Consider the following 57,671-nt stretch of genomic DNA (forward strand, 5'->3'; position numbering starts at 1 on the left):
TGGACATACAAAAATCCCTCCATAATCATCAGATGAATTATTGCATTTCATCTGACAACCACAAAGGGATTATCGCAAGATCAAATGGTCTCGGCGATTTTTTTATTTATGAAATTTTAGCAACCTTACCTTCATCAGGTTCACGTAGCTGGTCCGCATATGCATTAATTTTACGTAAGCGGTGATTAACTCCCGATTTAGAAATTGGTCCACCTGGTACTAATTCGCCAAGCTCTTTTAGACTAATTTCTTGATGTGCCAATCTTGTTTCAGCAATTTCTCGTAATTTATCAGGTAAATTACCAAGTCCGACCGTCTCATCAATAAACTTAATGTTTTCAATTTGTTTATTGGATGCGTTGGCAACTTTATCCATATTAGCATTTTCGCAGTTTACCAAGCGATTAACTGAATTACGCATGTCCCGAACAATGCGGACATCTTCAAATTTAAGCATCGCATTAGTAGCTCCAATTAATGACAGAAAATCAGCAATTTTTTCTGCCTCTTTCAGATAAACAATGAACCCACTACGCCGATTTGTGACTCGTGCATTCAAATTATACTTATTCATCATTTCAGCAATCATTGCGTTATGTTCCTCATACAATGAGTAGATTTCCAAATGATAACGCGATGTCTCAGGATTATTTACCGATCCGCCTGCTAAAAAGGCCCCGCGTAAATAAGAACGAATCATTCCATCATTGCTCAATAACTCAATTGGTACCTGCTCTTTAATTTGTAAGTCCTGCAAAATACCGAGATCAGATAAAATTGCTTGAGCTTCACCACGTAGTCGCACGATGTATAAATTGTTCTTCTTTAGCTTCATTTTTCGGCGGACAACTAACTCACTTTCAGCCTGATAAAAATCCTTCAGTAATTGATAGATGCGCCGAGCAATGGCTGGGTTTTCAGTTTGAACATTGAGTACTAATTGATGATTAGCAATATTCAACGTCCCATTCATTCGAATTAACGCCATTAGTTCAGCTTTAGCATTATCTAAATGAACTTGTAATCCCGTTAATTCTTTTTTGACCTCACTGGCATAAGACATTGATATCACTCCTTTCTAGTCACGTGCTTGCTGCAAACGATTCATTAACTCAGCGACTACCTTGTCACTGTCATGAAAAGCACCATTATCTTTTAACTGCAAAAAATTCGTTGAAATAACCCTAGCACCCTGTTCTCTGAGTCCGGCAAAATCGTGTTGTACAGGCTGAGATAATTCATTCCATCGTTGAAAATCCATGTAATCATTTGGTACTGGTTGTGAATTTACTAAAACAGTATCAACAAAATTCTGACCTAAATGTCGATTTAATATTCGCACATGATCAGCATCTGTAAATTGATCTGTTTCTCCTTTTTGAGTCATAATATTACAAATATAAATTACTTCAGCAGATGTTGCACAAACCGCTGCGCCAACATTTTCAATCATCAAATTAGGCAAAATACTTGTGAATAAACTACCGGGACCTAGAACAATCTGGTCAGCATTCATAATTGCATCAATCACTTCCGGCACGGCTTTGGTTGCATGACCATCTTGATAATTTGACGGGGTTACCCACACACGCTTAATTGCCTTGTGAGCAGCCGTAATTTCAGATTCACCTTTTAGCTTAGTACCATCCTTAAATTCAGCATTAAGTACCAGTGGCTCATTGGCGGCTGGATAAACGTGCCCATTAACCTGCATCATCTCTGACAATTCTTGAACTGCTTCAAAAATACCAGATTTCATTTCTGCTAGCGCAGCAATAATTAAGTTACCAATTGCATGTCCTGCAAAGAATTGATCGGAACTGTCAAACCGATATTGAAAAATATCCAATTGTAATTCTGGCCATTGAGACAGGGCAACTAAGACGTTTCGAATATCACCAGGCGGTACAACATTGATATAGTTACGCAAGATCCCTGAAGAACCACCATCATCTGCTACCGTCACAATTGCTGTAATATCTACATCTTTATTGCGCAAGCCCTTTAAAATAACTGGTAGGCCGGTACCACCACCGATCACCACAATTTTAGGACGTCGCTTTTTTAATTGTGCACTCATGATCGATTGGTGATCTCCTTTCGCTTTTCAATATCACGATGGCTGACATTGACAACATAATCTTTCCCAATATCTTTTGAGAGGCGGTTAGCGATTGCAACAGATCGGTGTTGTCCACCGGTACATCCAATTGCAATTGTTAGGCTGGTCTTTCCTTCTTTTTCATATCCCGGTAAAATCGTCGTTAGTAACGAATAAAAATGACTATAGAATTGCTCAGTTAATGGTTGCTTCATTACATAGTCACTGACTGCCCTATCATTACCTGTTAATGGTTTAAGTTCCTCAATGTAGAACGGATTGGGCAAAAAGCGTACGTCCATCACGATATCAGCATCTAGCGGCAACCCATATTTAAAACCAAACGACATCACTTCAACATAAAAAGTAGTTTGTTGGTCGATATTAAAGTAGTCAGCTAATCGATGACGTAATTGACGCGGCGATAAATCTGATGTATCAACAGTCAAATTAGCAATACTTTTGATTTCACTAAGTAGTTTTCTCTCCCGATCGATTCCAGCCATAACACGACCTTGAGGTGCCAGTGGATGTGCTCGTCTAGTTTCTTTGTACCGTGAGACTAATTCTTCATCAGTTGCATCCAAAAACAACAACTGTGTGTTAACATCCGCCCGCTTGCGTAATTCATCAATTGCCGGCATCACTAAATCATAGAACCCACGTGACCGTAAATCAACTACTAGTGCTACTTTGTCAGTTCCCTCAGACTCTTCAATGATATCTAGAAATCGTGATAATAAATTAGGGAGCATGTTATCGACAACAAAAAAGCCTAAATCTTCAAAGCTTTGAATCGCAACGGTCTTACCAGCACCGCTCATCCCAGTAATAATCACAACCTGTAACTTTTTTTTCAAGGTATGACCTCCAAATGTCTATCCAAAGAAACTAGTCTTTAACATTGTAACATACCGGGCGTGTCATTCAAAATAAAGAGTGCGAGTAGCCACGGGTAAGAGTCGGAGTGTAACGGGAGAAAGGCACTCATGATTCGGTTATTGAATCATGAGTGCCTTTCTCATGTTACATGTAGACTCTTGTGGTTGCGAACCCGTTTCAGCAATCAAAATTATGGCACTCCAACACACACCTATTTAATTAATTCCTTAGCCCGCGCCAAGTTTTGTTTAATTTGTGAAAATCCAGTTCCACCAAGTGATTGTCGCCGTTCAACTGCAACTTTACTTTGTAAGTCATGATAAATATCATCTTCAATCAATGGGGATATTTTTTTATACTCACTTAACGGAATATTTTGCAGTGTCGTTCCTGTTTCTAATCCTTGTAAGACAAGTTTACCAACAATTTCATGAGCCTGACGAAATGGAATTCCCTTGCTAGCCAGATAATCTGCTAATTCAGTTGCATTAGAAAAATCATTTGTCGTTGCCTCAGCCATTTTTTCTTTATTTACATGAGATGTCTTCAGCATTTCTGTAAAGACTTTGATGCTAGGCAAAATGGTTTTAACCGCATCAAAAACGCCTTCTTTATCTTCTTGCAAATCTTTGTTGTAAGCTAATGGCAGTGACTTCATCACAGTTAATAGCCCAATTAAATCACCAAAAACACGGCCACTTTTACCACGAATTAGCTCAGCCATATCAGGATTTTTCTTTTGCGGCATGATTGAACTTCCAGTAGAAAATTTATCTGAAAGTTCTAAGTAATTAAACTCATACGTACACCACAAAATGATCTCCTCACAAAACCGTGACAGATGCATCATTAAAATTGAAGCATTACTTAGAAATTCTAATGCAAAATCGCGGTCAGAAACCGCATCCAAGCTATTGTGATAAACATCATCAAAACCTAACTCTTCAGCTGAATACTGACGATCAATTGGAAATGTAGTCCCAGCCAAGGCGGCCGCACCTAGTGGTGAAATATTAGTATGCTTTAAATTAAATTCAAACCGTTCCACATCCCGCTGAAACATTTCGAAGTATGCCAGTAAATAATGTGCATATGAAATTGGCTGTGCATGCTGCATGTGCGTGTACCCTGGCATGATTGTCTCAACATTATCTTCAGCCATGGCAATAATAACTGTCTGCAAATGTTTTAATTCGGCAATCACTTCTGGAATTCGATTTTTGACGTACAGATGAAAATCGGTGGCCACTTGATCGTTACGACTACGTGCTGTGTGTAATTTACCTGCCACTGGTCCAATTTCATCAGTCAACAACTTTTCTAAGTTAAGATGAATGTCTTCATTTTCAACTGTAAACTTAAGCTGCCCTTGCTCAAGTTTATTAGCTAATTTGGTCAAACCAGCAATGATTTGATCAGCATCTTGTGCCGGCAAAATTGCTGTTTTTTTAAGCATTTTGACATGTGCTAGCGAACCTTGGATGTCCTCATGGGCCAACTCTTGGTCAAATGAAATTGAGGCCCCAAACTCATCGACCCAGTGTGCCCCTGTTTGTGTAAAACGACCACCCCATAATTTTGCCGTACTCATTTATTGAATGCCATCCTTTGCTTTATTAACTTTATCTTGGACCTGTGCATAAACTTGGGTTGGCAAGCCCCATAATTTAATGAACCCGACTGCGGCTTGTTGATCAAATTCGTCAGCAGAAGTGTAAGTTGCCAAATTTTTGTTGTACAGTGAATTTTCGGATTTACGTCCTTGAGTAATCACATTACCTTTAAACAATTTCAATCTAATCGTGCCGTTCACAACTTTTTGAGTTTCTTTCAAAAAGGCAATCATGGCATTCATTAAGGGTGAAAACCATAATGCATTATAGATCGTGTCTGCCAGTTTTTGTTCAATCAATGGTTTGAAGTGTGCCAACTCGCGTTCAAAAGTCAAATCTTCCAGCGCTTTATGTGCCTTCATCAATACTGTTGCGGCAGGTGCTTCATAAACCTCACGTGACTTAATCCCTACCAATCGATTTTCAATATGATCAATTCGACCAATTCCGTGCTTACCGGCGATTGCTTCCACCTTTGAAATCAATTCTGCTAGCGAATACTGTGTCCCATTTAAAGCTACTGGTACCCCTTGAACAAAATCAATCGTTAGTTCCTCTGGTTCATTTGGTGTATTTTCAATTGGATTGGTGAGATCAAACGCATCTTCTGGAGCAGCCGTCCATGGATCTTCTAGCACCCCTGCTTCATTAGCACGCCCCCATAAATTTTGATCAATTGAATAGGGACTGTCTAAATCAATTGGAATCGGAACATCATGCTTTTTGGCATAATCAATTTCTTCCTCGCGTGACATATGCCAATCACGGATTGGAGCTTCAATTTTAATTTGTGGAGCCAAGGCATGAATGGCCACTTCAAACCGAACTTGGTCATTCCCCTTACCAGTACAACCGTGCGCGATCGCTGAGGCACCCTCTTGTTTTGCAATTTCAACTAACTTCTTTGCGATTAGTGGTCGCGATAACGCAGAAAGTAAAGGATAAATGCCTTCATACAATGCATGTCCTTGCAATGCAACCAATGCGTATTCATTAGCAAACTCTTCTCTAGCATCAATGACAAACGCTTTAGCTGCGCCAACTTTTAACGCCTTATCATGAACAAAATTAAGATCCTTACCCTGCTCACCAACATCAATACAAACCGCAATGACATCATAACCTTTATTTTTCAACCATGGAATCGCTACTGATGTATCTAATCCACCTGAGTATGCCAACACAATTTTCTCATTTGCCATGCCACTATTCCTCCACATCTTGTTTTACTATGTCCTAACATTAGCATGGAATATATCATTTTTCAAGTATTTATGCATTTTTTTCTTTAATTAATGATTTTTATTCATAAAAACGTGATATTTGGTGGGGTAAATGTATAAAATTCATTTTGCATCTAAATTTTTTATGCAATTAATGTAATACTTGGTTGAATAGTAATTCAACTGGACTAAACGTGTAAACAACCGCAGGTGCACATTGTGTAATAAAAATAACCCTAGACAATTCATAGCTCGAATCGTCTAGGGTTATTTTTATTACACAACGCCATCTATCCGTGGTCGTTTACATTCTAAACCTCCACGCGCTTAAATGGATCAGATGAAATTTTTTCGGATAGGATCTTTTTGGCCCATTCCTGTGCTGAGAACAACGAGTGATCACGATAGTTACCACAACTATCAATCGTTGTTCCAGGAACATCAGACCATTCTGCAGTGCTAATGAACTCTAATGAAGACTTCAAAGCCTTTGCTACTTCAGTAGTATCATGTTCGCCCCACATAATTAAATGAAAACCAGTTCGGCAGCCGAATGGTGAACAGTCAATCACGCCATCCATACGATCACGCAATAATCCAGCTAACATATGTTCAATTGTATGCAAACCAGCTGTTGGAATAGCATTTACATTTGGTTGCACCAATCGTAAATCAAAATTAGAGATTTTGTCTCCGTTAGGGCCTTCTTCAACCGTAATTAATCTGACATATGGTGCCAATACCTTTGTATGATCCAACTGAAAACTTTCAATCTTTGCCAAGTAAATCACTCCTTCTTTTAATTACCTTTACTATACAATTTTGAAACTAAAGTGCAAGTTCAGGTCGTGAGTAATCATAATATTATGTTGTTGATGAATAAATCAAAACTACTTGCCTTCAATACGACTAGCATCACGTTCTAGTACCGGTTTTAGATATTGACCAGTATAGCTTTCTTTAACCTCTGCAATCTGTTCTGGAGTTCCAGTAGCAACTATTTCTCCACCACCAGCACCACCTTCAGGTCCCAAATCGATCAACCAATCTGCCGTTTTAATTACATCAAGATTATGCTCAATCACCAAAACAGTATTACCAGCATCAACTAGTCGTTGTAGAACTCCCAATAACCGTTTAATATCATCGGTGTGTAACCCGGTTGTCGGTTCATCTAGAATATAAAAACTTTTTCCACTCGACTGCTTGTGCAACTCTGACGCTAACTTCATTCGTTGGGCCTCACCACCAGATAGCGTTGTTGCCGGTTGTCCCATTTTGACATAACCTAGCCCGACATCAACAATGGTTTGCAATTTTCGGGCAATCTTTGGAATTGCTTCAAAAAATTCCAGTGCTTCACCAACTGTCATCTCTAGTACGTCCGCAATACTTTTACCCTTATATTGAACTTCTAGTGTTTCAGAGTTATACCGCTTACCATGACAAACTTCACAGGGAACATAAACATCTGGCAAAAAGTTCATTTCAATTTTTAAAATACCATCGCCATGACAGGCTTCACAACGACCACCTTTAATATTAAAGCTAAACCTTCCCTTTTGGTAACCACGCAATTTGGCCTCATTGGTTTGGGCAAATAAGCCACGAATATCATCAAAAACACCGGTGTAGGTTGCAGGGTTACTTCGCGGTGTCCGTCCAATTGGTGCCTGATCAATATTGATTATCTTTTCAATATTTTTAACACCACGAACCGACTTATACTTTCCTGGCTTTTCAGAATTGTGATTTAGTTTTTGTGCCAGTACACGCTTCAAAATTGAATTAACTAACGTTGATTTACCAGAGCCAGAAACTCCAGTAACCCCGACAAATTTGCCAAGTGGAAAATCAACCGTTAAATCTTTTAAATTGTTTTCACTTGCACCGGTAATGGTAATTTTTTTACCGTTACCAGTTCGTCTGCTAGTTGGCACTGGAACAAATTTTTTGCCAGCTAAATATTGTCCAGTTAACGACTTAGCTGAACGTTCAACCTGTTTAGGTGTCCCGGCAGCCATGACTTCACCACCGTATTCACCTGCACCAGGTCCAATATCAACCAAATAATCTGCGGCACGCATCGTATCCTCATCATGCTCAACAATAATTAATGTATTCCCTAAATCACGCATTTTTTTGAGCGATGCAATCAACCGATCGTTGTCTCGTTGGTGCAATCCAATCGAAGGTTCGTCTAAAATATACATAACACCTGAAAGATTGGATCCAATTTGAGTTGCCAGTCTGATTCGTTGTGCTTCACCACCAGATAAGGTTCTGGCAGAACGACTCAACGTTAAATAATCCAGTCCAACATTCTGCAAAAACGTTAATCGATCAACAATTTCTTTGATAATTGGACGGGCAATAGTTTCACTTTGTTCAGACAAATGAAGCTGCTTGAAAAATGGAATTTCATCGCTAACTGGTTTTTCTGATACTTCACCAATGTGTAAATGGTCTACTTTAACACTTAACGCTTGCCGATTTAACCGGTAACCATGACATGTTTGGCAAGTTAGCTCTGTCATATATTTGCGCATTTGGTCACGAGTAAAGTCTGAGTTGGTCTCACGATAACGACGCTCAACATTGTTCAAAACACCTTCAAATTCAACATCAACATCGCGCACACCACCAAAATCATTTTCATAATGGAAATGAAATTTATGCGCACCGTTACCGTTTAAAATCATTTTTTGTTGTTTAGCAGGTAACTTCTCAAATGGAGTATCCATGTCGATTCCATTTTGTGTTGCAAATTGCTCCAGCAGCTCAGGATAATACTGAGAAGAAATAGGATTCCATGGAATAATTGCACCTTTTCGTAATGTGACACTACGATCTGGGATGACTAAATCTTCATCAACTTCTAGTTTAATCCCAAGGCCTTCACATTCAGGACAAGCGCCCAATGGTGCATTGAAAGAAAAGAGACGTGGTTCCATCTCACCAACTGTAAAGCCACAGACGGGACAGGCGTATTGTTCTGAAAAAGCTATTTGATCTCCACCAATAATATCTGCTGTAGCATAACCGTCGCTTAACCGTAATGCAGCCTCAAATGAATCAAATAAACGTGATCTAATGCCGTCTTTAACCACAATTCGATCTACAACAATATTGATAGAATGGTTTTGATTTTTATTTAGTTCTGGCACGTCATCAATATCGTAGGTTTCATCGTCCACTTGGACACGCACAAAGCCCTCACGTTTGATTTTTTCAAACGTCTTTTTTTGACCACCTTTTTTATTTCTAACAATTGGTGATAAGATCTGCAACTTAGTGCGCTCTTCCAACCCTAAAATACGGTCCACCATCTGTTCTGGCGATTGACTTGAGATTGGTGTGCCATCATTTGGACAAATTGGAGTTCCTACTCGCGCCCATAAAAGTCGTAAATAATCATTAATTTCGGTGACCGTTCCAACTGTTGAACGCGGATTTTTTGAAGTTGTTTTTTGATCAATCGAAATTGCGGGCGAGAGGCCATCAATGGAGTCGACATCCGGCTTATCCATCTGTCCTAAAAATTGCCGTGCATAGGCTGACAAACTTTCAACGTAACGCCGTTGCCCTTCAGCATAAAGTGTATCAAAAGCTAGTGAACTTTTCCCGGATCCAGATAGACCCGTTACCACAACTAACTTATTTTTTGGAATGGTTACATCAATATTTTTAAGGTTATGCGCACGAGCACCGTGAATTACAATTTTGTCGTTTGCCAATTAACTTTCCTCCTAGTTACCGAACCTGATTTTCTTTATTCAATCTGTGCCTTTAATTCTAACACTGTATCTCTCAACGTAGCAGCTTGTTCAAAGTCTAATCGCTTAGCAGCAGCCCTCATTTGTTCTTCCAGCTGATTTAACATTGCTTTTTGATCATCCTTAGCCATATCTGCAAAATCTTGCTGCGTGAAATCATCTTTTTGACCACTATCATCTGCTTCTTTGGTTACACTAATTAAATCACGAATATCCTTTTTAATTGTATGTGGCGTAATATGATGATCTTCATTATATTTAGCCTGAATTTCACGACGACGCTTAGTTTCATCCATTGCAGCCTTCATTGATTCTGTTACCGTATCTGCATACATTATAACGGCTCCATTTTCATTTCGGGCAGCCCGGCCGATTGTTTGAATTAACGACCGCTCATTACGAAGAAAACCTTCCTTATCAGCATCCAAAATTGCAACCAATGAAACTTCTGGTACGTCAATTCCTTCTCGCAACAGATTAATTCCAACTAAGACATCAAACTTACCTAAACGTAGATCACGAATTATCTGAGTTCGTTCCAACGTTTTGATATCACTGTGAAGATATTTGACCTTTAAACCTAAATCCTTTAAATAATCACTTAAATCTTCTGACATTTTTTTAGTCAAAGTTGTTACAAATACTCGTTCGTTACGTTCAACTCGTTTATTTATTTCCCCAACCAAATCATCTATTTGTCCCATTACTGGACGAACTTCAACAGTTGGATCTAACAAACCAGTCGGGCGAATAATTTGTTGGACAACGTGATCAGTTTGATCATATTCATATGGTCCTGGTGTTGCCGACATGTAAACAACTTGGTTAACATGTGTTTCAAATTCTTCCAGTTTTAATGGTCGGTTATCAAGCGCACTTGGCAAACGAAACCCATAATCAACCAACATTTGTTTCCTTGAACGGTCACCCTTATACATTCCGCGAACCTGTGGCATTGTTTGATGTGATTCGTCAACAACCAGTAAAAAATCTTTTGGAAAGAAATCAAGTAGTGTGTACGGTGGTTCACCAGGTTTGCGACCGTCCATATGTCGAGAATAATTTTCAATTCCAGACGTATAACCCATTTCTTTTAACATTTCAATATCATAAGTGGTTCGCTGTTTTAAACGTTGAGCTTCCAGCAGCTTGCCAGCATCATTTAATACCTTTAGACGGTCATCTAGTTCATCTGAAATTCCTTGGATGGCAGTTGTCATAATATCATCGTTAGTCATGAAATGAGTAGCCGGAAAAATTGACACATGGTCTCGATCGCCCACAACTTCACCCGTCAGAGAATCTACTTCGCGAATGCGATCAATTTCATCCCCAAAAAACTCAATTCTTAATGCTCGTTCGTCGCGCGATGCCGGAAAAATTTCAACCACGTCACCATGCACACGAAAACGACCACGTTGAAAATCAATATCATTTCGTTCGAATTGAATATCCACCAAATCACGTAACAATTGGTTTCGTTCAATTTCCATTCCTACTCGCAATGATAAAACATGATCTTGATATTCACGCGGATCACCCAAACCAAAGATACTAGAAACAGACGCCACCACAATCACATCGTTACGTTCAAGGAGCGAACTAGTGGTTGAGTGCCGTAACTTATCAATTTCATCATTAATAGCTGAATCTTTTTCAATATAGGTATCACTGGACGGAACATATGCTTCCGGCTGATAATAATCATAGTAGCTAACAAAATACTCGACAGCATTGTTGGGGAAAAATTCTTTGAATTCTCCATATAACTGACCTGCCAGTGTTTTATTATGCGACAAAATTAACGTTGGTTTATTAACATTTTTAATCACGTTTGAAATTGTAAAAGTTTTACCTGTTCCAGTTGCACCAAGTAAAATCTGGGCTTTCTCACCCGTCTCAATTCCATCAGTTAACTGTTTAATGGCAGCAGGTTGATCCCCTGTTGGTTGATATTTTGAAACTAAATCAAATTTTCTATCCGGTTGTCGATAAATCATAATCCAACCTCCTATATAAAAAAGTGTGAGCTAAGGGGTTTAGACATCCATCAGCTAAGTTACAAATAACAACTAATAAATCGCTCTTTGATCTGTTGATTGTTATTTATACTCAGTTCTAGACATCTGTTGTAGTGAATACGCCTAAGTAATAAACTAGTCAATTCAGTGCATTAACTAAACCTAGCTCTACCTTGGCCATTACATCCAAAAAAAATGGAAAAGCTGACGCCTTTCCACTCATGCGTCCATCAATCTTACCACACGAACATGCATTCGTCTAGTAAGTTGATAGCCTGAACTACATCACTGCTATTATTAGCTTTCACTCCTTATATTGAGCAATGATTTGATTTGAAATCGTAGTTAACTGATTACTCTCGTTAACATTATCAGCCAGCAATTCCGGTAAAATTTCGTTCAAAAAATATTGAACACTTGCCATTTTTTTAAAATCCATCATCGTTCTCAAACTTTCACGATAAATTTCCATATAAACAGGTTCCGGATTGCCCTTTTGTATTTCACCAAATGATTCATACATCAAATCAATTTTATCAGCCACTGACAAAATTTTTCCTTCCAAAGAACTATCTTTGCCCTCACCAAATCGCCGCCGATAGGCTGCCTGAAACTCCTGTGGAATCTCATTATCAATGAAATTGTCAGTCAATGACTGGTCTACCTCCGCCAGCATCGAGCGTAAGGCTGGCGTCGCATATTTAACTGGCGTTTTAATGTCGCCAATGAAGCGTTCAGTATAATCGTGATTAAGAGCTTTCTCGTATAATGAACGCCAGTTAACTTCATTACCAGCATTTTCTTCAATATCACCCAATAGCTGTGCCGCCTGGGCAACTTTAAAACTGTGTGCGGCCACAGTATGTTTTTCAAATTTAAAGTAACCAGGTGCACGATTAATCATTTCTAAATCACTTAAGCTCTTCAAATATTGATGCATTCCCATTGTTGACCCCTCGCTTTTCTTGACAAAAATGCCCAATCCATGACAGAAAGGGCACTTGCATCACTATTTAATAAATTCATTTAATGCAGTTTCAAAATCAGACAATTTTTGGTTTGCCAACTCTAAGCTATCAGCATTGGTTCCAATATAAAACTTCAACTTTGGTTCAGTTCCTGAGGGACGAATGGCAATCCAAGTTTCATCATCTAAAATGTATTTTAAAACGTTAGCTACTGGCAAGTTCATTTTAACAGTTTGGCCAGATGCTTCCGCTTTAGTTTGAGTGCTAAAATCTTCAGTCGCCACAATTGCATGACCAGCAAAATGCGTAGGTGCCTCCTCACGAAACTTCTTCATCAAAGCTTTGATCTGGTCGGCACCATCAATGCCAGCATATGTTTGAGAAATTGTTTTTTCACGGAAGTATCCGTACTGTTTAAACAATTCTTGCAACCCATCATACAGCGTTTTACCCTGACTACGATAATAAGCTGCCACTTCAGCAAGTAACACCAGCGACTGGATAGCATCTTTGTCATGAACAAATGGCTTAACTAGGTAGCCGTAACTTTCTTCAAAACCAAACATGTACGTATGTTCACCAGTAGCTTCAAAATGTTCAATCTGCTGGGCAATATATTTAAAACCAGTTAAAACATTAATCATTTCAACGTTATAACTTGCTGCAATCTTCGTTGCGAATTCTGTTGAAACAATCGACTTAACGACTGCTGCATTGGTCGGCAAATCACCAGCTTGCTTGTGAGCCTCTAAAATATAATGCAATAGCACAGATGCAATTTGGTTACCGGTTAGTAATTGATATTCACCATCGGGTTGACGTACTGCCGTTCCTAGCCGATCTGCATCTGGATCTACGGCTACTAAGACATCAGCGTTCACTTTTTTGCCTAGTTCAATGGCCAGTTTGAATGCTTCTGGGTCCTCAGGATTAGGTTTTTTAACCGTAGAAAACTCTGGATCTGGTTTGGCTTGCTCAGGCACAATCTCATAATTGGTAAAACCAGCGTTTTGGAGTGCCTTTTCCCCCAACATTTGACCCGTTCCATGTAATGGTGTAAAGATTAATTTCATGTCTTTACCCATTTCTTGTGCTAACTTAGGATTAATTGTAACTGTTTTTACCTTTGCCAAGTAATCTTGATCAACATCATCACCGATAATTGTCATGACTTTATCTTTGAGTAACTGAGACTCATCTGCCACTTCAATCTTGAATAAATCAGTTACCTGCCGAACATAACTAGTTATCAGATCAGATTCCTTTGGTGGCATTTGTCCACCATCTTCACCATAAATTTTATAACCATTGTATTCTTTCGGATTATGACTAGCAGTAATCATAATTCCAGCATAGGTATGCAGATGACGAACAGTAAAAGAAAGCTCTGGAGTTGGACGTAAGCCTTCGAAAACAAAAGATTTAATACCATGAGCGCCTAGTACATGCGCAGCTTCATGCGCAAAATCTTGCGAATGGTGGCGCGAATCAAAACTAATTGCCACACCTCGGGACTTGGTGGCGTCATCTAAAGTGTCCATAAACCTTGCTAGACCTTCAGTCGCCTGACGAACAGTATAAATGTTCATTCGATTAATTCCTGGTCCTAATAGGCCACGCATTCCCGCAGTACCAAAGGATAACGGCGCATAAAATGCGTCTTCCAATTGAGACTCATCTACTGTCATTTCCTGTAGTTCATTTTTAAGACTCGTTTCTAATGATGCTTCGTTTAACCACGTTTGATAAGTATCCTTCCAGCTCATCAATGGCATCTCCTTTTCTCAGCTCGATAATTAGTTAATATTTGAACGCGAAAACACCCGCCTAAAACTTCCAATAGATGGTGCAATCTAGAATTGATCCGCTTTCAAACTTCGACTTTTAGTATACCGCACTTCAAACACAGTGTGAACAGACACACTAGAACCATCATCTAGCGATTTAACATAAAAATGGGATCTAGTCAGTTGTGATTAACTGACTAGATCCCATTTTTTAAAACATATAAATCTATCTAAAATAAATTTAAACCATAACCCTAAACCGTTTGTTCTTCACCTTTTAATGACTCAATATAGTTAAAGACCCCTTGTCCAGCAATACCACCATCGCCGACTGCAGTGGTAATTTGACGTAATTTTTTATCACGCACATCACCGATTGCAAAGATTCCGGGAACCTTGGTTTCCATTTGATCGTTAGTTTCAACCCAACCTTGATCATCCAAAATATCTAGATTAGTAAATTGTTCAGTCATTGGTAAGACACCGACATAAATGAACACACCACTAGCATCTAATTCAGTTTCAGCACCAGTTTGGTTATTCTTGATCTTAACGCCACTGACCTTTTGCTCGTCTCCTTGGATTTCTTCAACGTTGCTATTCCAAACAAACTCCATTTTATCGTTTGCAAAGGCTCGATCCTGAATAATCTTTTGTGCACGTAATTGATCTCGGCGATGAACAACGGTAACCTTGTCTGCTAATTGAGTTAAATAAATTCCCTCTTCAATTGCAGAATCACCACCACCGACTACAACAACATGTTTATTCTTAAAGAAGGCGCCATCACAGACCGCGCAGTAGGAAACACCTCGGCCACCATATTCATTTTCACCAGCAGTTCCCAACTTTTTATATTCGGAACCAGTAGCAATAATAATAGCTTTTGTTTCATAAGTTTCCATATCGGTTGTAACTGTCTTTACGACACCGTTATCCTCAATTTTTTCAACAGTCCCATAGGTGTACTCTGCCCCAAACTGAGTGGAACTTTCGTACATCTCTTTTGATAGATCAGGGCCTAAAATTGATTTAAAACCAGGATAATTTTCAATTGCGGCCGTATTATTCATTTGCCCGCCATAGATTCCACGGTCTAACATCAGTACTGATAAATTAGCTCGTGAAGCATATAATGCTGCCGTCATCCCTCCAGGACCGGCTCCAATTACAATTACGTCATATTTTTTGGCCATCAATCAAGCCCTCCTTAACTTACTTACAATTAATGAGTATAAGATACACTGAATTACGTGACTTGTCTAATAATCTGTTTCCAAACACTTCTAAAACTCATCTATGCTTTAAAGATAGTAATAAAAAATTACCGTACCAACATAAATATTGATAAACGGTAATCTAACCATATTCAATTTAAGAATTCTTTTTATCGGTCTCAGTTAACTTAGCTCCTAAATCCTTGATATATTCACGTAACTCATCTTTGACTTGTGGATGCGTTAACCCATATTCAATATTAGTTTGAATCCAGCCGAACTTATTTCCAACGTCATGTCGTTGGCCCTTAAATTCATGGGCGAAAACACGCTGGGTTTTATTAAGTGTATCGATTGCATCTGTTAATTGAACTTCGTTTCCTTTGCCAGGTTTAGTATTTTCTAACACTTTAAAAATTTCTGGTGTTAGTAAATAACGACCAATAATGGCCAAATCACTTGGTGCATCAGCTGGATTAGGTTTTTCAACAAAGTTAGACACGTTATATAATCCTGGTTTAACCTCTTTTGTAGGATTAATAACACCGTATTTAGCCGTATCCTCATGTGGCACTCGCATTACTGCCAATGTTGAGGCTCCAGTTTGCTCATAACTATCCATTAACTGGCGCGTTAATGGCACTTCATCATCCATTAAATCGTCACCGAGCATAACTACAAATGGTTCATCACCAATAAAGGCCTTGGCAGTTAGAACAGCGTCCCCTAAGCCACGAGGATGTGATTGACGAATAAAGTACAAGTTAATATCAGTCGTTTCTTGTACCATCTTCAACATTTCATCCTTGTGCTTTTCAATTAAATTGTTTTCAAGCTCTGGGTTGGAGTCAAAGTGGTCCTCAATCGAACGTTTACTCTTTCCATCAACAACAACAATGTCTTCAATTCCAGATTTACGCGCCTCTTCCACAATAAATTGAATGGTTGGCTTATCAACAATTGGTAACATTTCCTTTGCCAATGCTTTTGTAGCAGGTAAAAATCGTGTCCCTAAGCCAGCAGCAGGAATAACTGCTTTTTTAACTTTTTTCATGTTCAAAAATTTCCTTTCATTTTCTCTCATAATACTCCAAGTGGTATTTTACCACATTTATTCTAGCTCTGAAGTAACTTCTCGTTGCATTAAGCCTTCAATGGCTACCTTGACGTCTTTATGCTCATACAAAACTTGATAAATTGATTCTGTAATTGGCATTTTAACGTTGCGCTGTTGACTAAGCTCGTACGCTGCTTTAGTAGTGTACACACCTTCTATTACCATGCCCATATTTGCCATGACATCATCAAGTGACTTACCTTGACCCAATTCATTACCAGCACGCCAATTACGAGAATTAACGCTAGTGGCTGTGACAATCAAATCACCAACACCGGAGAGTCCAATGAACGTAAACGGATTAGCACCAAACGCAACTCCCAGTCTTCTAATTTCAGTCAACCCACGAGTAATTAATGCTGCCTTAGCATTATCATGATAACCTAGTCCATTAATAATTCCAGCGCCAATTGCAATAATATTTTTTAATGCAGCGCCAAATTCAGCCCCAATTACATCATCATTGGTGTACACCCGGAAATAATCGTTACTAAACAAATTCTGCACATGCTGCGCACTCAGTAAATTTGTACTAGCTGCCGTTACAGAAGTTAAATCGTGACGAGCAACGTCTTCTGCATGACTAGGGCCTGACAAAACTACAATTGCTTGGCGATTTGCTGACTTGATTTCTTCAGTTAACATCTCAGAGGGGCGCTTATATGTGTTTTGCTCTAATCCTTTTGTTGCATGAACAATCAAAGGTTGCTGCCCAAGATCAGCTAGCAGCTGACCTAATTTACCGCCAACTTCTCGTAACCCTTTTGTTGGAATAACAATTAAGATAACTTGTGCACCATCCACTGCTGCACGCATATCAGTAGTAGCTGTTAGTTCATTTTCAAATTTAAAATCAGCAATATATTTAGGATTTTCATGGCGCGTATTTAAAATCTGTACCTGTTCCTCATTATGGGACCATAAACGAACATCATGACCATTTTCAGCCAATAAATTTGCTAAGATACTACCCCATGATCCTGCACCTAATACTGCAATTTTTTCTTTCATCAAAATTAGAACTCCCTTCATAACTCAGACATCATTTTGTTGCTTTAGTTTCCAAATACCATGGATACTGACGATGACGACGAATAATTATGAGAACGATTGCACCAACAAACAAAATAACAGATAGTACTTGTGACACTCTAATCGTATTACCAATCATTAAACTATCCGTGCGCATCCCCTCAATGACAAACCGACCGGCAGAATACCACAGTAAATAACTTAAAAAGACTTCTCCCTGGCGAAATAAATGATGCCTGTGTCGGAGGCCAAATAAGATGAGAAAACCAAGTAAGTCCCAACATGATTCGTAGAGAAATGTCGGTGTTCGATAAGCCCCATTGATATACATTTGGTTAATAATGAACGCTGGTAAGTGTAAATCCTGTAGAAAGGCTAAACTGGTAATCTTACCAAAAGCCTCCTGATTCATAAAATTACCCCAGCGACCAATTGCTTGCGCTAAAATAACTGTAGGCGCTACCACATCTAACATCGTCCAAATGGAGATAAATCGTGAACGACAAAACAACCACATAACGAGTAGTGCACCAATTAACGAGCCATAAATTGCGATGCCACCATCCCAAACTGCCACTATTTCTGCGGGATGTTGAGAATAATACCCCCACTCAAAGATCACATAATATGCCCGCGCAAAAATAATAGCTACTGGAAGAGCCCAAAGAATGTAATCATAAAAGTTATCAGATTCAATCCCAACTCTTTGTCCTTCGCGAACTGATAAAATGAGCGCTATAATCACTGCACTAGCAATAATCACGCCATACCAATGGATCTGAATTGGACCTAATTTGAGCGCAATCGGGTCGATTGCTGTACCTAAAAACTGCCAAAATTGCATTTTAAATTAATCCTTTCTTGAATTTTCTTTAATTAGTCGATTCAAGTTTGCGTCAAACACTTCAGTTGCATCATAGCCCATTGATTGAGCTCGGAAGTTCATTGCCGCTGCCTCAATAATAATAGCTAAATTACGACCAGTTTTAACTGGAATCGAAACCTTAGGGACTTCAACATCGAGAATCTGTTGTGTATCCCCACGATCACCCAAACGATCAAACTGTGAATCTGGTGACCAAGTTTCAAGGTGCACAATCAAGTCAACATCATCTTCTTGCATCACCGCACCAGCACCATAGAGATTCATTACATCAATAATCCCGATGCCGCGAATTTCCATTAAATGTTCCAAAATAACAGGAGCAGATCCCACCAATGTTTGTTCATCTTGCGCATAAACTTCAACTCGGTCATCAGCTACTAATCGATGGCCACGTCGAACCAGCTCAAGCGCTGTTTCACTTTTACCAACCCCGGAGTCACCAGTAATGAGCACACCAACTCCATTAATATCAACCAAGACACCATGGACAGATTGACGCTGAGCTAACTGACCACTGAGGTAAAACGTCATATTACTAAGTACTCGTGATGAAGTTAATTTGGTTCCCAAAATTGGGATACTAGTTTCTTTTGCAGCCTGTTTTAATTCATCAGGTACGGGTAAATCGGTTGAAACTACAAACGTTGGGGTTTCCGGCGCACACATCTTTCGCATCACCATTAATAACTCATCATGCGTCATATTTTTAGCGAATGACGTTTCTGTAATACCAAGTAACTGTACCCGTGCAGCGGGATAATATTTAAAATATCCAGTTAATTCAAGTCCCGGTCGTGAAATATCACTAGTTGTAACCGGGCGATCCAAGAAATCTTTCCCTTGGAGGACTTTTAACCGTACGTTTTTCACTAAATCTGAAACCTTAACTTCATCTGCCACAATAACATCCCTCCAACTGGCCTAAATTTAACCACGACGACTAACAAAATGACTGGAAATAATTGCATTACATACTGACACAATGATTGCCACTAGTATTGACATACCAAATGATGAAAAATGAAAGTTATCTGAACCCACAAAATATGAGGTTAACTGCAGCATTACCGCATTCAACACAATACTAAACAGCCCTAATGTCAAAATCGTAATTGGCAATGAGAAAACAAATAATATTGGCTTGACCAGCGCATTCAAGATTGATAATACCAGACTGGCCGCAAACGCCATCCAGATATTAGACACATAGAAAGCCCCACTTTGTGAGAAAAAGCCAGCAATTGCAACGAACAACAGCGTGTTAATTAAAATTCGTGTCCAAAATCCCATTAGCAATTTACCCCTTACTTATCTTCATCATGTTCATCAACATCATGAATCACTTTGCGTCCCTGATTTGAATTTTTCGGTGGTGTTTGGTCCTGATTGTTAAAAAACATTCCAGTCCAGCTAGGTTTATTAGGATCAGCCGGCATGATCACAGCTAAAAGAATATAAACCAAAATTCCTGGAAACCCTGAGCTTAACAGTGAGATGATCACAAAACCAACCCGAATATAATTCGAATTAACACCAAAATATGAACCAAATCCGCCCATTACACCAGCAATAATTCTATCTGATGACGATCGTGTCAATTGTTTTTTCTGCTTAGATCTCATTGCACCATTCCACCTTCTTGTTTATTAGGTTAATCTTACTGTTTTCAAGTAGTAAAGGCAACTAAAAAAGTGTGTGCAGAGACGTTCAAATGTCTAGAGTTAAAGCAAAAAAGAGATCAGCATCCTAAATCAGGATTCTAATCTCTTTTTTAAACAAGAATATGATTACTTACAACACATTCTAGTTACCACTTTCTAGTTTTTCAGCTTCTTTATCAATAGTTGCAAAACCAGACACCTTATTTTTAGGCTTTGGATTCTTAGCACGTTGTTCTTCAGCTTTTTCGATCAGGGCTTTGCGCGCTTCTTTACTTAGTTTAGCCATCACGATCACCTCTTTTAACTGCCAATTTGTTAGCAGTTATGGATTTTAGTTCGAGCGTAAATATTGGAAACAGATTAAAACATGTTCCTACACTCTAATCCTATTATAGTGCTAATCTAATTAAATAACACACTCAATTTGTTAATTATCATCTACAGTTGTTACTGGCTTTAATTCAACAATCTCACCTGTGCGACGGTAAATAATCCATTCGCCAATATTTAACGCGCACTCACAAATTTGCTCTAAAGCATTGGCAACTGTGATATAAGGTAATATCCGTTCTATTTGGTCACTATTTTGCTTCATTGCGTCCACACATGCCTCATAGATTTTAACATGTTGGGCATTAGCTTCAACCGCTAACTGACTACCAGTTTGAGCAAAATGCCAATCTTTTTTTACATAGGCCGTTAACATGTCACGCATCAGTTTTTCGATAAATTTACTGAACTGCTCAATTAAAGTTAACACCGGCTGTAAATAGGCATCACGTTGTAACTGTAGGCTAGCTAATGCAATATCTCGAGCATGATCGCCAGCATGTTCGAGATCAGAAACAGCTTTTAAAATCGTCACTACTTCACGTAAATCACTTGTAATGGGTTGGTGCAGTGCAATAATTTCAAACGCTTTTTGCTCTAGTTGCATTTCACGGTCGTTAATTTGATGGTCCTGAGTCACGATTTCTTTTGCTGAACGTTCATCACCGACAACCATTGCTCGACCCGCTGCACCAATTTTATTGGCCACCAGCACACCCATTTCTGTGAACTGAGCGTCTAATTTTGCCAGTTCTTGATCAATTAATCGTTCCATGTTTTGCCTCCTCTGTCATAGAGTGTTAATTCAACCGATTAGATTCCGTGGGCTAAGTGAATTAACACGTTTCAAAATTCCAAATCACATCATCAGCCAAACCGGCCAGTAATAAAATCTCGAGTCTGTTCATGCTCGGGATTCATAAAAATTTGTTTAGTACTAGCAGCCTCAATCAAGTCCCCTTGCAAGAAAAAAGCTGTCCTATCTGCAATTCTTGCAGCTTGTTGTAAATTGTGTGTCACTGTGATGATAGTATATTGTTCTTTTAATTGTAGCAGGGTTGCTTCAATTTGACGACTAGAATGTGGATCCAACGCACTTGTTGGCTCGTCTAGTAGCAAAACATCTGGTGAAACTGCTAAGGCCCTTGCGATGCAAATTCGTTGTTGTTGACCGCCAGATAGTGCTAATGCGTTTTGATCCAACTTATCTTTGACTTCGTCCCAAATCGCAGCCTGTTTTAAAGCAGTTTGAACAGCCTCATCCAATTTTGCTTTATCACGAACTCCCGCGACTCTTAAGCCAAAGACAACATTATCATAAATGGACATTGGGAACGGATTCGGCTGTTGAAAAACCATCCCAATGTGTTTACGCAGTTCTACCACATCTGTATTTTCACCGTAAATATCAGTGTCATGTAATTTAAATTCGCCAGAAATATTAACCCCATCAATTTGATCATTCATCCGGTTTAAGCAACGTAAGTATGTTGATTTACCACAGCCAGAAGGTCCAATGAGCGCAGTTATTTCATGTTCATTAAATGCTAGGTCAATTCCATGCAAAGCTTCAAAGTCTCCATAGCTAAGCTTAACATTTTTGGTTGTTAAAATTTGTTTTTCCATTGAATCCTCCCTCCTTAACCAAAGTCACCAGAGATATATTCATTGGTTAGTGCGACTTTTGGTTGTGTAAACATATCTTTAGTGTCATTAAATTCAATAACTGTTCCTTGTGAAAAGTGAGCCGTGTAATCACTAATTCGTGCTGCTTGTGGCAAGTTATGTGTCACAATTACAATTGTATAATGTTCCTTTAAGTTGATTAATGTTTCTTCTAATTGAGCCGTCGAAATTGGATCAAGGGCACTCGCAGGTTCATCCAGTAGTAGAATATCCGGTTGTAATGCAATGGCTCGGGCAATACAAAGTCGTTGAGCCTGCCCACCAGATAATGCTAAGGCGCTTTTATTAAGTTTATCCTTAACCTCATCCCATAAGGCAGCCTGTTTCAAAGCTGTCTCTACCCGTTCCTTCAATTGCTTTTTGTCAGTTATGCCATGACGCTCAAGCGCAAACGTGATATTTTCATAAATTGATTTTGGAAACGGATTGGGACGTTGAAATACCATCCCAATCTGTCGTCGCATCGCATAAACATCAATTTGCTTAGTATTCAAATCTAAATCACGATACCAAATCTGACCTTGCACATTAGCAATTCCATCGTTCATTCGGTTTAATGACCGTAAAAAAGTTGATTTACCAGAGCCTGACGCTCCAATTAGTGCAGTAATTTTAAATCGCGGAATTTGCAAATCGGCAGCTGAAATTGCCTCATAATCTCCATAGAATATTTTTAATTGTTTTGTTTCCAGCGCAATTTCTTGGTCTGAATTAAATTGTAAAATATACCGATCCTTTGTTTCCATCACGCTACCTCCACTTTTAAGCAGCTGTTAGGCACTTGTACAATGCTCGCCCAAGCCAACGTGCTAGTAAATTAAATAATAGCACCACGATAATCAACACAGCTGCTGAACCAGCCGAAACAGCCGTTGCATCTGGCATAATGCCTTCAGAATTAATTTTCCAAATATGGACTGCCAATGTTTCAGCTGGTCGCATTGGGTTAATCGGACTATCAATATTAAATGGATTCCAATTAGCAAAATTTAACGCTGGTGCGCTTTGTCCCGCAGTGTAAATTAATGCGGCAGCTTCGCCAAACACTCTACCAGCGCTCAAGATAACTCCCGAAACGATACTTGGCACTGCAGCAGGTAAAATAATTTTTGTTACTGTCTCCCATTTTGAGATCCCCAGCGCTAAGCCACCATTACGTTGGTCATTGCTTATCGCTTTTAGTGAACCTTCAATGCTTCGTGTTAACAATGGTAAATTAAACACCGTCAACGCCAGTGCCCCTGATAAAATTGAAAAACTAAGATTAAGTTGGACTACAAATAACAAGAAACCAAAAAGACCTACAACTACAGATGGCAAAGAGCTCAGAATTTCAATCATTGTTCTAACCGCATTAGTGATCATGCCGGGTTTAGCATACTCATTCAAATAGATGCTTGCACCCAGTGCAATTGGCAAGGAAATTAGCATTGTTAGAATGAGTAAATACAGTGAATTGAACAATTGAATGCCAATCCCACCACCAGAACTAAAAGCTTTGGAAGGAGAAGTTAAAAACGACCAACTTAATTGGGGTAATCCACGAATAATAATGAATCCTAACAACAGAACCAAAATTAAGATTACGATTCCCGCGATGGTATAGAGTAATCCGGTTGCTATTTTATCGTTTCTTTTAGCGTTCATCGTTTCATCGCCCCCCGTCTAGCGATTAAATGAATCGCCAAGTTAAATGCTAAGGACATTAATAGTAAAATTAGTGCTAAGGACCATAATGCATCATTTTGGACTGTCCCCATCACTGTATTTCCGATACCAGTGGTCAAGACACTGGTTAGCGTTGAAGCAGGTGCTACCAAACTATATGGCATTAATGTGGCATTCCCGACCACCATCTGAACAGCTAATGCTTCACCAAATGCTCGCGCCATTCCAAATACAATTGCGGTCAAAATTCCTGGTGTTGCGGACCGCAGCACAACTTTATAGATTGTCTGCCATCTGGTTGCCCCTAATGCTAGTGACGCAGACCGATAATCTTTAGGAACTGAGGACAACGAATCAACTGTCATCGAAGTGATCGTTGGTAGCACCATCACAAACAAAACAAATGTCCCTGATAAGATTCCAAATCCACTCCCGCCAAATACAGTCCTAATTGCGGGCACGACAACTGTTAAACCAATAAATCCATAAACTACAGAAGGGATTCCTACCAATAATTCCAGCACTGGTTGGAGAATCCTAGTTCCCGTTTTGGGCGTAATATCAGTCATCATCAGTGCGGTCCCAATAGCAAACGGAATTGCCAAAACAGTTGCTAAAATTGTGATTAAAAATGACCCTGCAATCATCGGCAATGCCCCAACTAATGGTGCTCCATTTTTACTAACACTCGGATTCCACTCTGTTCCTGTCAAAAATTTAATGATAGAAACATGGTCGCTAGTAAATGTCATTAAGCCACGATATGCAATAAAGCCAAAAATGGCAACCACAACCAAACAGATTCCACCGAGACACGTTAAGCTAATTATTTTACCACGGCGTTCAAGCTTACTGGCTCTGGACGTCGTTAAAATGCTTTCTCTAATTTTATCCATGTCATTTCTCCTTTGTAAAAAAGATTAGTCATTTTTATTCCAGGCGTTCAACTTTCATATCTGTAACTGGAATGTATCCTAGTTGCGGTACTAGCTTATCTTGCACATGCTTTGAAAGTACAAATTTAATGAACTTATCAGTATCTTCATCTGACTTTTTTTGAGTGTACATATGTTCATAGGACCAAATTTTCCACTTGTTGGTTTTCACATTATTATTAGTTGGTTTTACGCCATTTAACGTTGGCATAACCACTGACTTATCAGCATAGGAAAACGAAACATAGCTAATTGCTCCTGGAGTAGTTGCCACAATTTGACGCGCCGTTCCTGACGAATCTTGCTCTTGCGATGCAATACTACGTTCATTGTCTAGCGCCCACTTTTCAAACGTAATTCTAGTCCCACTTCCTTGAGTTCGATTGACAATTACTATCTTCTGATTGCGACCGCCAATGTCTTGCCAATTAGTGATTTTACCAGTGAAAATATCTTTTAACTGTTGACTTGTCAAAGCGCTGATTCCAGCATTCTTGTTAATAATTGGTGTAATGCCAATCACAGCAACCCGATTATCAACCAGTTTAGCTTCATTAATTCCAGTCTGCTCACTGGCAAATAGATCGGAATTTCCAATTGAAACTGCTCCTTCTTGGATTTGGCTAAGACCAGTCCCTGAGCCACCACCTTGAACATTGACAAAAACACCAGGATTATCTTTGCTAAACTCTTCACCAGCAGCTTCAACTAATGGCTGCAATGCCGTTGATCCAACCGCCGTAATAGATGTCCCTTGTTTATTTTGATCCCGATTAATATATGCAAATCCAAGCAAAACGATCACAATTGCGAATAATACCAGTATCCACTTTTTTTTCATGGCATTTTCTCCCTTGTTCCTTAACTACTACCTATCTGTACTCATAGTCTATCAATCGAACGTAAATCCAACGTAGTCGAAATGTAAAAGTTGTGTAAAAAAGCATTTGATATACATCTACTTTGATAGGCATATCTACTTAAAAAAGCTGATAATTATTTGGAATGCGCAAAAAAAGCTGGGCAAAAAAATATGATTTTGCTCAGCCCTACTAATATTTGGCGAATATTATTGTGAAAACAAAAAAACGAATCTATTCGATATTCGCAATACTAAGCTGCTAGGCAACAAATAATTGTGCCTGTTGCTCAGCTACGAATAGCGAACGATTCATATAAAATTTTTTATTTTTTGACACTGGTTGTATCAAATTCGACTTTCATGGTAGTCCCAAAACCTGTCTTGCTATCGACAGATACTTGCCCACTTAATTGATGGACTTGTTCTGCTACGATGGCAAGCCCAAGTCCAGTACCAGAACGCGTTATACCATTTTTACCACGATAAAAACGTTCAAATATCCTGCTTTGTTCCTCAATTGGAATCCCAATTCCGTTATCTGTTATGCTCAATGACCACCGATTTCCATCTTGGTTAGCATCAATAACTACACTGCCGCTCTTTTGGGTGTACTTAATTGCATTGGCGATTAAGTTGTACAAAATTGCACTTAGTCGATTTTGATCACTAACAACAACCAGCTCGTTGTTAATGTTATTTTGTAACTCAACTTGATCTAATTTAGCTAACGCTTGTAAATTATTAATTTGTTGATCTACAAGCTCAGCTGGATGAACAGATTCTAGTTCCAGGTTATCTTGTTGACCATTACGTAACCGCGATAATGACAACACATCATCGATCAATTTGACTAATTTATTTGATTCCTGCTTGATGATCGTTAAAAATTGATGTTGCGTCTGCATATCCAAATCCTGGTCTAACAAAGTTTCGCTAAAACCATTGATTGCAGTTATTGGTGTTTTCAACTCATGACTAGCATTAGCCACAAAATCTGCTTGCATTTTGGTCATCGCCACTAAATCACTTACATCTGTAAGCAACACTAACACTTGGAAATGCCGCGGTCGAATTTCACTATGCAATACTTGGACTCGAATATTTTTTTTAGTTTGTCCCATTGGAAAAGTAACTAATTTTTGTTGACTCTTTTGTTGTTGCATCGCCTGGTTGACCATCATTAGTAGGTCTGGCTGCACAATATCTTCTAAATACGAGTGAGGTAGTTTACTCAAATTACGTTGTAATAATTTCTGTACAGCGGTATTTGCAATTTGAATTTGACCAAAACGATCAATCACGAGTACACCGACTGGTAGGTTTTTAATTAACGTTTCCAGTTCGTTTTCCTGCCGTAAATTTTGGTGTGTCTGATGTCTAATGTGTGACTGCAACCGATTGATTTCCTGCACCAGATCAAATAACGGATCCTGTGGTGAAACTAGCAAGTGAACTTCATCTTGCTCATCAGTAATTTGTTGCACTTTTTCAGATACTAAATTTGTCTTACGAACAAGCCAGCGCATAAACATTCCAAAAATAACAGTAGTAATCAATGCCAATACAAACATGCTAACCATTTTAGGCCCAGTCTCAAATGGCAACAAGAAACTAACGAGTTCAAATAAGACCAAGTTGATGACAAAAAAAAGTATAATTTGCTTTTTCATTTAGACTCCAATCCAAACTGATAGCCAAAACCACGAACTGTTTTTATCCAGCTTTGTTCTGGCGCATGTTCACGTAATTTATCTCTCAAATGACTGACCTGAATATCAACCATTCGACTCTCTAAGCCATAATCAACATTCCAAACATGTTGCAATAACTGTTGCCGACTCAATACTTGAGTCTTATTTTCGATAAAGTAAACTAACAATTCAAATTCTTTGGGGGTCAGATGTAATTCTTGATCATGAACAGTCACCAGATGCCGTTTCAAATCCACTGCTAGTGATGATAAAGTTAATACATTCTGGTTGTGACTTGCATTTTCCACTTGATGTTTAGCGTTTCGTCGTAAAACTGCGTTAATGCGAGCAACTACTTCTCGCGGACTAAATGGCTTGCTAATATAGTCATCTGCACCCAACTCAAGTCCGATAATTCGATCAACTTCTTGTGACTTTGCGGTAATAATAATGACAGGTACATCATTTTGAAGTTGACGCAATTGTTTAATCACGACTAATCCATCCATATCAGGCAACATTAAATCCAGCAAAATACAATCAAGTATATTTGTTTGTGCCGTTTGAATAGCCGTTTTTCCATCACTTGCCGTTAATGTTTCAAATCCTTGTTGCCCTAAATTATGAGTCAGTAAAGTAACAATTGCCGGCTCATCATCTACAACTAAAATCTTATTCATCCGCAGACACCCCTATTAGCAATGCTCATATCACAGAAATAAACTACACTGGATTTTTTTGACTCAACTTCCACTGCAAGTACGCATCAATAAACGGATCTAGATTACCGTCCATTACCGCGTTGCCATCATGCGTTTCAAAATTAGTACGATGGTCTTTTACAAGTGTATATGGATGAAAAACATATGACCTAATTTGCGAACCCCACCCAATGTCCATTTGTTCACCTTGAATTTGTGCACGTTTTTCGGCCTTACGCTGCTCTTCCAACTGAAATAATTTTGATTTTAACATATTCATTGCTGTCTGACGGTTTTGTAACTGCGACCTTTGCGCCTGAGAAGACACCACGATTCCTGTTGGTAAATGTGTAATCCTGACAGCAGAAGATGTTTTATTAATATGTTGTCCACCTGCACCACTTGAACGAAATACGTCGACGCGCAAATCATCAGTGTTGACCTCAATATCTGTATTGTCATCTAGTTCTGGCATGACATCAACTGAAGCAAACGATGTGTGCCGACGCCCAGCAGCATCAAATGGTGAAATTCGGACTAACCGATGCACACCCTTTTCCGACCTCAAATAGCCATAGGCATTATGACCATTTATTAACAAAGTTACGCTTTTAATACCAGCCTCATCACCAACTTCATAATCAGCGGTTTCAATTTGAAAATTATGTTGTCCAGCCCACCTGGTATACATTCTTAACAACATTGCTCCCCAATCCTGAGATTCAGTTCCACCAGCTCCAGGATGGATTTCGACAATTGCATTATTTTGATCGTATGGTTCATCCAATAATTGTTCTAAGCGATACTGTTCCAGCAACTTAGTCATATCGACTAATTCTTGATCAAACTCTGATTGCATTTCAGGATCAGATTCTTCTTGCAACAAACTAAGCGTCACCTGCAGATTTTCAACTCCGTCTTGTAATCGTAAAAAGTTATCCCGCTTATCCTTTAATTGGTTTGTTTGTTCTATTACTTGCTGTGCTTTTTGGCCATCATTCCAAAAATCTGATTGTCCCATTTGTGCTTCATCCTCAGCAATTCGCTCATTAAGCGCATCTAGGTCAAAGAGACCTCCCGAAGGTTGCAATCTCTTGTTGCATATCTTCTATTGTCTTTTTTGCTTCACTTAATTCCATATTATTCCTCCGTTAACTTTATTATTAACGAAAAAGAAGCCCAGGGCAACCAAATTGTCCTAGGCTCCTTTCCATTTAACGAGTTACGTTTTGTCTAATTTCTGACTTCATAAATAATCTCGTTGTTTCGTACTCGATATTAGCAATCATTTCCTCAAACATATGGAAACCTGCTGTTTGGTATTCAACTAGCGGATTTAGCTGACCATATCCACGTAGCCCAACAGATTGTCTAAACTGATCCATAGCATCAATATGGTCAGTCCAGTGAGCGTCAACAACTCGCAATATGACAACCTTCTCAAACTCTAACATTTGAGATGGTTCATATAATTGCTTTTGTTTATCCGCATATACGTTAGTAGCCATGCCCATCAATTTGTTCAGCATATCTTCACGTGAAAGACCTTTTAAATCATTGACCGTAATTGCATCCGGATGGACGAGCACTGTTCCTGCAAAATCAATAATCTCTTGTAATTCCCATTCAGGTTGGGTTCCCAATGTGTGCATATCAATTGAACGTTTAATTGTTCGTTCAACCATTGGCATAATCACATCTTTAAGAGATTCAGTTTCAGTAATAACTTGTTGTCGTTCCTTATAAATAATCTCACGTTGTTCACGCATAACATCGTCATATTGAAGAACGTTCTTACGAGAATCGTAGTTATTACCTTCAACACGCTTTTGAGCTGACTCAACTTGCCGTGATAGCAAGCGACTCTTGATAACAGCATCCTCATCGTCAACCTTCATGCGACTCAAGAATGCTTTAATGCGGTCACCACCGAAGCGACGCATCAGGTCATCTTCGAGTGATAGATAAAATTGTGAAATACCAGGATCACCTTGGCGACCAGAGCGTCCCCGCAGCTGATTATCAATTCGGCGAGATTCATGTCGCTCAGTACCAATCACAGCTAAACCACCGGCTTCAACCACACCTGGTCCAAGTTTAATATCGGTTCCACGACCAGCCATGTTAGTCGCAATTGTCACAGCACCTTTTTGCCCTGCATTTTTAACAATTTCAGCTTCACGAGCATGGTTTTTAGCGTTCAAAACAACATGTGGAATTTTCCGTTGATCAAGCACATGAGATAGATATTCCGACGTCTCAACCGCAACGGTTCCGACCAGAACAGGTTGCCCTTTTTCATGAAACCCACTAATTCTATTCACTACCGCATCAAATTTACTTTTTAACGTTGGATATAGTAAATCTGGCTCATCAATTCTAGCAATTGGTCGATTAGTCGGAATTGTGATGGTTTCCATATTGTATATTTCACGAAATTCTTCTTGTTCAGTTTTAGCAGTACCAGTCATACCAGATAACTTAGCGTACATCCGAAATAAGTTTTGATAGGTAATGTTAGCCATCGTTTTATTTTCTTCTTGGATTTCAACATGTTCTTTTGCTTCAATAGCTTGATGAAGTCCATCTGAGAAACGGCGACCTTCCATAATTCGACCAGTAAACGAATCCACAATCATGACTTCACCATCTTGAACCACGTAGTCTTTATCAGCCAACATAATGTAATTAGCCCGTAGCGCCTGGTCCATGTGATGAGTCAGTGCCGTATTCTCAGTGTCATATAAATTGTCTAAATTAAAATACTTTTCAGCCTTTTCAATTCCTTGATTGGTTAGTGAAACTGTCTTTGATTCTAAGTCAATCTTAAAATCGTCTTCTTCTGTCAGAGTTTTAACGAACCGATCCGTCCGTTCATACAATTTAGTTGTTCCAGTCCCTGGACCAGAGATAATCAGTGGTGTTCGAGCTTCATCAATTAAAATTGAATCAACTTCATCAATAATCGCAAAATTTAATGTTCGTTGAACCTGGTCTTCCTTATAAACGGCCATGTTGTCACGTAAATAATCAAACCCAATTTCACTGTTGGTTGAATACGTGATGTCAGCAGCATACGCAGTTCGCTTTTCATCAGGCGACTTTTCGGCACCATTAATTCCAACACTACATCCGAGCCAGTTATAGAGTTCCCCCATTTCAGTCGCATCACGAGCTGACAGATACTCATTAACTGTAATAACATGCGCACCCTTACCACTGATGGCATTCAAATAGATAGGCATTGTGGCCGTTAAAGTTTTTCCTTCACCAGTACGCATTTCAGCAATGTTACCTTCATGAAGCACAATTCCACCCATAATTTGAACATGAAATGGATATAGTCCTAAGACTCGTTTTGCGCCCTCACGAGAGACAGCAAACGCTTCTGGCAATAAATCATCGAGTGTTTCACCTTCTTGATAACGTTTCCTGAATTCTGGTGTTTTGGCTTGTAACTGCTCATCAGAGTATGCAGCGTACTCATCGGCATAATCTTCAACTCTATCAGCTAACTTATCTAGCCTTCGTAGTTCCCGCCGATCGCTTTCAATCCATTTTCTTAATACATTTGCCATCTAAAAATCCCTTCTACGCTTTCATTCTCTTTTTTTATCGGGCTAAGTAACTAAAGCACCCGCAATTATAGTTTTTCAATATCAGTAAACATTTTAACATTATTTTCACCTAATGGAAACTAACTTGCTAAACAATATCATAGGATATCTTCAGTAGTAAATTGGTTTGGTTCCATCCGCTTAGTTGATTAAGTAATATGTACAACTTATAATTTCATGGCCAGCTTAATATATTGGTCCCCATTTTTGTTGCAGAAACGTGTTTATGACTGCAAAAGTCTAGACACAACGTAAAACCAGTACTGACCCCATAGTTCGGGATCAATACTGGTTTTCCACTCGTTTTATTTTGATTGCAGTAACGTGTTTGTGACTGCAAAAATCTAGACACAACGTAAAACCAGTACTGACCCCATAGTTCGGGATCAATACTGGTTTTCTTACTCGTTTTATTTTGATTGCAAAAACGTGTTTGTGACTGCAAAAGTCTAGACACAACGTAAAACCAGTACTGACCCCATAGTTCGGGATCAATACTGGTTTTACGTTGTGTTACGACTTCTGAACGCAGTCACAAACACTCTTTTTTTAATCACCACTTGCTTCAATCAGTCCGTAGCGACCATCATTTCGGCGGTACACAATGCTGGTTCCATTTGTTTCAGCATCTTCAAATACAAAGAAGTCATGCCCGAGCATATCCATTTGTAGGATTGCCTCTTCATTATCCATTGGCTTCAGGGAAACCTGTTTTGTTCGCACTACTTCTAACTCAACGTTTTCCTCTTCTGGTTCCACGGAGTCAGTTGGTACAAACTCAAGTTTCTTATATCCTTTTTCTCGTGACTTGCGGTTAACCTTAGTCTTGTACTTACGGATTTGGCGCTCTAGTTTATCAGTTACCAAGTCCACACTGCCGTACATATCTTGTGAAGTTTCTTCTGCTCGCAACGTTAAATAAGGCAATGGAATAGTTACTTCCACCTTTGAATTCTTGTTAGAATAAACCTTTAAATTAACATGAGCAAGTGCTTCAAGATTATTTTCGAAGTACTTTTCTAGCTTACTAATTCGTTTAGTTACGTACTCACGAATAGCATCTGTGACCTCGATATTTTCACCACGAATATTGAATTTAAGCATTGAACTTCTCTCCCTTCAGTACAAGATAATACTTGTTCTGATATCAGAAGGACCACTCTTCTCATATCCTTGCCTTTATTATAATTGAGTTTCACTTCATAAACAATTGAAACAGTAACCGATTTCAAAATTATCTAGCTAAAGTTACACTCATGAGTTCACTTGGTTGACAACTTTGCACTAAGTCAGCGGCGTGATACAGTGTCCTACCGGTCGTGTACACATCATCTACTAAAATTATCTTTTTATCTTTAATTTTTTTTAACGATTGATCACCAAGCTTAAAGGGTTGCTTTGTAAATAATCGCTCGTACCTCTTTTTATGTGACTGAAGTTTATGCTGGTTATTATTTTTACTAATTAATAGGTTCTCATAATTTATGTTATTTAACATTCCAACTACTTGATTAAATCCACGCGTCTTCCATGTATATTCATTGACTGGAATTGGAATAATTAGATCAGCATGCAAGTCATTAATTAAATGTCTTAATTCATCAGAAAATACCTGTCGTAACCTAAAATCGCCAGCAAATTTATACTGCTGCATAAACTGTTTAGTTGCTTCGTTATAAGCCAGTAAGCTTCGATTATGTAACAAATAGCCACTCTTATCTCGCCACATTTGGCAATCTGAACATAATTCTTCAACTATTTGTTTTTTGCCACAGCCGTCACAAAAAGGAGGTTTTAGGTATTCAAATTGATCCGCACAGTCATCGCAGATCGTTTTTTCGACAATTGGCTTAAAACTGAGAATTTGTACTAAAGACAGTTGATTATCGATGATTGTGTTGCATAATAAGCACTGTATCATTGCAACTTACGCCCTTTTTGATTCACAAATTTAATTTGCTTAATTGCTGCACGAACATTAACTGAATATGATCCCAGCCAAAATAAAACATCTCCTGTCGGCCGCGACAAAGATCTTCCAGCTCTCCCCGCAATTTGAACCAAAGCAGCACTGGAAAAAACATTATCGTCTGCCCCTAACACCAAGACGTCAATATCAGGAAATGTCACTCCACGCTCTAAAATGGAGGTCGTCACTAAAAACAATATTTTTTGATCACGCATAAGTTGCACCTTTTCTAACCGTTTTTTATCAGCTGCATGTACCGTAACGCACTCTTGTTTTGGAAAATATTTTGACAAACTGATTTTAAATAAGGATAAATCAGCTACGTGAGGGACAAAAAGTAAAAATGGTCGGTGTTGTACAAGACGTATTTTGATTGCCTGAACTAAAGTTCTTGGCAATTTTTTTTGCTTAATCTGACTACGCCACGTTGGTGCCAACTTAACTTTAATCTCCGGTAATAGATGACCATGATATCGTAATGGTAAATAGCTAATACCAATTTCTTTGCGTTTTACTTGTCTTAATAGTTTTGGCCCAGGGGTTGCCGTCAAAAACAAGCACCCACCAGAGGGCTTAATTGCTTGTTGCGTGGCAAAGTACAACTGCTGATTTTCCGCATATGGGAATGCGTCAACTTCATCAACAATTAAATTATCAAACGCATGATAAAATCGTAATAATTGGTGTGTGGTACAGATTGTTAATTGGCGGTAACTATAGGGCTCATCCTGGCGGCCATGCAATAAACAGATTTCAATATTAGCAAATGCAAGTTGCAATCGTGGATAAAGTTCCAAACACACATCGACCCGTGGCGATGCAATTGCAAGTCGTTCCCCACGACTAAGTGCCTGACTAATTGCGGCAAACAACATCTCTGTTTTACCAGCTCCAGTAACAGCCCATAGTAAGTGCTTAAAATGACGCTGCAAACAATGACATACTTCCAGTGAACACTGTTGCTGCAACGGAGATAATGTTCCTTGCCACGTTAACGGATCTGCTACAGTGGGAAATTGATTTGGTTCAGGTAAATGATAAAATTTAGTTAACGTTGATACCCTCCCTAACGCAATGCATTTTGGACAAAAATACTGATTTTGAGGTAACGCCACTTCTGAGATTGAACTGGTATAATTACAGCGAGTACATCTAATCATCGTCTTTTTAAGTTCCATTGCTGGTGAGATTCCAACTTGATCAGATGGTTTATAATTTAATGGTAGTTCTTGAATTAGTAAACGGCGTCCATACAAAAAATCTTCGTTCATTGTCATCCCCCTTACATAATTTAAATACGTTTAATAACGTCTAAATCATCAAATCAGTTCAGTTAGGAGAATTAAATGTCATATTTAACCATTGCACAGGATTTTGAATACGAACAAACAATCAAAAAATCACGATTCATTTGCTCATTAACTCGCATCTCAGATGAAAAACAAGCTCGCGAATTCATTGATACAATTACCAAGCGTGAACGCAAGGCCAATCACCATTGCTTTGCTTACTTACTTGGCGATCATGATGAAATTCAACGAGAAAGCGATGATGGCGAGCCAAGTGGTACTGCGGGAGTGCCCATTTTGCAATCACTGCAATTACAAAAAGTACATGATGTTGTCGCGGTTGTAACAAGATACTTTGGCGGTATTAAGTTAGGTGCTGGTGGCTTAATTCGGGCATACAGTAATACGACTTCAAATGCGCTCAACGAAGTCGGTTTAGTTGAGCGTGTGCAACAAATGACTTTGAACATTAAGATTAGTTATGCCAGCCACGATCAATTATTATATTTTTTACAACAGCAACACATATCTGTCGCAAATGAACAATATGGTGTTGATATTGAAGTTACTATTTTTGTTAATCAATCAGATGTTGACACAATCCAAAAAAAAATAATCGATTTACTTCAAAATAACGTTAGCATCACTCCAGGCAAGCTTCACTACACCGAAATTCCATTTATCAGCTAACAAAAAAGCATTTTTTAGAAATTAATCTAAAAAATGCTTTTTTGATTATTATCAACATTTATTCTTTTAGATGGTAATTGTATGTCGACACAATAATATTTTCACGCGAATTTAGCACCGTTCGTAAACGCAAACTAGTTTGGTTATGCAACGCCATTTGCCATGGATGTCTTGGCACAAATTGAGGTACCAAAACTGTTGTAGAATAATTTCTCGCTGCCGCTCGCTTGGCAATAACATCTACAAATCGTAACGTTGGTGTCGCAATAGAACGATAAGAAGAGTGAATATCCACAAACCGTACATCTGGAAATTCAGCCTTAAATTCATTTGCCGTTTTGTGTTCTTTCCCAGGATTTTCATCAAACGAAACATGCATGGCAATTACATAATCTCCAATTGAACGAGCATAATTAATTGCCTGGGCAGTAACCCGAGTTACATTGCTAACCAACACAATGACTGTTGCCCCATCGTAATCTTTAATCTGAACCTGTGTTTTACCGGCCACTCTGAGTTGGACAGCCACCTTACGATAGTGTTCATGAATTTTATGAAACATTAGTAACAACAGTGGCATAATAATTAAATAAGGCCAGACGTTTGAGAAATGTTGCCAAAATAGGAACACAACCAAGCTAAACGAAATCAAGGTTCCAACCAAATTAATGATTGATTTTCCTAACCACCAACCATCTCGAGTACGGAACCAATGGATAATCATCCCTGATTGTGACAAAGTAAATGGTACGAAAACCCCGACTGCATATAACGGAATTAACAGATTCGTTTGCCCGTGGAAAATAAAGATTAGAACAACCGCACCAACTGCTAGTGCAATGATACCGTTGGAGTAACCCAACCGATCACCACGATCCATAAAAGCATGTGGCATAAATTTATCTTTAGCCAAGTTAAACGCTAAAATTGGAAACGCAGAAAATCCAGTATTAGCAGCAACCGCAAGAATCATAGCTGTTGATAGTTGCAACAAGTAATAACCAACTCCATGGCCACCAAAAATTGACGATCCTATCTGTGACAAAACAGTTACATGGGCATTGGGAATAATTCCCAAATAAAAACTCAAAAATGTAATTCCAGCAAAGAAGCTAGCCAATATAATACACATCATGGCTAAAGTATTGGCTGCATTTTTCGAACGTGGTTTGTTAAAGTTGGGCACCGCATTGCTTATTGCTTCAACACCTGTCAAAGAAGATGAACCAGCCGAAAAAGCTCGAATAAATAGTACTGCAGACATACCAGGAACAACGCTACCAATTGGAGCAGGTGCCTTATATGAAATATTACCAGTAACAATGTTGTACAATCCCCAAATAACCATCACTGTAATCATTAACACGAAAAAATAAACTGGAATGGTTAGTAAATTGGCACTCTCACTCATTCCTCTTAAGTTCATCGCCATGATTATGAATACAATTACAACTGCAATAGCAACGGAGTATGGGTACAATGATGGAATGGCTGAAGTGATTGCCTCAGTTCCTGACGTCGTTGAAACAGCAACTGTCAACATGTAGTCAACAAGTAACGATCCTCCAGCAACTAATCCACCATCTTGGCCCCAATTTGTTCTGGCCACTTCATACGCGCCACCACCACTTGGATAGGCGTGGATAATTTGGCGATAAGACAATGTAATTGCCAGTAACAAGATCAACACGATTCCAGCAATTGGTATCGAGTACCATAATGCTAACGCAGATAGCGTTACTAACGCAGCCGTAATTTGCTCCGGCCCATATGCCACTGATGATAACGCATCAGATGACAACAATGCTAAAGCTTTAAACTTACTCAGATGTCGTCCGCCTTCATCAAGCGTCTTCAATGGTTTTCCAATTAACACGCGTTTTAAATAACGCCACATGATTAATCTCTCCTCAGTTCTAAAGTGAATCAAAAGCTATTGTACTACATTCAAAATTCGAATACTATATCCAGTTTTACAAAGTTCATATTTAAAAAATTAATTGTTATTTTGCTGCAATTTAATTATAAATATCTACTAATCTTAACTATAACTGATATTTGACTCTGCTTTCAAATTATTTGCTGCACGTAGTCCTTAATCATCAACACTCATCACCAAGTAAACATGTTTTCAGCCACAGAAGCCTAGGGTGTAATACTAAATAGACCCCGACGTGGTCATAGTTCAACCAACCACGTTTATGCCTTATTTGTTGAAACGTGTTTTCAGCCACAGAAACCTAGGGTGTAACACTAAATAGACCTCGACGTGGTCATAGTACAACCACGTCGAGGTCTATTTAGTGTTACACCACGGTTTCTTAACGTGGCTGAAAACACTCTTTTTTTACATCATACCGCCCATACCAGGGCCGCCTGCTGGGGCAGCTGGGGCTGGGTTATCTTCTGGCTTGTCAGCAACAACTGCTTCTGTTGTTAATAGTAATGCTGAAACAGATGCAGCATTTTGCAGTGCAGAACGTGTCACCTTAGTAGGATCAACAATTCCTGCTTTGATCATATCTTCAAACTTATCATCAGCTGCATTATAACCAATACCAGTCTTTTCATTCTTCAAACGTTCAACAATTACTGAACCTTCTAAGCCGGCATTTTCTGCAATCTGACGAACTGGTTCTTCAAGTGCTCGTTTAACAATCTTAACACCAGTTGCTTCATCGCCTTCTGCAGCAACAGCATCAACAGCGTCAATGACATTAACTAATGCAACACCACCACCTGAAACGAAGCCTTCTTCAACGGCTGCACGAGTAGCGTTCAATGCATCTTCAATACGGTATTTCTTTTCTTTTAATTCAGTTTCAGTAGCTGCACCAACACGGACTACAGCTACCCCACCAGCTAATTTAGCAAGACGTTCTTGTAATTTTTCCTTGTCAAAATCAGAGGTTGTTTCAGCGATTTGGCCCTTAATCAAATCAACACGTTCGTTAATTTGTTCCTTGGCACCGGCACCTTCAACGATAGTGGTGTTTTCTTTTGTTACTGTCACTTTATTAGCTTGTCCTAATTGATCAACAGTTGTGTCTTTCAAGTTTAAGCCAAGATCATCAGTAATCACAGTACCACCAGTTAAGATAGCAATATCTTCTAGTTGCGCCTTACGACGATCACCAAAACCAGGGGCCTTAACGGCAACAACGTTGAATGTTCCACGCATCTTATTCAAAACAAGTGTTGGTAGAGCTTCACCAGTGATGTCATCAGCAATGATTAATAATGAGCGACTTTGTTCAACTACTGATTGTAGTAGTGGCAAGATGTCTTGAATGTTACCAATCTTTTTGTCTGTGATTAAGATATACGGATTGTCAAGATCAGCTTCCATTTTATCATTATCAGTTACCATGTACTGTGACATGTAACCACGATCAAATTGCATTCCTTCAACAACATCCAAGGTTGTATCAACACCACGTGATTCCTCAACTGTAATGACACCATCGTTGCCAACCTTTTCCATTGCTTCAGCAATCAGCTTACCAACTTCTGGATTAGCTGATGAAATTGAAGCAATCTGAGCGATATCATCTTTAGTTTTAACATCGTGTGATAATTTGTGTAAACCATCAACAGCAGCTTTCGTAGCCTTTTCAATTCCACGACGGATACCAACTGGGTTAGCACCAGCTGTAACGTTCTTCATTCCTTCGTTAACAATTGCTTGTGTTAAAACAGTAGCAGTTGTCGTACCATCACCGGCAATATCATTGGTCTTTGAAGCAACTTCCGCAACCAACTTAGCACCCATATTTTCAAAGTGGTCTTCAAGATCAATTGCCTTAGCAATCGTAACACCATCATTTGTAATTGTTGGTGAACCATAAGATTGTTCCAACACAACGTTACGTCCCTTAGGACCGATTGTTGTCTTAACTGTATCTGCTAATTTGTCGACACCTTTGAGCATTTGAGCGCGAGCGTCTTCAGAAAATTTAAGTTCCTTTGCCATAATATTTTTTCACCTCATAAATTTAGTTGTTAATTTTTCACTGATTCACGTTAATCATTAGTCAACGATTGCAACAATATCTTTTTCGTGAACGACTAAGTACTTAACGCCATCATATTCAACTTCATTGCCGGCATATTTATCAAACAATACCCGGTCGCCTTCTTTAACTGAAGGAGCAATCTTGTCGCCGTTATCCAAAGTATGACCTTCACCCACAGCGATTACTTTACCAGTAGTTGGTTTTTCTTTGGCATTTGATGCCAACACAATCCCGCCAACAGTTTTTTCTTCTTCTTGCTCAGCTTGTAGAACAACGCGATCTCCTAATGGTTTTAACACGTTTATCCCTCCATCAATTCTAAAATTTTATTTTTAGCACTCTCACATCTCAAGTGCTAAACACAAAATCTACTATATCATTTTTTGAGCTAAATGCAAGAATTTATAATTATAAAATACTCACAAGATGGAAAGATAAGTAGAGCATTAAAATATCTTGTACCACTAAAAAAGTTTGCGGCCATCATTAATCTGGTTCGCAAACTTTTTATACTATTGCTCATCTTCTGGAATATTATAGTGATCGATAAAATAAATCAATGTTTGTAGTTCATTTGTCAGATCCACGTTTTGAACTCGTACTTCCGTTGGCACAGACAGTCTCAACGGTGTGAAATTCAAAATGCCTCGGATACCAATTTGGACCAACTGATCTGTAACCTTTTGCGCCGTCTGCGACGGAATCGTCAAAATAACTACATCAATTTGTTGATCTTGTAATTGTTCGCTCATTTCGTCCATCGAATAAACTGGGACTCCGCTTTGAACTGTATTGATTAAATCATCATTCACATCAAAAGCAGCACTGATTCGAACATTACTATTTTGATGAAAGTTAAAGTTCAACAAGGCATGACCAAGATTACCAACACCAATTAAAGCCACATTTGTTAGCTTGTCTTGATTCAAGATCTCTTTAAAAAAGTTGAGAAGATCTTCAACATCATAGCCATAACCACGTTTACCTAACTCGCCAAAATATGAAAAGTCCCGCCGAATCGTAGCTGAATCAACCTGAACTGCCTCTGATAGTTCAGTTGATGAAACACGATGCTTGTTGGCATCCAATAAAATATTTAAATAGCGATAATAAATCGGCAACCGTTTGGCAGTTGCACGTGGGATTTTTCGATTAACCATTTTATCCTCCTAATAGTTTGTGAAATTTACTTTACTTTGTATTCTAGCATAAGTAACAAGATTGTGAAACATTCAGCAATAAAGTATTTTCAATTATTCACTTTTCAGTCGTGACTTGGTTTGTGCTACAATCTTAGTAAATCGATTAAAGGAAAATAAAATGCTGCTATTACAAACTGTTAACGTCGCACGTCGTTTTGGCGCCGAAACGTTATTTCACAATATCAATTTACAAATTCAAACGAATAGCCGCGTGGCCTTGGTTGGTCGCAACGGGGCTGGTAAAACAACACTGCTCAAAATTATCGCTGGTATTAATCCTGCTGATGATGGAACTGTTAGCCTAAAAAAAGGGACAACATTAGGTTATTTAGCACAAGATCAAGGATTAGATAGTCAGCAAAGTATTTGGGGCGAATTAGACAGCGTCTTTGCTGCACTTCACGAGCAAGAAACCCAGATTCATGCGCTAGAACAAAAAATAAGTGAACTTTCACCAACTGACACAGATTATGAAACGACTTTAAAAACATACGATCAATTACAACATGACTTTGGTGCAAATGGTGGGTTCACTTATGAAGCGCAAATTCGCAGTGTCCTGCACGGATTTCATTTTGAGGAATCCGATTACCAAACACCTATTAACACTCTTTCTGGTGGTCAAAAAACACAAATTGCACTGGCTAAGTTGTTACTGCAAGCTCCTGATATTTTGATTTTAGATGAACCCACAAACCACTTGGACATGAATATTTTGACATGGTTAGAAAACTATCTTAAAAGTTATTCAGGTGCTTTATTAGTGGTTTCTCATGACCGTTATTTTTTGGACCATGTGGTGACAGAGGTTTACGATTTAGACCAACATGAACTAACCCATTACACCGGCAATTATTCTCAATTCATGAACGTTAAAGCTGCCAATCTTAAAACTAAATGGAAACAATTTGAACAACAGCAAACCCAAATTAATAAACTTGAGGATTTTGTTAATCGAAACATTGTTCGCGCCTCAACCACTAAGCGTGCTCAAGCACGGCGAAAACAGCTAGATAAAATGGAACGTTTAGAGCAGCCCACAACTGATGACTCATCAATCCACTTTGCGTTAAAGTCGGATCACCAAAGCGGCAATATTGTGTTGCAAGTCAACGACGTTAAAATTGGCTATGCTAATCAGGTTTTAGCAGCACCAATTAATTTTGAAATTCGCAACCATCAGCGTGTGGCCATTATTGGTCCAAATGGAATTGGTAAATCAACCTTGTTAAAATCCATTCTAGCTAAAACTGAACTACTGGACGGTAAAGTTAAATTGGGTGCTAATGTTCAGATTGGCTACTACGATCAAGAACAGCAAGTACTGCATCCCAATAAAACTGTACTGGCCGAAATATGGGATGATCACCCCACCGTTAATGAACAAGACATTCGCTCTTTACTAGGAAGCTTTTTATTTGTCGGCGATGATGTATTCAAACCGGTTCATGAACTAAGTGGTGGCGAAAAAGCGCGACTCCAATTAACTAAACTAACATTTGAACACGCTAATTTTCTCATTTTGGATGAACCTACGAATCACTTAGATATTGATAGTCGTGAAGTGCTAGAACAAGCTATTAACGAATTTGATGGCACCGTTTTATTTGTTTCTCATGACCGTTATTTTATTAATCAAGTTGCAACTGATATCTTAGCATTGCATCCAACTGGTATAACCCACTATGTTGGTAACTATGATGATTATCTTGTCGAGTTAGAGAAATCAGTAACGACAACAGCCACTGGTGAAGCCCCACATTCTACCAACGCTTCAAAGCAAGCTGAATATCAACTTAGTAAAGAAAAGCAAAAAGAACAGCGTAAACTAGAACGGCAAGTAACTAAGTATGAGGATGAATTAACGCAACTTGAAAAAGATAAACAAACGGTCGAAACAAAAATGGCCGATCCTAGTATTTTTTCAGATGCAGTTAAACTGGCTGATTTGCAAAAACAATTAACTACAATTACCGACAAAATCCAAGTTGCAGAGGATGAATGGACCAAAGCAGCAGAGAACTTAGAACAAAATTAAGCGCCAATTCAAAAAAGGGAGCGAACCAGACATTCAATTGTTTGGCTCGCTCCCTTTTTTTGCCTTAAACCGCTTCATCTACATTTTTAAAATGATAAACCTGGATCAGCATTTAAATTCATTTCAGCACGTTGCTGATGCTGATATGCAACATACCCGGCTGCGCCTACCATCGCTCCGTTATCGCCACACAATTTAATTGGAGCCATAATTAATTTCGTGTCGGGATGTCTTTCTTGCATGTCACGCTCAATTCGCTCACGGAGTCCTAGATTAGCTGCCACTCCCCCTGCTAGGACTAACTGCTTTACAGGATAGCGATCCAATGCGCGATCCGTTTTTTCAGCCAAGACATCCACCACACTTTGTTGAAAACTCGCTGCTAAATCTTGTTTATTTAATTCAACGCCTCGTTGTTCAGCGTTATGAACCGTGTTAATGAACGCGCTCTTTAACCCACTAAAACTAAAATCATAGCTTGCATCTTTTTCCATCGCACGAGGAAATTCAAATGTATCATTACCTTCATGAGCCCAAGTGTCGATTGTTTTACCAGCAGGATAATTAACCCCCAACACTCGACCAATTTTATCATAAGCTTCACCAGCAGCATCATCACGCGTTTCACCTAAAATTTCGAATTCATTTTCACTTTTAATATACACTAACTCGGTATGCCCACCAGAAACTAGCAGGGCCATTTGAGGAAACTCGAACTCGCTCACAAAGCGGCCTGCATAGATGTGCCCCGCCATGTGATTGACTGGAATTAATGGTAAATGGTGAGCAAACGCAACTGTCTTAGCAGCTGTCACTCCAATCAACAGAGCCCCAACAAGTCCTGGACCATAAGTTACCGCCACAGCTGTTAAGTCATCATACGTAACCTCTGCCGTTGTCAATGCTTCATCAAGACAGCGCGTAATTTGCTCAATATGATGGCGGCTCGCAACTTCGGGGACGACGCCACCAAACCGTTTATGGCTGTCTATCTGTGTGGCCACAATATTTGAAAGAATTGTTTTGCCATCCTCAACTACCGCAATACTAGTCTCATCACAGCTCGTTTCAAATGCTAAAATTAAATTTCGCGTTGCCATCTTATTCGTTCTCCTTCAGATAATCTAAATCTAACACCATGTTATACGCATCTTCGTGGTCGCCAAAATAATAACCCTTCTTAACATTTTTAACTAAGAATCCCATTCTTTTATATAATCGCTGGGCAGCTGTATTGCTAACCCGAACTTCTAGACTCATCTTATCCATGTCAAGCAGTGCAGCTTTTCGGATTAACTTGCGAATTAAGTAACGGCCAATACCGCGATTTTGGTATGCAGGAGTCACAGCAATATTCGTAATATGTGCCTCATCTTTTAATCGGTCAAATGAACAACCTGCAAAGCCAAGCAATTGATCATTTTTACGGACAACTAAATACAGACGATCTCTTTGTCGTCTGATTTCTTGAATAAATGCACTTTCATTCCATGGTGTCGCATCATATACTTGCTGCTCCACTTGTAATATTTCTGGCACATCAGTTACTTGTGCGCGAGCCAAAAAATAGTCCGCACCATCAATTGATACGACTGCATTTTTTAACTCTATTGTGGTAGCTATTTCTTCACGGCGCCGCTGTTGTCGGCCAGCTTTAAGCCATTGTTTAAACTTCTCGAACATAAGACTGTTTTGATTCTCCCGGATGCAATTTTTGCCATTGAGCTTCAGCTTCAGTAACTCTTAGGTAATTTGGTATGAATTTATCAATATCTACCACAGGTGTTTCTTGATTACCTAATAATGCTAATTGATAGGCAGATGGCACCGTTGCGCTTGCTGGTGCAATTTTAAATTTAGAACTATCGAATGGTTCTAGTTGTGATTTAAAAACATCAGTAATATTGCCAACTAAAACCACATTTTCAGCTTTTTGCTTTAATGCAATCAATAATTCTTCAAATGAAACATGCTGTTCTGGCATTACATTATTTAATCTATTATTTTCATATTTAAATCCACCGGCAAATACATTCCCTCGTCGAGCATCAAAAAATGGCACGACTAGCAGGTCAGGATTTATTGTTGCAACGTTGGCAGCAATCAATGCCAAGCTAGAAATACCCACCATTTCAATTTTTAAGGTTGCTGCTAATGTTTTTGCTGTTGTTACCGCAATCCGAATTCCAGTATATGATCCTGGGCCTTTTGCCACCACAATTCGATCAAGCTGTTCTGGCTGCCAGCTAGCACCAGCCATCAACTTTTCAATAACTGGCATTAAGTAAACACTGTGGTTTTTAGCCAAGTTAAGGGTTGTTTCAGCAATCAACTGATCATCTTCAACTAATGCAACACTTAGTGGATGATTGGAAGTATCCATTGCTAAAATTTTCATGTCATCCATCCCCTCGTAATTAATCTTACCTATCTTACCACAAAAGTATGAACTGAGCTGCTTAGATATCGTAGGATAAACTAAAAAAGCAAAGCCATATTGCTGACCTTGCTACTAAATTTATTATTTACGATCATCATACCCATTTGGATGGGTTGAATGCCACTGCCAAGCAGTCTTGATAATATCGTGAACGTCATCAAACTGTGGTTTCCAGCCTAAAATATTACGGGCTTTATCACTAGCAGCTACTAATGAATCTGGATCTCCAGGCCGGCGTGGTGCTAACTTGGCCGGAATTGGCTTACCAGTTACCTCCCGAGCTGCTTCTAACATCTGCTTATTTGAAAAGCCAGTTGATGAACCTAAATTGAAAGCTTGACTATCATTTCCCTTGGCTAAGTACTCAAGCGCTAAAATATGTGCATCGGCCAAGTCCATTACATGAACATAATCGCGGACATTCGTGCCATCCGGAGTATCATAGTCATCTCCAAAAATACTTAATTCGTTACGTTCACCTTGCGCAACTTGTAAAATAATTGGCACTAAATGCGTTTCGGGACCATGATCTTCACCAATCGAACCATCGGGCTTTGCACCAGCGACATTAAAGTAGCGTAAAGCAACAAACTTGATGCCGTAAGCTACATCGGTCCAGTGCATGATTTTTTCCATCAACAATTTACTTTCACCGTATGGATTAATTGGTAATTGTGGATCAGTTTCTTTAATTGGAATTGATGTTGGAATGCCATAAGTAGCAGCAGTTGATGAGAATACAATTCGTTTAACATTATGATCGCGCATAACTTCCAATAACGTAATCATGCCACCGGTATTATTATCAAAATACTTTAATGGTTTCTCCATTGATTCCGGAACAACCGAAAATGCGGCAAAATGAACCACTGCTTCAATTGATTCTGCATCAAAAACGCTGTCTAGGAACTTTCGGTCACGAACGTCACCTTCATAAAACTTAGCCTTTGGATCGATAGCCCCTTTATGTCCAGTTGATAAATTATCAACTACTACCACACTTTGACCACGTTCAATCAGGCGTGCAACCATATGTGAACCAATATATCCTGCGCCACCAGCTACTAAAATTGACATTGTATCCCTCCAAATAATTTCAAGATTTAGGTTAAGTTTACCACAAAAAAACAATTTACGGCCGGTCAATCCACCAGCAATTCGCTTGTGTTGTCAAGACATCATCCACTATTATTTCATGTTTAGTCATTAATTGACCATTGTATTCATCTTGTTTTGGTGCGGTGGCTAAACTGTTGACCATTTGACCGTAACGAACCTCATGAGAATACTTAATGTTCATTTTCTTTAACATATGTGTTTTTAAAAAATCGGCTCCTAACACATCCAACATCCAGTCAAAGTAATGAGCGTTATTGACATGCCGGTTAGAATCAATATCAAAATAACGGACCCGGTATTGGTTAGTCGTGCTTTTTTCATCATCAGCGATTGCAACCGGATTTTTAATCCGCGGAATCCGTTTTACCTCAGTTGAATGATACGGATCAATAATTGCTGCCGGAATCTTAGCCATTTTCCGAGACGCAAACTCCATAAAGACAAACATTCCCGTAATATGAGCGTATTCGTGCCCGCTTTCATCGCGAACCCAAAACTCCCGAAAAGCAAAGTAACGATTATACGAAGTTGCCCGCGTACCAAGAAAAACTGTTTCATCGATTTTGGGCAAATCCGTAATGTTAATTTCATAGTTAGTAATGACCCAACCACCACCATTGGCATTAACCACTTGCGTCCCAATTTTTAGTGCATCACTTTGTTGTTCTGACACTAACACAATCATATTAATTAACATTCCTGGCGTCACAACACCAGCTGGATCACACTCATAATATGTAATCTGATGCTTAATTTCAAATTCATTCGGTGCTAACTTCACTAAAATTCACTTCCTAAAGTTGATGATACTGTTTGTATACTTCTTGACGATTTAAATTTCGCTGTTTGGCCACTTGTTTGATCGCCACATTAGGTGAAAGCCCATCATCAATCAGCCGGTCAATTTGTTGGTTAACAGGCGTCGTTTCAGCGGAATCACTTACCTTGGCTGGATTATGATTTCCTGCTAATAAAATGACAAACTCACCTCTCACATTTACCGTAGCAGCCCAATCCAACATTTCAGCCAATGATCCTCGAATAAATTCTTCATGTTTTTTAGTTAGCTCACGCGCTAAAACGCCTTGGCGTTGTTCACCAAAAATGTTCACCATATTAGTTAATGTTTTTTTTAGACGGTGAGGAGCCTCATAAAAAATTAAGGTTTCCGGACGGGCGACTAACTGCTCTAATTCCTGCTCTTGTTGCCCATTTTTTCTACCAAGAAAACCGTAAAAATAGAATGGCTGTGGTAGTAACCCGGAAGCAATTAATCCGGTTAGTCCAGCATTAGCACCTGGCAATGGCACCACTGCAATTTGGTGAGCAACACACATTGCTACCAATTCCTGACCAGGATCGGAAATAGAAGGCATCCCCGCATCACTAACCTGAGCAATCATCATTCCATTTTCTAATTTTTCTATCAACTGTGGTAATCTTTCGCCCGTATTATGTTCATGAAAACTAATTTGTTTTGTTTCAATTTCAAAATGATTCAATAATTTTTGCGTATTACGCGTATCTTCGGCAGCAATCAAATCAACATCTTTGAGTGTTTGCACGGCTCGAAACGTCATATCTTGTAAGTTACCAATTGGCGTTGGCACTAAGTACAATACGCCCTTTGTTTGTTTGCCAAAACTTTGTTGTGTTTGCACCATTTGTACCCCCACTATTATTTTTGATGACGACCGAAAATTGCATCTAAACAAAATGTACATGATTCATTGCGGTCCAATCGCTTACCGTAATATTCATTACAAACATGAAATCCTTGTTCGTACAACTTTTGTAAATTTTGCCGGGGAGTCGATAGTTCACTAGGATCACTTTGATCTTTGGCTTTATCAATTATTTGGTGTAAATGTTCATTTTCAATCGAAAGTTCGGCGTTTTCTTCTAAAATTTCAGTCATTTTAATTTGAAGTTGTTCCATATTTTCCAACAGATCTTTAGTTTGCTTAGTTACTTGAGCAAACCGATCATAAATTTCACTTTTGTCTAAGCTCTCATTCACTTAGTTCACCCGCCCTTCTTTCAACTGGTTAACAATCTGAATCGTTAATTGTTCAACAATATTTTGAAAACTAATATTTTGATCCAATAGTTTTCTGGTTACCAATGTTAATTGGGCCACTGTGGTTATTTTTCGATTACTGTATCGTTCTACTGTTTGATTTATCGCCTGCATCACGGATTGATAACTAATTTTGATTGTTGCCGTAGTTTGATTGGCTACAAACATTGTATCTCGCCAAATCAACATAATCATGGTAAGCAGCATTTGTTGATGCTCCCGATTAGTAGCTAACTTCATAATATCAGTTTGAACCAGCACAAACGCGCGCATATCTCCCTGACTCACTGATTGATACCATTGTTCAATTGCTGTCTTAGCATTAATCAACCAGTCATCTTGCATTAGCTCATTCACGTCCGTTACAGAACTAGTTAAATTAGAGGCTAACACCTGAACTGCTGTGGGAATCCCCTGTTGTTGCAATAATGTCGTGAATGCAGCTGCATTCAGTGGGGGTAAGTCAATAACTTGAGTACGAGACTGAATTGTTGGTAGAATGGCACTTTTATTTGTCGTTAATAGAAATGCAACAAAATCACCGCTCGGTTCTTCCAAAAACTTTAACAAACTGTTAGCAGCGCTGACTGTCATTTTATCGGCATCCCGGATGATAAAAATCTTCTTTGAACCTTCCACTGCACTTTTAGAAAATTCTGCCTTCAAATATCTTACTTGATCAACTTTAATTTGCCGACCGTCCGGTTCAATCAGCAAAACATCGGGATGTAATTGCTCGCTAATTCGATGGCACTCTTCACAGGTCCCATCTGGCTGGCCATCTTTAACATGTAAACAAAAAAGACGCATTGCAACCCACTGCGCCAATTGTGTTTTGCCTACGCCTGATGGACCCACTAATAAGTAGGCGTGTGCCAATTCGTCATGCTCAATTGCTAGCCCAAATTGGTGCACTAATTGTGGTTGATTTTTATTAATGGTTTCAAGAATAGTTTGCATTATACCCACACTTTAAAATTGATGGAATTGCTCAATTGGTAAAACAAAAACAGTTGCTCCACCAACCTGAACTTCAACTGGATATGATGCAGATGCATCCATTGAAACATCCATGTTAACTTGTGGTGTCATAAACTGGCCGCGCGCATGAGATGTTTTTTTGATCAATGCTAGTACTTCTTCTACACGTTCATCTTCAATTCCAACCAAAAAAGTTGTGTTGCCGGAACGTAGAAAACCGCCAGTAGAAGATAATTTGGTAGCTCTGACGTTGGCTTCAATAAATTCGTTACTTAAAACATTACTATCTTTATCTTGCACAATGGCAATAATCATTTTCATCATCATCACTCCTAACGGATAAATTAAAATAAATCAGGATACTTTTGGGTTATTGCTTTTTGAACTGCCAGCACAACTTTTTCAAATGGCTGACTAGCATCAATCAACTTAATTCGATCCGGATACTGGTTAAAAAGTTCTAAATAAGCTGCCCGAACCCGCTTGTGAAACGCTAATTGCTCCACATCCAACCGATTAATTTCGTTTTGCCGATGTTGCTTAATTCGCTTGATGCCCTCCTCAGGCTCAATATCCAAATAAATTGTTAAATCTGGTTCTAACCCAGCTGTAGCAAATTGGTTCATTTGCCACACTGCTTTAGTTCCAATCTCACGTCCGGCGCCCTGATAGGCAATTGAGCTATCAACATAGCGATCACTCAGCACAACTTTATCATCCTCTAATGCTGGAATGATCTGCTCCACCAAATGTTGCCGTCGTGCTGCAGCATATAATAACGCCTCTGTTCGCGCATCCATCTTAGTATTAGCACGATCAAGGATAATTCGTCGAATTGATTCAGAAATGGGGTTACCACCTGGTTCACGCGTTAATATCAGTTGTGAACCTAGTTGTTTTTCTAACTTAGTACCAATTTTTTTTAAGACACTTGTTTTACCAGCACCATCCGGTCCTTCAAACGAAATAAATTTTCCTGCCAAAGTTATCTACCCCAATTTTCGACTTATCGCTATTTTTCTACAATATTCGGCTGCATTTGTCCGTGTACCTGCCGTCTGCGAGCCTCACGGTAAAGGTACAAATACTTTTGTTCTTGCAGCTTAGTTTGCATTGCCAACTCGTTATTTGTTTCACTCTCGTAGACTGCCGCCTGTGTTTCTTTAGCGTGATCCCAGCTGGCCTTAGCCGCATAAATCAATTGTAACAGTTGTTGATCATATTGTTGTTTTAATTTTCCGGTTCGTTTCTTAAACACTGGTTACTTCTCCTACTAAGAATGTCAATTTCTTAATTAACTTACTTAATTGAATTGGCATGCTCTAAATTTCAGTTCGGCCCTCAACAGCTTTAAACAACGTCATTTCATCCGCATAATCAATATCTGCTCCAACAGACAAGCCGTGCGCCAGTCGTGTCACTTTAATTCCTGCGGGCTTAATTAAACGTGATAAATACATTGCCGTTGCTTCTCCTTCAGAAGATGCGTTCGTGGCTACAATAACCTCTTTAACGTCATCGTGTTGTTGTAGTCTAGTTAATAGTGAAGCGATGTTGATATCTTCTGGACCAGTTCCTTCAATTGGTGATAACACGCCATGAAGGACATGGTACAAGCCATGATATTCTTTCATCTTTTCCATTGACATAATATCTTTGGATTCTTCTACTACTAGGATTGTACTTTGATCCCGTGATTTATCTTTACAAATAATACAAGGATCTTCTTCTGTAATATTGCCACAAATACTGCAAAAGTGCAGATCTCGCTTAGCAGCAATTAACGCCTTCGCAAAATTAGTCACATCGTCATTTTCCATACTGATCGTATAAAATGCTAACCGAGTGGCTGTTTTACTACCAATTCCTGGCAATTTCATATAGCTTTCAATCAGTTGTGCGATTGGTTCAGGATACTGCATTCAAACAACCTTCTTCTACATGCCTGGCATGCCTTTACTGTATTTACCCATTGTCTTTTGGGTGGCGTCGTCAACTTTCTGAAGCCCATCATTGATTGCTGCTAAAACTAAATCTTGTAGCATATCAACATCATCTGGATCAACAGCTTCCGCATTAATCTTAATATCTTTTAATTTTTTATCACCAGTAAACGTAGTTGTCACCATGTTATCAGGTGCGCTACCAGTAAATTCTTGACTGTTTAACTCTTCTTGTTCAGCCATCATTTGCTTTTGCATTTTTTGTGCTTGTTTCATCATTTGCTGCATATTTCCCATTCCACGCATCATTTTAATCTTCCACCTTTTTTAATCATTTTTGACTTCGACAATGTCTTCGCCAAATAACTTATGAGCCTCAGTTATCATTTTATCATCATTTTCTTGATTAGCTGGTTCTTTTGTTTCATCACTTTTAACACTGTCATCTTCGTCTTCACCATCAATCTGTGTCTCGGTGTGCGTAACAGCATGTTGACTAATGAAATTCTGCCTAATTGTTGGCCACTGATCACTAGGTACATAGACAATTGATCGGGCCTCACCAACTAATTTTTTGAGATCGTTTTCCATATCAGTTTCCAAGGTAGCGTCCGTCGCTGCTTTTTGGTATAAAAAGCTGTACTCAAAAGCCACAATTACTCCTTGTGGACTGGCCGCCACTGGCTTTGATACATGCAATAATGATCTTTGAGGCACCGAAAGCATGTTTAACATATCACCCCAAATATCACGTAATTTAACCAAATCCTCTTTCGTTGCAGCCTCTAAAATTGGATAAACTTTGCTCAGATTAATCTTCATATTTTGTGTTGAACTAGATACTTTTTTACTAGTTGGCTTTGATTCTTGCGTAGGCGCCTGTGCTACTGGACGTTGCTGCAATTGTGTAATCTCTTGTTGTAGTTTAGTGATGTTATCTTGTAATTGCTCAATTTGGAAATTAGCACTAGTATCAGTAGCTGCTTTTGGACTCGTTGCACTGATCTGCGCTAGTTTAACCGTTAGGACTTCTAAATAAACATCTGGATGAGTAGTAAAACGCATTTCTTGCTGAATATCATTTAATTGGTCAATCATCTGATACAAAACACTACCATCAATTTTAGTGGCCAATGCTTGATAATCTTCCTCAGACAATCCTGTACTCTCAACATTAATTAAGCTTGGTGCCTCTTGATACAGCAATAAATCACGAACAAATGAAATTAAATCTTCAATAAAACGTTGACCATCTTTGCCTGCTCCTAGAATTGATTGCATCGTTTCTAAGGCAGGGCCACTTTGATGATCGCTAACCTGCTGTAAATATTGATGTAATAATTGTTTAGTCACGCTACCAGTAACCAGTAGTGCATTATCCAAATCAATTTTGTTATCACTAAACGAGAGGGCCTGGTCTAGGATACTAAGTGCATCTCGCATTCCACCTTCTGCAGCACGAGCAATCACCCATAGGGCCTGTTCATCATATTCAGCTTGCTTTTGATCAAGGATAAATTTCATCCTAGCAAAACTTTCATCAGCAGATATTCGGCGAAAATCAAATCGTTGTGTTCGCGAAATGATCGTTAATGGAATTTTATGCGGTTCCGTCGTTGCCAAAATAAAAACTACATTAGCTGGCGGTTCCTCTAATGTCTTTAATAAGGCATTAAATGCTCCAGTTGAAAGCATATGTACTTCGTCAATAATATATACTTTATAATCAGCTTGAGTAGGTGCATATTTGACCTTATCTCTGATATCACGGATTTCCTCGACACCGTTATTGGAAGCAGCATCAATTTCAATTACATCATTTAGTTGACCATTAGTAATGGCTTGACATGTGTCACATTCATTACATGGCTCACCATCTTTAAGGTGGTGACAGTTAATTGCCTTGGCAAAAATTTTAGCCGCAGATGTTTTTCCAGTTCCACGTGGCCCTGTAAACAAATAAGCATGACTAGTTTGTTTGGTAATGAGTGCATTTTTGAGTGTGGTGGTAACAACCTGTTGTCCCACAATTTCATCAAACCGTTGTGGTCGCCATACACGATATAATGCTTGGTAGCTCATGTGTTTGCTTCCTTTCCAATAATGTCTTGATAAATATTATACTAGGTCTGCCGTCAATGACAAGTAGTGCCATTTGCTCTTCAAACCATATTTTTTGATAATACATAAAAGGGACCAAGACAAAAACATATTTTGTCCCGATCCCACTTGATTTCTAATAACTTAAGGCACAAGACACCTCTAACTTAGTGCTGCTTCCTTCCGGACCTGACACGATTCGTAAGCGCACCCTTGCCCTAAGGCCTTTCGGCAATTAATATCATACTATAATGACTGTAAAAATGCTAGTCACTTGCTTACAATTTTTTCTTGTGGGCTGCCGCAAGTACTTCACGTTTATTTTGTTTGGCCCGCTTTCGCACTGCCCTAAAAAAGTTTTTTAATAGTTGACTCGATTCTGATGCCATTAATCCACTTTCTACATTAACTTGATGATTCAATCGCTGATCATCAAACAAATGATACAGACTTGCTACTGCTCCCGCTTTAGGATCATCCGCGCCATAAATAACAGTTGGAATACGCGCATTTAAAATTGCGCCACTGCACATAATACAAGGTTCCAAGGTAACAAATAACTGGCAATCTTCAAGCCGCCAGCTATGTTTACTTGCACATGCTTCACTAATGGCCAACATTTCCGCATGGTACGTTACATCTTGAAACTTTTCCCTCATATTATGACCGCGCCCAATGACTTGTCCATTTGACACGATTACGGCCCCAATTGGAACTTCACCAATCACCCGTGCCTGATCAGCTTCATCTAATGCTAGTTGCATAAATTGATTTTTTTGCTCAGTTGTCAATATCATTAAGAACACCTTGTTTTGAACTACGTAAAATATAATAGCCTTTATTGCGTTCAACTATTTCGCAATTACCAAAAGTTTCATTCATTAATTTTTTTGCAGACGGCGCCCCTTGCTTCTTTTGCAAAACAACCCATAGTTCACCATCTGGAACTAAATAATCTTTAGCAGTTGCAATGAAGTTATCAACTACTTTTTTTCCAGCTCGAACAGGTGGATTAGTTAAAATGGCAGCGTACTTGTCGACCACATTTTCATAGCCGTCTGAGGTAAAAATATTAACATTTTCAATTTGGTTTAACTGTGCATTTTCCCTTGCAAGTGACAGCGCCAATTCATTGACGTCAACCATATCCACTGTTCGCTGCGCAGCGATGGTCTTAGCTAACGCTAACCCAATTGGTCCATAGCCACAACCAAGATCCAATAAATTGCCAACTGGTAAATCTTCTGTCGTAAAACTTTCAATTAAAGTTCGACTACCAAAATCTACCGCATGCTTTGAAAAAACACCATTATCAGTCATGAATCGCATTTCTTGATCTCTTAAAACAAATTGCCATTCTTTTTTATCATGTAAAACATCTGGATTTTGTGTATAATAGTGATTGTTCATTTATTCGATCTCCAATTTTAGAATATGTTCATCATATCGTATTATCGTCATAAAAAAAATAGTTTCGTTTGTTAAATACAAAATGTTGCCACACCACAATATGTGGTGTAACTTTTAAAAAGTGCCACAATATGTGGTACTTTTTTTATTGCTTTTTTTGTTTCGCGCTGTATACTAGTAGTTAATCAGATTAACAAAACTATTGATACGAAGGTGATTTTATGGGTAAAGTAACAGTATTTTCAAAGAATAATTGCGTTCAGTGCAAGATGACAAAGCGTTTCCTAACAGAACACAATGTTAACTTTGTGGAGCACAACATTGATGAGCAGCCAGAATACATAGATCGTTTGAAACAAGAAGGATTTATGGCAACACCTGTCGTAAAACTGGGTAATGGACAATCTTTCTCAGGTTTTCGTCCAGATGTATTAAAGCAATTGGCTATCTAGTTTATTGATCAAGTTAACAATGATCAAAGGCAGGTCAATCTAATTGGCCTGCCTTTTACGTTATCGCAGAAAGTGAGTGGATTGAAAGTGTCTCTTAAAAATTTAGGTAATGTCACGTACTACAATTTAAACAATGAAATTAATATCCCGGTTGATAATCAAATTCCATTGAATAAAGACCAGGAAGCACTAGCAGCTTTTATTAAAGAAAATGTAATTCCAAATACCAAACAATTTGTATCACTTCGTGAACGCTTTGATTTTTTATTAGATAACGATTACATTGAACGACCATTTATTGAAAAGTATGATTTTGCTTTTATTGAAAAGCTCTATGACTATTTAAAAGAACAAGACTTTCACTTCAAATCATTTATGGCTGCATACAAATTCTATGCCCAATATGCTTTAAAGACAGATGACAATGAATACTACCTAGAAAACTTTATTGATCGAGCAGCTTTAAACGCTCTTTATTTTGCTGATGGTAATGAGCAGTTAGCATTGGATCTGGCTGATGAAATTATCCATCAACGTTATCAACCAGCTACTCCTTCATTTTTAAATGCCGGCCGCAAACGCCGTGGTGAACTAGTTTCATGTTTCCTAATTCAAACTACTGATAATATGAATACGATTGGTCGCACAATCAATTCGGCCCTACAGTTATCAAGAATCGGTGGTGGTGTGGGAATTAACCTCAGTAACTTACGTGGTGCCGGTGATCCAATCAAAGGGATTGAAGGTGCTGCAAGCGGTGTGGTTCCAGTCATGAAGTTATTAGAGGACAGTTTTTCATACTCTAACCAACTTGGTCAACGACAAGGTGCCGGAGTTGTCTATTTGAGTGTCTTTCACCCAGATATTATTCAATTCTTAGCTGCTAAAAAAGAAAATGCGGATGAAAAAATTCGACTAAAAACATTATCATTGGCTGTAACAGTTCCCGATAAGTTCTATGAACTAACTGAAGATAATAAAGATATGTATCTATTTAGCCCCTATGACGTCGAACGCGAATATGGAACCCCATTCTCCTACGTTGACATTACTAAAGAGTATGACAACATGGTAGCCAATGATAACATCAAAAAGACAAAAATTAATGCTCGTGAATTAGAAGACGAAATCAGTAAATTACAGCAGGAATCTGGTTATCCTTACGTTATCAATATCGACACTGCTAATCGTGACAATCCAATTGATGGTAAAATCGTCATGAGTAACTTGTGCTCTGAAATAATGCAGGTTCAAACCCCATCCGTCGTTAATAATGAACAAAAATATGATAAAATGGGTATTGATGTAAGTTGTAATCTTGGCTCAACCAACATTGTTAATCTCATGGCCGCACCTGATTTTGGTCATTCTGTTGAAGCTATGGTTCGCGCCTTAACATTTGTTACTGACAATTCAAATATTAATGTTGTTCCGACAATCCAACATGGTAATGACTTAGCTCATTCTATTGGTTTAGGCGCCATGGGCTTGCACAGTTACTTTGCTAAAAACCACATGGATTACGGTTCTCCAGCATCAGTTGAATTTACTGGCGTTTATTTCATGTTGTTAAATTATTGGACGTTGAAAGCTTCTAATGAAATTGCTCGTGAACGCAAGACCACTTTCCATAACTTCGAGAAAAGTGACTATGCTAATGGTTCATACTTCGATAAATACGTTGAACAAGATTTTGGACCACAATCAGATGAAGTTAAACAACTATTTGATGGTATTTTTATTCCTTCTACGAAAGACTGGGCTGAATTAAAGGCTGCCGTACAAAAAGATGGTTTGTATCATCAGAATCGACTTGCCGTTGCTCCTAATGGATCCATTTCATATATTAACGACACAACTTCAAGTTTGCATCCAATCATCAACAAGATTGAAGAACGTCAAGAAAAGAAAATTGGTAAGATCTACTATCCAGCTCCATACCTTTCCAATGACACAATGCCATATTACAAATCGGCATATGATATCGACATGCGTAAGGTAATCAATATTTACGCTGCTGCGCAAGAACATGTTGACCAATCATTGAGTTTAACTTTATTCATGCGTTCTACAATTGCAACTGGAACTTATGAATGGAAAAATGGTCGCACGGATAAAATGACCACTCGAGATCTTAACATCTTACGGCATTACGCTTACAACAAGGG

Annotated in this window: 55 protein-coding genes, 1 other RNA gene and 1 pseudogene (1 of these 57 running past the window's edge); 4 read left to right on the top strand and 53 right to left on the bottom strand. The window is 38.8% G+C overall.

The annotated features are described in order from the left end of the window. Window positions 1–106 precede the first annotated feature (106 nt). The 32 genes and pseudogenes from whiA to FFM51_RS01710 all read right to left on the bottom strand — a co-directional run bounded on the left by whiA (window position 107) and on the right by FFM51_RS01710 (window position 35,014). Window positions 107–1,063 carry a DNA-binding protein WhiA gene (whiA, locus tag FFM51_RS01565; protein WP_137596914.1) on the bottom strand — a complete coding sequence of 319 codons (957 nt, stop codon included), beginning with the start codon at window positions 1,061–1,063 and terminating at the stop codon, window positions 107–109. A 15-nt stretch (window positions 1,064–1,078) separates the two neighbouring features. Continuing rightward, window positions 1,079–2,080 carry a gluconeogenesis factor YvcK family protein gene (locus FFM51_RS01570; protein WP_137596915.1) on the bottom strand — a complete coding sequence of 334 codons (1,002 nt, stop codon included), beginning with the start codon at window positions 2,078–2,080 and terminating at the stop codon, window positions 1,079–1,081. Further along, window positions 2,077–2,961, bottom strand: a complete 885-nt coding sequence (gene rapZ, locus FFM51_RS01575; RefSeq protein WP_137596916.1) for an RNase adapter RapZ — start codon at window positions 2,959–2,961, stop codon at window positions 2,077–2,079. Before rapZ ends, FFM51_RS01570 begins: the two co-directional genes overlap by 4 nt. A gap of 233 nt (window positions 2,962–3,194) precedes the next feature. Next, window positions 3,195–4,574 (bottom strand): argininosuccinate lyase, encoded by a 1,380-nt coding sequence (gene argH, locus FFM51_RS01580; protein ID WP_137596917.1) that lies wholly within the window; start codon window positions 4,572–4,574, stop codon window positions 3,195–3,197. Continuing rightward, window positions 4,575–5,798 carry an argininosuccinate synthase gene (locus tag FFM51_RS01585; protein ID WP_137596918.1) on the bottom strand — a complete coding sequence of 408 codons (1,224 nt, stop codon included), beginning with the start codon at window positions 5,796–5,798 and terminating at the stop codon, window positions 4,575–4,577. A gap of 332 nt (window positions 5,799–6,130) precedes the next feature. After that, entirely contained in the window at window positions 6,131–6,601 is a 471-nt protein-coding gene (locus FFM51_RS01590) for an S-ribosylhomocysteine lyase (RefSeq protein ID WP_137596919.1), read from the bottom strand. A gap of 108 nt (window positions 6,602–6,709) precedes the next feature. Next, window positions 6,710–9,556, bottom strand: coding sequence for an excinuclease ABC subunit UvrA (gene uvrA, locus FFM51_RS01595; protein WP_137596920.1), 2,847 nt, complete (start codon window positions 9,554–9,556; stop codon window positions 6,710–6,712). Window positions 9,557–9,591: 35 nt separating this feature from the next. Further along, window positions 9,592–11,595, bottom strand: coding sequence for an excinuclease ABC subunit UvrB (gene uvrB / locus FFM51_RS01600; protein ID WP_137596921.1), 2,004 nt, complete (start codon window positions 11,593–11,595; stop codon window positions 9,592–9,594). 325 nt (window positions 11,596–11,920) lie between these two features. Continuing rightward, window positions 11,921–12,562 (bottom strand): YfbR-like 5'-deoxynucleotidase, encoded by a 642-nt coding sequence (locus FFM51_RS01605; protein WP_137596922.1) that lies wholly within the window; start codon window positions 12,560–12,562, stop codon window positions 11,921–11,923. A gap of 63 nt (window positions 12,563–12,625) precedes the next feature. Then, window positions 12,626–14,350 (bottom strand): phospho-sugar mutase, encoded by a 1,725-nt coding sequence (locus FFM51_RS01610; protein ID WP_137596923.1) that lies wholly within the window; start codon window positions 14,348–14,350, stop codon window positions 12,626–12,628. 275 nt (window positions 14,351–14,625) lie between these two features. After that, window positions 14,626–15,567, bottom strand: coding sequence for a thioredoxin-disulfide reductase (gene trxB, locus FFM51_RS01615; RefSeq protein WP_137596924.1), 942 nt, complete (start codon window positions 15,565–15,567; stop codon window positions 14,626–14,628). 178 nt (window positions 15,568–15,745) lie between these two features. Then, complete coding sequence (gene galU / locus FFM51_RS01620; protein WP_137596925.1) at window positions 15,746–16,642, bottom strand: UTP--glucose-1-phosphate uridylyltransferase GalU; 897 nt, start codon at window positions 16,640–16,642, stop codon at window positions 15,746–15,748. A 57-nt stretch (window positions 16,643–16,699) separates the two neighbouring features. Next, window positions 16,700–17,716 carry an NAD(P)H-dependent glycerol-3-phosphate dehydrogenase gene (locus FFM51_RS01625; RefSeq protein WP_137596926.1) on the bottom strand — a complete coding sequence of 339 codons (1,017 nt, stop codon included), beginning with the start codon at window positions 17,714–17,716 and terminating at the stop codon, window positions 16,700–16,702. Window positions 17,717–17,747: 31 nt separating this feature from the next. Further along, window positions 17,748–18,581, bottom strand: coding sequence for a prolipoprotein diacylglyceryl transferase (lgt, locus tag FFM51_RS01630; RefSeq protein ID WP_137596927.1), 834 nt, complete (start codon window positions 18,579–18,581; stop codon window positions 17,748–17,750). 6 nt (window positions 18,582–18,587) lie between these two features. Next, complete coding sequence (gene hprK / locus FFM51_RS01635) at window positions 18,588–19,523, bottom strand: HPr(Ser) kinase/phosphatase (RefSeq protein WP_137596928.1); 936 nt, start codon at window positions 19,521–19,523, stop codon at window positions 18,588–18,590. 27 nt (window positions 19,524–19,550) lie between these two features. After that, the gene (locus tag FFM51_RS01640; protein WP_137596929.1) at window positions 19,551–19,913 is read right to left on the bottom strand and encodes a phage holin family protein; all 363 of its coding nucleotides are present in this window, start codon (window positions 19,911–19,913) and stop codon (window positions 19,551–19,553) included. Window positions 19,914–19,927: 14 nt separating this feature from the next. Further along, entirely contained in the window at window positions 19,928–20,245 is a 318-nt protein-coding gene (locus FFM51_RS01645) for a PspC domain-containing protein (RefSeq protein WP_137596930.1), read from the bottom strand. Window positions 20,246–20,426: 181 nt separating this feature from the next. Next, window positions 20,427–20,570, bottom strand: a complete 144-nt coding sequence (locus FFM51_RS08745; protein ID WP_170999542.1) for a hypothetical protein — start codon at window positions 20,568–20,570, stop codon at window positions 20,427–20,429. Between the two features lie 141 nt (window positions 20,571–20,711). Then, entirely contained in the window at window positions 20,712–21,389 is a 678-nt protein-coding gene (gene phoU / locus FFM51_RS01650) for a phosphate signaling complex protein PhoU (protein WP_137596931.1), read from the bottom strand. A gap of 92 nt (window positions 21,390–21,481) precedes the next feature. After that, on the bottom strand, window positions 21,482–22,240 hold the full coding sequence (pstB, locus tag FFM51_RS01655) for a phosphate ABC transporter ATP-binding protein PstB (protein ID WP_137596932.1): 759 nt from the start codon (window positions 22,238–22,240) through the stop codon (window positions 21,482–21,484). A gap of 14 nt (window positions 22,241–22,254) precedes the next feature. Beyond that, window positions 22,255–23,046 (bottom strand): phosphate ABC transporter ATP-binding protein PstB, encoded by a 792-nt coding sequence (pstB, locus tag FFM51_RS01660; protein ID WP_137596933.1) that lies wholly within the window; start codon window positions 23,044–23,046, stop codon window positions 22,255–22,257. Between the two features lie 16 nt (window positions 23,047–23,062). Next, the gene (gene pstA, locus FFM51_RS01665; protein ID WP_137596934.1) at window positions 23,063–23,947 is read right to left on the bottom strand and encodes a phosphate ABC transporter permease PstA; all 885 of its coding nucleotides are present in this window, start codon (window positions 23,945–23,947) and stop codon (window positions 23,063–23,065) included. After that, window positions 23,944–24,864 (bottom strand): phosphate ABC transporter permease subunit PstC, encoded by a 921-nt coding sequence (gene pstC / locus FFM51_RS01670; protein WP_137596935.1) that lies wholly within the window; start codon window positions 24,862–24,864, stop codon window positions 23,944–23,946. The genes pstA and pstC overlap by 4 nt, the downstream gene beginning before the upstream one ends. Before the next feature lie 34 nt (window positions 24,865–24,898). Further along, complete coding sequence (locus tag FFM51_RS01675) at window positions 24,899–25,744, bottom strand: phosphate ABC transporter substrate-binding protein PstS family protein (RefSeq protein WP_137596936.1); 846 nt, start codon at window positions 25,742–25,744, stop codon at window positions 24,899–24,901. Between the two features lie 344 nt (window positions 25,745–26,088). After that, window positions 26,089–27,435, bottom strand: a complete 1,347-nt coding sequence (locus FFM51_RS01680) for a sensor histidine kinase (protein WP_137596937.1) — start codon at window positions 27,433–27,435, stop codon at window positions 26,089–26,091. Further along, complete coding sequence (locus FFM51_RS01685) at window positions 27,432–28,136, bottom strand: response regulator transcription factor (RefSeq protein WP_137596938.1); 705 nt, start codon at window positions 28,134–28,136, stop codon at window positions 27,432–27,434. The genes FFM51_RS01680 and FFM51_RS01685 overlap by 4 nt, the downstream gene beginning before the upstream one ends. A 43-nt stretch (window positions 28,137–28,179) precedes the next feature. Beyond that, window positions 28,180–29,296, bottom strand: a protein-coding gene (gene prfB, locus FFM51_RS01690) for a peptide chain release factor 2 (RefSeq protein WP_179950447.1) whose coding sequence is annotated in 2 segments (ribosomal slippage) — window positions 28,180–29,223 and window positions 29,225–29,296 — 1,116 coding nt in all. Because the reading frame shifts where the segments join, the coding sequence is not laid out codon by codon here. A 75-nt stretch (window positions 29,297–29,371) separates the two neighbouring features. Further along, on the bottom strand, window positions 29,372–31,735 hold the full coding sequence (secA, locus tag FFM51_RS01695) for a preprotein translocase subunit SecA (protein WP_137596940.1): 2,364 nt from the start codon (window positions 31,733–31,735) through the stop codon (window positions 29,372–29,374). A 588-nt stretch (window positions 31,736–32,323) separates the two neighbouring features. Then, a complete protein-coding gene (hpf, locus tag FFM51_RS01700; protein WP_137596941.1) occupies window positions 32,324–32,878 on the bottom strand; it encodes a ribosome hibernation-promoting factor, HPF/YfiA family in 555 nt (184 codons plus the stop codon). A 130-nt stretch (window positions 32,879–33,008) separates the two neighbouring features. Continuing rightward, window positions 33,009–33,479, bottom strand: coding sequence for a ComF family protein (locus tag FFM51_RS01705; protein WP_223875876.1), 471 nt, complete (start codon window positions 33,477–33,479; stop codon window positions 33,009–33,011). A gap of 36 nt (window positions 33,480–33,515) precedes the next feature. After that, window positions 33,516–33,695 (bottom strand): annotated as a pseudogene (locus tag FFM51_RS08980) (ComF family protein); the annotation flags it as partial. Beyond that, a complete protein-coding gene (locus tag FFM51_RS01710) occupies window positions 33,692–35,014 on the bottom strand; it encodes an ATP-dependent helicase ComFA (protein ID WP_137596942.1) in 1,323 nt (440 codons plus the stop codon). The pseudogene FFM51_RS08980 and the gene FFM51_RS01710, both read right to left, overlap by 4 nt. A 75-nt stretch (window positions 35,015–35,089) precedes the next feature. On the opposite strand from FFM51_RS01710, the gene FFM51_RS01715 reads away from it, so the two are divergent. Continuing rightward, window positions 35,090–35,722, top strand: coding sequence for a YigZ family protein (locus FFM51_RS01715; protein WP_137596943.1), 633 nt, complete (start codon window positions 35,090–35,092; stop codon window positions 35,720–35,722). Window positions 35,723–35,780: 58 nt separating this feature from the next. Here the strand turns inward: FFM51_RS01715 and FFM51_RS01720 are convergent, their stop codons facing one another. From FFM51_RS01720 to FFM51_RS01735, 4 genes are all read right to left on the bottom strand, one after another. Continuing rightward, the gene (locus tag FFM51_RS01720) at window positions 35,781–37,619 is read right to left on the bottom strand and encodes an APC family permease (RefSeq protein WP_137596944.1); all 1,839 of its coding nucleotides are present in this window, start codon (window positions 37,617–37,619) and stop codon (window positions 35,781–35,783) included. A 450-nt stretch (window positions 37,620–38,069) separates the two neighbouring features. Next, entirely contained in the window at window positions 38,070–39,695 is a 1,626-nt protein-coding gene (gene groL / locus FFM51_RS01725) for a chaperonin GroEL (RefSeq protein WP_137596945.1), read from the bottom strand. 57 nt (window positions 39,696–39,752) lie between these two features. Then, complete coding sequence (gene groES, locus FFM51_RS01730; protein ID WP_137596946.1) at window positions 39,753–40,037, bottom strand: co-chaperone GroES; 285 nt, start codon at window positions 40,035–40,037, stop codon at window positions 39,753–39,755. Between the two features lie 213 nt (window positions 40,038–40,250). Then, complete coding sequence (locus FFM51_RS01735) at window positions 40,251–40,898, bottom strand: redox-sensing transcriptional repressor Rex (protein ID WP_137596947.1); 648 nt, start codon at window positions 40,896–40,898, stop codon at window positions 40,251–40,253. 160 nt (window positions 40,899–41,058) lie between these two features. Here FFM51_RS01735 and FFM51_RS01740 point away from each other — a divergent pair, with 160 nt between their 5' ends. After that, window positions 41,059–42,978, top strand: coding sequence for an ABC-F family ATP-binding cassette domain-containing protein (locus FFM51_RS01740; RefSeq protein WP_137596948.1), 1,920 nt, complete (start codon window positions 41,059–41,061; stop codon window positions 42,976–42,978). A gap of 86 nt (window positions 42,979–43,064) precedes the next feature. Here FFM51_RS01740 and tsaD read toward each other — a convergent pair whose 3' ends face one another. From tsaD to FFM51_RS01825, 17 genes are all read right to left on the bottom strand, one after another. After that, window positions 43,065–44,078 (bottom strand): tRNA (adenosine(37)-N6)-threonylcarbamoyltransferase complex transferase subunit TsaD, encoded by a 1,014-nt coding sequence (tsaD, locus tag FFM51_RS01745; protein WP_137596949.1) that lies wholly within the window; start codon window positions 44,076–44,078, stop codon window positions 43,065–43,067. 1 nt (window position 44,079) lies between these two features. After that, on the bottom strand, window positions 44,080–44,661 hold the full coding sequence (gene rimI / locus FFM51_RS01750; protein WP_137596950.1) for a ribosomal protein S18-alanine N-acetyltransferase: 582 nt from the start codon (window positions 44,659–44,661) through the stop codon (window positions 44,080–44,082). Then, the gene (tsaB, locus tag FFM51_RS01755) at window positions 44,645–45,376 is read right to left on the bottom strand and encodes a tRNA (adenosine(37)-N6)-threonylcarbamoyltransferase complex dimerization subunit type 1 TsaB (RefSeq protein ID WP_137596951.1); all 732 of its coding nucleotides are present in this window, start codon (window positions 45,374–45,376) and stop codon (window positions 44,645–44,647) included. The genes rimI and tsaB overlap by 17 nt, the downstream gene beginning before the upstream one ends. A gap of 123 nt (window positions 45,377–45,499) precedes the next feature. Continuing rightward, window positions 45,500–46,495 (bottom strand): UDP-glucose 4-epimerase GalE, encoded by a 996-nt coding sequence (galE, locus tag FFM51_RS01760; protein ID WP_137596952.1) that lies wholly within the window; start codon window positions 46,493–46,495, stop codon window positions 45,500–45,502. 55 nt (window positions 46,496–46,550) lie between these two features. Beyond that, the gene (locus FFM51_RS01765; RefSeq protein ID WP_170999543.1) at window positions 46,551–47,318 is read right to left on the bottom strand and encodes an acyl-[acyl-carrier-protein] thioesterase; all 768 of its coding nucleotides are present in this window, start codon (window positions 47,316–47,318) and stop codon (window positions 46,551–46,553) included. A 13-nt stretch (window positions 47,319–47,331) separates the two neighbouring features. Next, a complete protein-coding gene (gene rsmI / locus FFM51_RS01770) occupies window positions 47,332–48,198 on the bottom strand; it encodes a 16S rRNA (cytidine(1402)-2'-O)-methyltransferase (RefSeq protein WP_414691948.1) in 867 nt (288 codons plus the stop codon). Window positions 48,199–48,215: 17 nt separating this feature from the next. Next, window positions 48,216–48,557, bottom strand: coding sequence for a DNA replication initiation control protein YabA (locus FFM51_RS01775; protein ID WP_137596955.1), 342 nt, complete (start codon window positions 48,555–48,557; stop codon window positions 48,216–48,218). Continuing rightward, complete coding sequence (gene holB, locus FFM51_RS01780; protein WP_137596956.1) at window positions 48,558–49,577, bottom strand: DNA polymerase III subunit delta'; 1,020 nt, start codon at window positions 49,575–49,577, stop codon at window positions 48,558–48,560. A gap of 12 nt (window positions 49,578–49,589) precedes the next feature. Continuing rightward, window positions 49,590–49,919 carry a cyclic-di-AMP receptor gene (locus tag FFM51_RS01785; RefSeq protein ID WP_041094298.1) on the bottom strand — a complete coding sequence of 110 codons (330 nt, stop codon included), beginning with the start codon at window positions 49,917–49,919 and terminating at the stop codon, window positions 49,590–49,592. A 23-nt stretch (window positions 49,920–49,942) separates the two neighbouring features. Further along, window positions 49,943–50,581 carry a dTMP kinase gene (tmk, locus tag FFM51_RS01790; RefSeq protein ID WP_137596957.1) on the bottom strand — a complete coding sequence of 213 codons (639 nt, stop codon included), beginning with the start codon at window positions 50,579–50,581 and terminating at the stop codon, window positions 49,943–49,945. A gap of 29 nt (window positions 50,582–50,610) precedes the next feature. Then, entirely contained in the window at window positions 50,611–50,856 is a 246-nt protein-coding gene (locus FFM51_RS01795) for a YaaL family protein (RefSeq protein WP_137596958.1), read from the bottom strand. Window positions 50,857–50,920: 64 nt separating this feature from the next. Continuing rightward, window positions 50,921–51,520 carry a recombination mediator RecR gene (recR, locus tag FFM51_RS01800; RefSeq protein ID WP_137596959.1) on the bottom strand — a complete coding sequence of 200 codons (600 nt, stop codon included), beginning with the start codon at window positions 51,518–51,520 and terminating at the stop codon, window positions 50,921–50,923. Window positions 51,521–51,535: 15 nt separating this feature from the next. Continuing rightward, window positions 51,536–51,850: a YbaB/EbfC family nucleoid-associated protein gene (locus FFM51_RS01805; protein WP_137596960.1), complete on the bottom strand. Its 315-nt coding sequence runs from the start codon at window positions 51,848–51,850 to the stop codon at window positions 51,536–51,538. An 18-nt stretch (window positions 51,851–51,868) separates the two neighbouring features. After that, window positions 51,869–53,623 (bottom strand): DNA polymerase III subunit gamma/tau, encoded by a 1,755-nt coding sequence (dnaX, locus tag FFM51_RS01810; RefSeq protein WP_137596961.1) that lies wholly within the window; start codon window positions 53,621–53,623, stop codon window positions 51,869–51,871. Window positions 53,624–53,779: 156 nt separating this feature from the next. Further along, window positions 53,780–53,866: signal recognition particle sRNA small type (ffs, locus tag FFM51_RS01815), an RNA gene on the bottom strand. A gap of 53 nt (window positions 53,867–53,919) precedes the next feature. Then, window positions 53,920–54,438, bottom strand: coding sequence for a tRNA adenosine(34) deaminase TadA (tadA, locus tag FFM51_RS01820; RefSeq protein WP_137596962.1), 519 nt, complete (start codon window positions 54,436–54,438; stop codon window positions 53,920–53,922). Then, window positions 54,422–55,051 carry a class I SAM-dependent methyltransferase gene (locus tag FFM51_RS01825; RefSeq protein WP_137596963.1) on the bottom strand — a complete coding sequence of 210 codons (630 nt, stop codon included), beginning with the start codon at window positions 55,049–55,051 and terminating at the stop codon, window positions 54,422–54,424. The genes tadA and FFM51_RS01825 overlap by 17 nt, the downstream gene beginning before the upstream one ends. Before the next feature lie 221 nt (window positions 55,052–55,272). On the opposite strand from FFM51_RS01825, the gene nrdH reads away from it, so the two are divergent. After that, window positions 55,273–55,503 (top strand): glutaredoxin-like protein NrdH, encoded by a 231-nt coding sequence (gene nrdH, locus FFM51_RS01830; protein ID WP_137596964.1) that lies wholly within the window; start codon window positions 55,273–55,275, stop codon window positions 55,501–55,503. A gap of 87 nt (window positions 55,504–55,590) precedes the next feature. Continuing rightward, window positions 55,591–57,671, top strand: partial view of a class 1b ribonucleoside-diphosphate reductase subunit alpha gene (gene nrdE, locus FFM51_RS01835; RefSeq protein WP_137596965.1) — the 5' portion only. 85 nt of this gene lie beyond the right edge of the window; only the first 2,081 of its 2,166 coding nucleotides appear in the window; it begins with the start codon at window positions 55,591–55,593; the stop codon falls past the right edge of the window.

Source organism: Paucilactobacillus kaifaensis, assembly GCF_005405145.1.
GTDB lineage: Bacteria > Bacillota > Bacilli > Lactobacillales > Lactobacillaceae > Paucilactobacillus > Paucilactobacillus kaifaensis.

What these genes read in the sequence shown, in the direction of transcription:
- FFM51_RS01720 (WP_137596944.1), bottom strand. Translation starts at nt 37,619, where the DNA reads ATGTGGCGTTATTTAAAACGCGTGTTAATTGGAAAACCATTGAAGACG.
- phoU (WP_137596931.1), bottom strand. Translation starts at nt 21,389, where the DNA reads ATGGAACGATTAATTGATCAAGAACTGGCAAAATTAGACGCTCAGTTC.
- FFM51_RS01625 (WP_137596926.1), bottom strand. Translation starts at nt 17,716, where the DNA reads ATGAAAGAAAAAATTGCAGTATTAGGTGCAGGATCATGGGGTAGTATC.
- hpf (WP_137596941.1), bottom strand. Translation starts at nt 32,878, where the DNA reads ATGCTTAAATTCAATATTCGTGGTGAAAATATCGAGGTCACAGATGCT.
- FFM51_RS01735 (WP_137596947.1), bottom strand. Translation starts at nt 40,898, where the DNA reads ATGGTTAATCGAAAAATCCCACGTGCAACTGCCAAACGGTTGCCGATT.
- galU (WP_137596925.1), bottom strand. Translation starts at nt 16,642, where the DNA reads ATGAAAAAAGTTAAAAAAGCAGTTATTCCTGCTGCTGGCTTAGGGACA.
- uvrB (WP_137596921.1), bottom strand. Translation starts at nt 11,595, where the DNA reads ATGATTTATCGACAACCGGATAGAAAATTTGATTTAGTTTCAAAATAT.
- trxB (WP_137596924.1), bottom strand. Translation starts at nt 15,567, where the DNA reads ATGGCCAAAAAATATGACGTAATTGTAATTGGAGCCGGTCCTGGAGGG.
- rimI (WP_137596950.1), bottom strand. Translation starts at nt 44,661, where the DNA reads ATGTTCGAGAAGTTTAAACAATGGCTTAAAGCTGGCCGACAACAGCGG.
- FFM51_RS01680 (WP_137596937.1), bottom strand. Translation starts at nt 27,435, where the DNA reads ATGAAAAAGCAAATTATACTTTTTTTTGTCATCAACTTGGTCTTATTT.
- FFM51_RS01640 (WP_137596929.1), bottom strand. Translation starts at nt 19,913, where the DNA reads ATGGGATTTTGGACACGAATTTTAATTAACACGCTGTTGTTCGTTGCA.
- pstB (WP_137596933.1), bottom strand. Translation starts at nt 23,046, where the DNA reads ATGGAAACAAAGGATCGGTATATTTTACAATTTAATTCAGACCAAGAA.
- FFM51_RS01825 (WP_137596963.1), bottom strand. Translation starts at nt 55,051, where the DNA reads ATGAACAATCACTATTATACACAAAATCCAGATGTTTTACATGATAAA.
- tadA (WP_137596962.1), bottom strand. Translation starts at nt 54,438, where the DNA reads ATGATATTGACAACTGAGCAAAAAAATCAATTTATGCAACTAGCATTA.
- FFM51_RS01740 (WP_137596948.1), top strand. Translation starts at nt 41,059, where the DNA reads ATGCTGCTATTACAAACTGTTAACGTCGCACGTCGTTTTGGCGCCGAA.
- FFM51_RS01610 (WP_137596923.1), bottom strand. Translation starts at nt 14,350, where the DNA reads ATGAGCTGGAAGGATACTTATCAAACGTGGTTAAACGAAGCATCATTA.
- FFM51_RS01645 (WP_137596930.1), bottom strand. Translation starts at nt 20,245, where the DNA reads ATGAGATCTAAGCAGAAAAAACAATTGACACGATCGTCATCAGATAGA.
- FFM51_RS01715 (WP_137596943.1), top strand. Translation starts at nt 35,090, where the DNA reads ATGTCATATTTAACCATTGCACAGGATTTTGAATACGAACAAACAATC.
- recR (WP_137596959.1), bottom strand. Translation starts at nt 51,520, where the DNA reads ATGCAGTATCCTGAACCAATCGCACAACTGATTGAAAGCTATATGAAA.
- tsaB (WP_137596951.1), bottom strand. Translation starts at nt 45,376, where the DNA reads ATGAAAATTTTAGCAATGGATACTTCCAATCATCCACTAAGTGTTGCA.
- argH (WP_137596917.1), bottom strand. Translation starts at nt 4,574, where the DNA reads ATGAGTACGGCAAAATTATGGGGTGGTCGTTTTACACAAACAGGGGCA.
- dnaX (WP_137596961.1), bottom strand. Translation starts at nt 53,623, where the DNA reads ATGAGCTACCAAGCATTATATCGTGTATGGCGACCACAACGGTTTGAT.
- whiA (WP_137596914.1), bottom strand. Translation starts at nt 1,063, where the DNA reads ATGTCTTATGCCAGTGAGGTCAAAAAAGAATTAACGGGATTACAAGTT.
- pstA (WP_137596934.1), bottom strand. Translation starts at nt 23,947, where the DNA reads ATGAACGCTAAAAGAAACGATAAAATAGCAACCGGATTACTCTATACC.
- tsaD (WP_137596949.1), bottom strand. Translation starts at nt 44,078, where the DNA reads ATGGCAACGCGAAATTTAATTTTAGCATTTGAAACGAGCTGTGATGAG.
- pstC (WP_137596935.1), bottom strand. Translation starts at nt 24,864, where the DNA reads ATGGATAAAATTAGAGAAAGCATTTTAACGACGTCCAGAGCCAGTAAG.
- groL (WP_137596945.1), bottom strand. Translation starts at nt 39,695, where the DNA reads ATGGCAAAGGAACTTAAATTTTCTGAAGACGCTCGCGCTCAAATGCTC.
- pstB (WP_137596932.1), bottom strand. Translation starts at nt 22,240, where the DNA reads ATGGAAAAACAAATTTTAACAACCAAAAATGTTAAGCTTAGCTATGGA.
- FFM51_RS01570 (WP_137596915.1), bottom strand. Translation starts at nt 2,080, where the DNA reads ATGAGTGCACAATTAAAAAAGCGACGTCCTAAAATTGTGGTGATCGGT.
- holB (WP_137596956.1), bottom strand. Translation starts at nt 49,577, where the DNA reads ATGCAAACTATTCTTGAAACCATTAATAAAAATCAACCACAATTAGTG.
- FFM51_RS01710 (WP_137596942.1), bottom strand. Translation starts at nt 35,014, where the DNA reads ATGAACGAAGATTTTTTGTATGGACGCCGTTTACTAATTCAAGAACTA.
- galE (WP_137596952.1), bottom strand. Translation starts at nt 46,495, where the DNA reads ATGTCAATTTTAGTAGCTGGTGGCGCAGGATATATTGGTTCACATATG.
- FFM51_RS01685 (WP_137596938.1), bottom strand. Translation starts at nt 28,136, where the DNA reads ATGAATAAGATTTTAGTTGTAGATGATGAGCCGGCAATTGTTACTTTA.
- FFM51_RS01675 (WP_137596936.1), bottom strand. Translation starts at nt 25,744, where the DNA reads ATGAAAAAAAAGTGGATACTGGTATTATTCGCAATTGTGATCGTTTTG.
- nrdH (WP_137596964.1), top strand. Translation starts at nt 55,273, where the DNA reads ATGGGTAAAGTAACAGTATTTTCAAAGAATAATTGCGTTCAGTGCAAG.
- FFM51_RS01605 (WP_137596922.1), bottom strand. Translation starts at nt 12,562, where the DNA reads ATGGGAATGCATCAATATTTGAAGAGCTTAAGTGATTTAGAAATGATT.
- FFM51_RS01785 (WP_041094298.1), bottom strand. Translation starts at nt 49,919, where the DNA reads ATGAAAATGATTATTGCCATTGTGCAAGATAAAGATAGTAATGTTTTA.
- FFM51_RS01585 (WP_137596918.1), bottom strand. Translation starts at nt 5,798, where the DNA reads ATGGCAAATGAGAAAATTGTGTTGGCATACTCAGGTGGATTAGATACA.
- FFM51_RS01805 (WP_137596960.1), bottom strand. Translation starts at nt 51,850, where the DNA reads ATGATGCGTGGAATGGGAAATATGCAGCAAATGATGAAACAAGCACAA.
- FFM51_RS08745 (WP_170999542.1), bottom strand. Translation starts at nt 20,570, where the DNA reads ATGGCTAAACTAAGTAAAGAAGCGCGCAAAGCCCTGATCGAAAAAGCT.
- lgt (WP_137596927.1), bottom strand. Translation starts at nt 18,581, where the DNA reads ATGCAATTTTGGCAGTTTTTAGGTACAGCAATCGACCCGATTGCGCTC.
- secA (WP_137596940.1), bottom strand. Translation starts at nt 31,735, where the DNA reads ATGGCAAATGTATTAAGAAAATGGATTGAAAGCGATCGGCGGGAACTA.